Genomic DNA, 50,450 nt, shown 5'->3' with positions numbered 1-50,450 from the left:
CGGCGCGGGCGGCTCCGGGGCCTCCTCGGCGGGCGGGGGCTCGGGCGCCTCGGTCGGCTGGGCCGCCGCATCGGGCGAGCTGCGCGCGACCAGCGCCGCATACTCGGCCCCCGAGACGGCCGTCACCTCGGTCACCTGGAAGTCCAGGGGCTCGCTGTCGAGTCCCCAGCCGAACAGCAGCCACGCGATGAGAAGCGTGTGGCCCGCGGCCGAGATGTATCCCCCGGGTGTCATGGCTGGGCGTCAGCCCTCGGGTGTGGCGGCGGCGCCCATTTCGGGGCCCCCCGCGTCGGTCACGAGGCCGATGTCGGAGAAGCCTCCGGCGTTGAGCGCGCCCATCACCTGCGCCACGCGGGTCCAGGCGTTCTTGCCGTCGGCGCGCAGGTAGATGCGGGTGCTGGCCCGCTCGGCCGCGATGGCCCGGAGGCGCGGCACCAGCTCGGCCTCCGGCACCTCGCTGGTCTGGATCAGGATGAGCCCGTCCTCCGTCACCGTGACGGTCAGGGGCTCCTCCTCGTCCATGGGCAGGGCGCGGGCCGCCGTCTGCGGCAGCTCCACCGGCACGCCCACGGTCATCAAGGGCGCCGCCACCATGAAGATGATCAGCAGCACCAGCATCACGTCCACGAAGGGGGTGATGTTGATCTCGGCCATGGGCTGCGCCCGGCCCCGCGCGCGGCGGCGGCGGTGCTCGCCCGGGCCGCCCCCCTTCATGACCCCCGCGCCCATGGCTCAGGCCGCCGCGTCGAGCTGGCGCGACAGGATGGTCGAGAACTCGTCGGCGAAGGCCTCGTAGGAGCCCACGATGCGGTTCGCGTCGCCCGAGAGCTTGTTGTAGAAGATCACCGCCGGGATGGCCGCCAGGAGCCCGAGCCCGGTGGCCAGCAGCGCCTCGGCGATGCCCGGCGCCACGGTGCCGAGGTTGGTGTCATGCGTGTTGGCGATGCCGATGAAGGCGTTCATGATCCCCCAGACGGTGCCGAAGAGCCCGATGAACGGCGCCGTCGAGCCCACCGTGGCCAGCACCCCCAAGCCCCGCTGGAGCCTCTCGGCCTCCTTGGCGATGGCCACGTCCATCGAGCGGTCGATCCGGCTCTGCGCCCCGGCGATCAGCCCGCCGTCCTGCTTGTGCGAGCGCCGCCACTCGATCATGCCGGCCGCGAACACCCGCTGGCTCTGCCCCTTGGGCTGCGGCCCGATCTGCTCGAAGAGCCCGTCCAAGGGCTCCCCCGACCAGAAGGCCCGGTCGAACACCGCCGCCTCCCGCCGCGCGCGGCGGTACTGGATCAGCTTGTCCACCACCACCGCCCAGCACCACACCGAGGCCCCAAGAAGCCCGAACATGATCACCTGAACCGCAAAGGTCGCCTGGGCAAACAGCCCCCAAATCGAGAAATCGGTCGTCGCGTCCATGAGCCTGTCTCTGCCGCCTGCCGCCACTCGAGGGCGCGCTTGGGGCATGGGGATAACTCAGAGACGGCGCCGATGCCAACCGCCTCCGCGCCGGGGAGCGCGAATTGTGTCCTCGCGGCCCGCCCCCGGCTCCATGCGCCTCAGCCCGAGCCGCCGCGCATCCCCGCGGGAATCCGCCGAGGCCGCCCGGCCCCGTCCATCGCCACCAGCGTCACCCGCGCGGCAAAGAGCCGCTCCGATTCGCGCCAGACCTCCTGCACGAGGACCAGCCGCGCCCCGCTGCCTCCCTCCGGCACGGTCCGCACCTCCAGCAGGTCGTCGAATCGCGCGGGGGCGAGATAATCCGCCTCGACCCGCCGCGCCGCGAACACCACGCCCTGCTCCGCCCTCAACCGCCCCTGGTCGATCCCGGCCTCCCGCGCCCACTCGGTCCGGGCGCGCTCGATGAACTTCAGGTAGTTGGCGTAGTAGACCACCCCGGCGAGGTCGGTGTCCTCGTAGTAGACGCGGCAGCGGAAGAGATGGACGGCCCCCTCAGCCATAGATCGGGCCGCCCAGGTACTTCGATCCCGAATCGCAGGCGAAGGTGACGACCCGCCGCCCCGGCCCCAGCTCGGCCGCGAGGTCCAGCGCCGCCGCGACGTTGAGCCCCGTCGAGCCCCCCGCGAAGATCCCCTCCTCGCGCGCGAGCCGGCGGCAGGTCTCGAAGGCCCTCTCCTGGTCGACGGCCCTCGCCTCCCGCAGCCGCGCCAGGTCGAGGAAGGGCGGCGCGAAGCCCACGCCCACCCCCTCGACCTTGTGCGGCCCGCCCTTGCCGGTGGTGAGGAAGGGCGACTGCAGCGGCTCCAGCGCCACCGCCTCGAGCCGCAGCCCCTCCGATTCGAGCCCGTCGAGCGTCCCCATGAGGCTCGCCCCCGTGCCCACGGCCGCGACGAGGAGGTCCGGCCCCCCGGGCACCTGCCGCGCGATCTCGCGGCCCAGCCCCTCGTAGCCCGCCCGCACGTCCGGCGAGCCGAACTGGTCGGCGTAGAAGTGCCCCGGCTCGCGCCCGAGCGCATGGGCCCTCTCGCGCATCCGGGCGATCAGGGCGGGGGTGATCCCCTCGCCGTTCGAGGGCTCGATCAGCACCTCGGCCCCATAGGCCTCCATCGACTTGAGCTTGGACGGCGAGAAGGCATCCGAGGAGACGGCCGTGAAGCGCAGCCCCATCACCGCGCAGACGAAGGCGAGCGCCATGCCCGTGCTGCCCGCCGTGTATTCGACCACCCGTTCGCCGGGCCGCAGCGCGCCCCGTTCCAGCGCCCGCAGGATCACCGACACCGCCATCCGGTCCTTCTGCGACCCGGTCGGGTTCTGCCCTTCCAGCTTCACCCAGACCTCGGCCGACCCCTCGGGCACGAGCCGCGAGAGCCTCGCCAGAGGCGTGTTCCCGATGGCGCCCAGGGCATCCGTGCGTGGCATCCGTGGCTCCTCCCGGCCCGGACTATGCCCCTGCCCTTCCCGGGACGGCAAGCCGAGGCGCCCGGCGGTCCCTTTCCGCGAACGCCGGGTCGGCCCGGCGAGTCGCAGGACGAGCGTCAGCACACCGCTTCAGCGGCATGGATCACAAGTCCCCGACATGGTGGGCTGACGCGCGACCTGCGGCTCGCTCGCTGGAACCATGCTCCCGACGGCGTCCGAGCTTCCTCCTGTCCAAGCCGCGCGGGGGACGCCACCCGGCGGCGAGCGGCCGGTCCGCCTTCGCCTTCGCCTTCGATCCGACCTGCCGAGCCCGTGGCCACGGCGCCACATCCAAGCGAATCCTCGGACCCCGACGCAACGCTCGCAGCTATCGGAAACCGTTAAGCTTTCTCTGGCATCCTGGCTACGAATCACAACCGAAAGCCACCGATGCCCCGCCCGTCACCCGAACAGGTCTCCCTGCCCCTTCGGCACCTCCATGCCCAGGTGCCGGAACGCCGCCTGCGTCAGCATCCGCCCGCGCGGAGTCCGCTGGATGAGCCCCTGCTGGAGCAGGTAGGGCTCGATCACCTCCTCGATGGCGTCCCGCGCCTCGCTCAGCGCGGCCGAGAGCGTCTCCACCCCCACCGGCCCGCCAAGGTAGCTCTCCGCGATGAGCCGCAGGTATCGCCGGTCCGCGCCGTCGAGGCCCAGCTTGTCCACGCCCAGCCGGTTCAGAGCCCGGTCCGCGATCTCCCGCGTCACGCGCCCGTCGCCCTCCACGATGGCGAAGTCCACGACGCGCCGCAGCAGCCGCCCCGCGATCCGCGGCGTCCCCCGGGCCCGCGTCGCGATCTCCCGCGCGCCCTCGGGCTCGGCCGGGGCACCGAGCAACCGGGCGTTCCGCACGACGATCTCGTAGAGCTCGTCGACCGTATAGAATTCGAGCCGCGTGGGAATGCCGAAACGGTCGCGCAAGGGCGTCGTCAGCAGCCCGAGCCGCGTCGTCGCGCCCACCAGCGTGAAGGGCTGCAATTCGATCCGCACCGTCCGCGCCGCCGGCCCCTCCCCGATCACGAGGTCGAGCTGGAAGTCCTCCAGCGCCGGATACAGCACCTCCTCGACCACCGGGCTCAGCCGGTGAATCTCGTCGATGAAGAGCACGTCCCGCGCTTCCAGATTGGTCAGGATCGCCGCGAGGTCCCCCGCCTTGGCCAGCACCGGCCCCGAGGTCATGCGGAAGCCCACCCCCAGCTCCCGCGCCATGATCTGCGCGAGCGTCGTCTTGCCCAGGCCCGGCGGCCCGTAGAACAGCGTGTGGTCCATCGCCTCGCCGCGCATCTTGGCCGATTCGATGAACACGCGCAGGTTCGCCCGCGCCTCGTGCTGCCCGATGAACTCCGACAGCATCTGCGGGCGCAGCGCCTTGTCGCTCATGTCCTCGGGCTGGGGTCGGGTCGGAGAAGGGCGTTGCTCATGCCGTCAACCTAGTCGTTCACGATGCGTTCCGCTAGCCCGTCGCGCGCTCGGGCGCCGCCGGCGTTCAGCCCGAAGCGGCGCGTGTCGAGCCGCTCCATCCAGGTCTGCTCCAGGCGGATGACCTCCTCGGCCGGCATGTCGGGCGAGACGCGCTCCAGGATCGAGAAGCGGAAGCGGCCCGGATCGCGGTGGCGGAGCTCGGCGGTGACGCCCCTCTCCCCCGCGACGTGCGCCCGCCAGCGGCCAAGCAGGTTCGTCCCGCCATAGGCCGAACCGACGTAGCGGGCCCCATCGGACTCGTCCACGATGAGGTAGATGCCACGCCACTGGGCCAGGTTTGCTGCCCATGCGCAGGGAAAGCCACGCACCTGCGCGGCCGTCACGATCAATTCGCGCCAGTCCGGCACGGGTGCCTCGCCCAAGGGGGCCTCGAGGATGGCGAGAACAGGGGCGTCGAGGTTCTCCGCCAACCGTCGATAGCCGCGTCCCGGCGGAGTGGGCATGATGAGGCGCCCGCGCAGATCGGACAGTGCCTCGACGGGTCGGAGGTCGAAGCGCCACTGCGTGACGCGCGGACGATTGTTCGCCAGAGTCGTGTCCACGGCGCCGTAGACCCGCTCCAACTCCTCGTAGCGGGGATCCGCATAGATTCGCTCGACGGGCAGTTCCTCGAAGCCATGCACCTCGAACAGGCCCAGGAACAGGTGACGCGCATCGGTCAATGGAGCAAAGCTCGCAACGAAGCGCCGCGTCCTGAGCGTCGCCTCGACCTGCTCGGCATGCGTCGCCTGATAGGCGTCCAGGAGATCAGGCCTGTCGCTCCAAAGTGTCGGCATCAGCGTCCGCAAAGGCTGGAGCGTGGTGTTGTGGAGCAACATCGCCACGCTCGCCGGCTCGATGCCCGCATCCCGCAGCAGGAGGTTAAACCGGACCACCCCTCTCTACTCCTTGGGCGCGAGAAGCCGCAGCGCCGCGCGGATCAGCTCCGGCGTCCCGGCCTGGGGATGCGATTCGGCCGCCTGCGCCACCGCCTGCACCGCCTCGCCCGGGGCGTAGCCCAGGTTCCCCAGCGCCGAGAGCGCCTCGGCCTGCGCCATCCCCTGCCCGTTCTCGGCCTTGCGGCGCGGCGCGGCCTTGGGCGCCGGCGCGGCCTCGACCTCCACGACCTGCACCTCGTCGGGCTCCAGCTCGTGCGTCGTGACGGCCGTCGTCCCGATCAGCCCCGCCATGGCCATCACCGCCGGCGCCTTATCCCGCAGCTCGTTGACGATGCGCTGCGCCGTCTTGGGCCCGACCCCCTTGGCCCGCGCCAGCGTCGCCCAGTCGCCGAGCGCGATGGACCGCCCCAGCGCGTCCGGCCCGAGCGCCCCCAGCAGCGCCAGCGACACCTTCGCCCCCACCCCCTGCACGGTCAGGAGCAGCCGATGCCATTCCTTCTCCACCAGCGTCGGGAAGCCGAACAGCGTCCAGCCGTCCTCGCGCACCTGAAGCTCGGTGAACAGCGCGACGGCCTCGCCGTTGCGTGGCAACCCTGCCAGGACCCGTTCGGAGACATGCACGAGATAGCCTACGCCCCTCACGTCGATGAGCACGTGGTCCCCGGCCCGATACAGCAGCCGCCCCGCCACGCGCCCGATCATCGCCCGACCCTCTTCATCGCCCGCGCCAGATCGGCCCGCGCGGTCCTGGCCTTGTCCTCGAGCGCCTTGTCCTCGGCCTTGGCGATGGCGGCGGTCAGATGAGTCGCGGACTGGAGATGATGGGCATGGCAGATCGCGACGGCCAGGGCATCGGCCGCGTCTGGACCCGCAAGGCTCACCCCCGGAAGGTGCAGCCGCACCATGTGGTCGATTTGCGCCTTGGCCGCGTGGCCGACGCCGACCACGGCCTTCTTCACGGCGTTCGGCGCGTATTCCCCGATGGGGATGCCCGCCTGCGCCGGCACGAGGAGCGCGATCGCCCGCGCCTGCCCGAGCTTCAGCGTCCCCGCCGCGTCCTTGTTGACGAAGGTCTGCTCCACGGCGGCCGCGTCGGGCGCCTGCTCGGCCACGATGGCGCGCATCTGCTCGTAGAGCCGCAGGAGACGTTCGGCCAGTTCGCCGTTCCCGGAATGGACGATGCCGTTGGCGACATGACGGAGGCGCACCCCGTCCACCTCGATCACGCCCCAGCCCATGTTCTGGAGGCCAGGGTCGATCCCCATCACCCGCATCGCCGCCCCTTCCGCCTGACCTGCCCGCCTGGAGGCCGGGCTAGCACAAAGCAGGAACGGAGGCCAGCGCCGCTGGGCGCCGCCGCGTCAGGACCGTTCGGCGACCCCGGCGTGAACGACCATGTCCATCCCCCTCGCGATGAGGCGGGTCACGGGATCGGGCTGCATGACCCAGGCCATCACCCGCTCGACCGGCTGGCCCTTGGCAAGCTCGCTCAGACGACCATGGTAGGTTCCTTCGCCGGAAGCGACCAACAGCGCCGCCTTGAAGACGAACGTTCCGCCCAGCAGCAGGGCGAGTCCCCGCATCGGGAAGCGAGGCACGAAGCGTCGCTGCGGAACGGCGACGATGAGCCCGTCCGGGCCGACGCGATACGTCGCCCCCTCGGACAGGAGGCGGTGCTTGTCGTCGATCTTGGAGACGCGCTGATCGAAGGTGGTCTGGGACATGTTCTGGGACCGCTTTGCCGAAATGCAACCTATGGTGGCACGAACTGATTACGTATAAACCTACCCGGTCAATATGGAACCATCAAGGCAATTCAGCCATAAACCCCCATTCCAGCCTAGGTTTTGCCTTCATTCATTAAGATCAGCGTAGCCCAATCTCCAATTTCATCTCTTTCAATCTCATTGATGCCGAAACGAGAATATTCCTCCACGATATCCGCCGCCTGCTCACGTAGGAGGCCCGAGAGAATCACCCGTCCGCGCGGCGCCGTGGCGGCAGCCACGTCGGGAGCGAGCTCGATCAGCGGCCCCTTGAGGATGTTCGCGAGGATCAGGTCGAAGGGCGCGGCCGTCCGGAACTCGGGGGCGTCGAGGCCCGCCGCCTCGACGCAGGCGACCCGGTGCCCGAGGTCGTTGGCCTGGAGGTTCGCGCGCGCGGTCTCCACCGCCACCGGGTCGATATCACCGGCGATGACCGGATCGGCCTCGGGCCAGGCCTGCGCGGCGGCCATGGCGAGGACGGCGGTGCCCGCCCCCACGTCGGCCACGTTGCGCGGCCGGAAGCCCTCCGCTTCCAGCCGGTCGATGGCGCGCAGGCAGCCGAGCGTCGTGCCATGGTGCCCGGTCCCGAAGGCCATCGCCGCCTCGATCAGCAGCGGCACCCGGCCCGGCGGCACCTTGTCGGCGTCGTGCGAGCCGTGGAGGAAGAAGCGCCCCGCCTCGACCGGGGGCAGGTCGCGGCGGACCTTGGCGACCCAGTCCACGTCCGGCACCTCGGAGACGACGAAGGGCTTGGCCCCATGCACGGCCGCCAGGAGGTCCAGCACGATCCCGTCGGGCTCCTCCTCGAAATGCGCGCCAATCTCGAAGAGGCCCGAGCCGTCCTCGATCTCGAAATGCCCCACGGCGAAGGGCGGCGGGTCCAGCTCCTCGACAGCCTCGGCCAGGGCCTGGGCCGGGGCGAGCCCCTTGGTGGTGGTGATCGCGGAATACATCATGGCCAGGCCCTCCTTGGCAGAGGGCCTAGGCCGCGTCCCGGGTCCGGTCAACCTGAGGCGTGGAGACTCAGACCGCCACGCCGATCGGGCAGGTCACTCCGGTCCCGCCGACCCCGCAGTAGCCACGCGGGTTCTTATGGAGGTACTGCTGATGGTAGTCCTCGGCGAGGTAGAAGGGTCCCGCATCCACGATCTCGGTCGTGATCGCACCGTAGCCGGCCGACCGAAGGCGTTCCTGGAAGGCCGTCTTGGTCCGCTCGGCCGCCTCGCGCTGCGCCTCGTTGAAGACGTAGATGCCCGAGCGATACTGCGTGCCCCGGTCGTTGCCCTGCCGCATCCCCTGAGTGGGGTCATGGCCCTCCCAGAAGACCTTGAGCAGGTCCTCGTAGGAGGTGACCTTGGGGTCGTAGACCACGCGGACGAGCTCGTTGTGGCCGGTACGGCCCGTGCAGACCTCCTCGTAGGTCGGGTTCGGCGTGTAGCCGGCGCCGTAGCCCACCATCGTCGAATGGACGCCCGGCAGCTTCCAGAACATCCGCTCCACGCCCCAGAAGCAGCCCATGCCGAAGACGGCGACTTCCATCCCCTCGGGCACGTCGAGGCCGATGGGCGTCCCCAGCACGGCATGGCGGTCGGCGGTGGGGATCGGCCGGTCACGGCCCGGCAGCGCCTCCTCGGGAGAGATCATGCGGGTCTTGTCGGAAGGAAAGAGGCTGAACATGCGGCGACTCCTCTGTGTCGGCGCAGATATAGGTGCGCCCATGGCCCGCTGGCAGGGGCCGCCCCTTCAATCCATCGGCATCCCGAGGTCAGGAAGCGCCCGGGACACGAAGGCGCCCATCCCGAGCCGGGCCACCCCGAGGACCAGCGCCGCCGCGATCACGAGCCGAACGACGCCCTTGGCCCAGCGCCGGACCAGCGAAGCCACGAGAAGCGCCGGGAGGAGCGTCGCCGCGAGGAAGCCCAGGATGAAGGTGGTGTCCGACACGGCCCGTCCTCACATGAAGCTCTGCGGGTCGATATCCATCGTCAGTCGCAGGTCCGAGGGAAACCGGAACTGCGCCGCCCAGCGGGCGAGCGCGTCCTGCAGCGGCGCCGTCCGGTCGGCCTTGACCAGCAGGCGTACCCGATGCCGTCCACGGACCCGCGCGATGGGCGCGGGCGCGGGACCCCAGACCTCGGCGCCGATCTTCGTGAGCGGGTCCTTGTGGCGGGCCATCTCGACGGCCTTGTCCATGACCTCCTGCGCGTCCTCCGACGACAGGATGATCCCGGCGAGGCGCGAGAAGGGCGGCATCCCGGCCATGCGGCGGCCGTCGAGCTCGGCCCGCCAGAAGCCCTCGTCGTCGCCCTTGAGGATCGCCTGGATCACCGGGTGGTGCGGTTGGTAGGTCTGGAGCAGGGCCTCGCCCGGCCGGTCCGCGCGCCCCGCCCGGCCCGACACCTGCCGCATCAGGGCAAAGGTCCGCTCCGCCGCCCGCAGGTCGCTCCCGTAGAGCCCGAGGTCCGCGTCGATCACCCCGGCCAGCGTCAGCTTGGGAAAGTTGTGCCCCTTGGCCACGAGCTGCGTGCCGATGATGATGTCGGCGGCCCCGTCGGCGATCTGCTCGATGGCCTCCTTGAGCGACTTCGCGGACCCGTAGAGGTCCGACGACAGCACCGCCGTCCGCGCCGTCGGGAACAGCGCCGCGACCTCCTCGGCCAGCCGCTCCACGCCCGGGCCCACTGGGGCGAGCTTGCCCTCGGCCCCGCAGTCCGGGCAGGCCACGGGCATCGGGAAGGTCTCGCCGCACTGGTGGCACATCAGGCGCCGCATGAAGCGGTGCTCCACGAGGCGCGCGTCGCAATGCGGGCAGCCGAGCTGGTGCCCGCAGGACCGGCAGAGCGTGACCGGCGCATAGCCCCGGCGGTTCAGGAAGAGGAGCGACTGCTCCTCCCGCTCCAGCCGCTGCGCGACCGCCTCGGTCAGCGTCGGCCCCACCCAGTTTCCGCGCGTGACTTCCTCAAGCCGCATGTCCACGGCCTTGACGGTCGGCAGCACGGCGAGGCCCACGCGCGCGGGCAGCGTCAGGCGCGCGTATTTCCCGGTCTGGGCGTTGTACCAGCTTTCGAGGCAAGGGGTCGCGGAGGCAAGGATCACCTGCGACTTCTCGATGGAGGCGCGCAGCACCGCCATGTCCCGGGCGTTGTAGAGGACGCCGTCCTCCTGCTTGTAGGAGGTGTCGTGCTCCTCGTCGACGACGACGAGGCCGAGGTCGCGGAAGGGCAGGAACAGCGCCGACCGCGCGCCGACCACAAGGGACGCGCCCCCGGTCGCCGCCATGCGCCAGAGCCGCCGCCGCTCGGTCTGCGTCATGCCCGAGTGCCACTCGGCCGCCGGGGCGCCAAAGCGATGCTCCACGCGGGCGAGGAAGGCGCCGGTCAGCGCGATCTCCGGCAGCAGCACCAGCGCCTGCCGCCCCTGCCGCAGCGTCTCGGCCACGGCCTCAAGGTAGACCTCGGTCTTGCCCGAGCCGGTCACGCCCTTGAGCAGCGTCGTGTTGTAGGTATGCGCCTCGGCCCCGATCCGAAGCGCGGCGGCGGACAGCATCTGGTCCGGCGTCAGCGGCACGCCAGGAGCGCCGAGGTCCAGCACCGGATAGGGCCTGTCGCGCGGCGCCTCCTCCTCGACCACGGCCCCTTGCGTGACGAGGCCCTTGATGACGGCCGTCCCCACTCCGGCCTGCGAGGCGAGTTCGCCCAGGGTGAAGCTCCGGTCGGGGAAGTCGCGCAGGACGGCGAGGACGCGGGTGCGGGCATCGGTCATGCGCCCGGCCTCGCGCGGACCCAGGCGATAGACGTTGTGCGTCACCTGCCCCTCGGTCAGCCCGGGCGCGCGGGTGGCGAGCCGGACCATCGCGGGAAGCGGCGTCAACGTGTAGTCGGCGGCGCGGCCCAGGAACTCGCGCATCGGTGCGCGGAGCGGCGGGGCATCGAGGATGCGGGCCACGGGCCGGAGCCGCGCCTCCGGCACCTCGCCGGTCCCGGGACCCCAGACCACGCCCACGATCTTGCGGGGGCCGAGCGGCACCTCGACGAAGGCGCCGGGCGAGCAGCCGCCCTCGGGCGCCTTGTAGTCGAGGAGCCGGTCCAGCGCGCCGAGCGGCAGGATGCCGACACGCTCGCCCGCCGGGACGCGGTCCTCGAAGACAGGCTCGGCCATCCGCCACACCGGCGGCGCGGCACCTTCCTCCGCCAGTTCGGCAGGCTCCTCGGCCAGCGCGGTCGGCTCCTCGGGGCACCTCCATCGAATCGAGACCGAAGGGATCGCCCAGATCCTCGGGCCCGCCGGGCAAGGGGGCGGGGGCGATGCGCTTGGTCCGGGCCTTGGGCATGACGGGTCCTCCGGGGGCCTGGTTCCTGATATGTTCTATTTTGGCCACAAGGGCAAGGATTCCGGCCACAGCCTTCACCTTGGCCGGAAGGCCACGATTCGGACCGCCGCAGCAAGGGGCCATGCGCCATCGCTGGCCCGTCGCCAACAGGCTGCTAGTCTGCCGCCCGAACACCAACCTCAAGAGTGTGACAGGCAATGAGCAGCGGCCCCCTCATGGACCCCAAGGTCCGGGAGACCATCATGGCGGACCCGGCGGTCCTCCTCGACGACAAGGACATCATGCGGGTCCTCGTCGGCGCCAACGAGAGGGCCATGGGCCCCAACATCGTGGATATGCGCGGAATCGCGATGGACCGGCTGGAAGCGCGGCTCGACCGGCTCGAGGACACGCACCGGTCAGTGATCGCGGCGGCCTACGACAACGTGGCCGGCACGGCGCAGATCCAGCGGGCGGTGCTGCGAATGCTGGAGCCCCAGCGCTTCGAAACCTTCCTGAGGGACCTCGGCGATGACGTGAAGGCGATCCTGAGGATCGATTCGCTGCACCTGATCATCGAATCGGACCATGCCGACGGCGAGGACGGGATCGAGCGGCTGGACAGCGTCCTCGTGATGGAGCCAAGGGGCTTCGTCGAGACCTACATGCGCGGCTATCGCGGTGGCCCCGCCCGCAACGTGGTGCTGCGCCCCTTGGGCTATGCGACGGTCCACGGCGACGACATCCGGTCCGAGGCCTGCCTGAGGCTCGACCTCGGCGAGGACGTGGGGATGCTGGTCATGGGGTCGCAGGACGAGCGGCACTTCCAGCCCCAGCACGGGACGGACCTCCTGGCCTTCCTGGGCGCCGTCACCGAGCGGGCGTTGCGCCGCTTCCTGGGATGATCGCTCCCCAGCTCGCGCAGGCGCTCGAGGACTGGCTGGCCCAGGGCCGGGCGCGGCGGGGCTATTCGGGGAAGACGGTCGAGGCCTATCGGGCCGACGTAGCAGGGTTCCTGACCTTCCTCGCCGCCCACAACGGCGGGGCGGAGGGAGTGGCGGGAGTCGGCCGGCTCACCGTCTCGGACCTCCGCGCCTTCATGGCGCACGAGAGGACGCGCGGGACTTCGGCCCGCTCGCTGGCGCGGCGGCTCTCGGCGGTGCGGGGCTTCTGCGGCTGGCTGGGGGAGCGGGAGGGATTCGATGTCACGGCCGCGCTCTCGGCCCAGGGGCCAAGGGGGAAGGCGCGCCTGCCGCGCCCTCTCGCCCCGCAGGCGGCGCGGGACGTGATCGACGCGGTGGAGGCCGAGCCATCCGAGCCCTGGGTCGCTGCCCGGGACGCCGCCGTGGTGACGCTGCTCTACGGGCTCGGCCTTCGCATCTCCGAGGCCCTGGGGCTCACCGGGGCGTTGGCAGAGCTGCCGGCGGTCCTGCGGATCACCGGCAAGGGCGGCAAGGAACGGCTGGTGCCGGTGCTCCCGGCGGCCCGGGCGGCAGTGGCCGATTACACCCGGCTCTGCCCTCATGCGATCACCAAGGACGGGCCGCTGTTCCTGGGCCTGCGGGGCGGGCCGCTCAACCCTCGCCTCGTGCAGCGGGCGATGGAGCGGGCGCGGATGCGGCTCGGCCTTCCCGCGACGGCAACGCCCCATGCGCTGCGGCATTCCTTCGCGACGCACCTTCTGGCGTCAGGCGGCGACCTGCGGGCGATCCAGGAGCTTCTGGGGCACGCCTCTCTCTCCACCACCCAGGGCTACACGGCCGTGGAGGCCGGGCACCTCCTCGAAGTCTACGAAAAGGCGCATCCAAGGGCGTGACGCCCCTGCCCTACCGCTCGCCCGGGCGACTCCCTATGTTCCTCCCGAACCGGAGGACGGAATGATCGGCTCGCTCACGACGGGCGCTTGGGACGCCACGCGCAACATGGCCGAGGCGATGACCTCCCCTTTCAGGGACCCCGTGATCCGGCTGGGCGTCACCGGCCTGTCGCGGGCCGGCAAGACGGTGTTCATCACCTCGCTGGTCGCCAACCTCATGGACCGGGGCCGGATGCCCCAGCTTCGCGCGGCGGCCGAGGGACGCATCCAGGCGGCCTGGCTCCAGCCGCAGCCCGATGACGACGTGGCTCGCTTCGCCTTCGAGGAGCACCTCGCGGCCTTGACCTCACCCCAGCCGCGCTGGCCGGAGGGGACGCGGCGCGTCTCCGAGTTGCGCCTCTCCTTCCGGCTCGCGCCGACGGGGCTTCTGGGCGGGCTGTCGGGACCACGGACGCTGCACCTCGACATCGTGGACTATCCGGGCGAGTGGCTGCTCGACCTGAGCCTCCTGGAGAAGGACTTCACGGAGTGGTCCGTGCGGGCCCTCGCCAAGGCACAGGCACGGCCGGGGGCGGAGGAGTTCCTGGCGCGCCTCAAGGCTCTCGACCTCGGGGCCCCCCTCGACGAGGTCGAGCTGAAGGGGCTCGCCGAAGCCTATGCCGCGCATCTCAGGGCGGCCCGGGACGCGGGCTACTCGGACTGCACGCCGGGGCGATTTCTCCTTCCAGGGGACATGGAGGGCTCGCCCGCGCTGACCTTCGCGCCGCTGCCGCCAGTGGCGGATGCCAAGCGGGGGAGCCTCTGGCGCGAGAGCGAACGGCGCTTCGAGGCCTACAAGCGGCTCGTCGTGACGCCCTTCTTCCGCGAGCACTTCGCCCGGATCGACCGGCAGGTGGTGCTGGTGGACGTGCTGGGCGCGCTCGGACGCGGGCCCCGGGCCTTCGAGGACCTGCGGCAGGCGATGGCGGAGATCCTGTCGGCCTTCAGCCCGGGACGGAACGCCTGGCTCGCGCGGCTCCTCGGACAGAGGCGGGTCGAGAGGATCCTCTTCGCGGCCACCAAGGCGGACCATCTGCACCACTCGCAGCATGGCAGGCTGGCCGCGCTGACGGAGGCCCTGCTTCGCGAGGCGCGAGACCGGGCAGAGTTCGCGGGAGCGGAGACGGAGGCCATGGCCATCGCAAGCCTCCGCACCACCGTCGAGGACCGGATCGAGCATGGGGGCGAGATGGTGGACGTCGTTCGAGGACGCCTCGACGGCACGGGCAGGCAGGTGGCGCTGCATCCAGGCGACTTGCCGGAGGACCCCGGTCGTCTCCTCGCGCCCGCGCGGGCGGGCGCCGAGGGCTGGCCCCTGCAGGACTATGCCGTGCGGGAGTTCGCGCCAGCCCCGCTGACGTTGCGCCCAGGCGAGGGGCCACCCCATATCCGGCTCGACAAGGCCGCCGAGTTCCTGATCGGAGACGAGTTGTGAGCGAGGACAGACCCCGCGGGCCGGTGCTGATCGAGGTGGAGGACGCCGTCCCCTTCGCGCCCGAGGTGGCCCCGCCGGTTCCGGAGGCGGGGACTTTCGGGGCGCCTCCGGCGATGGAGCGGGCCATGCGGATCGCGGCCCGGCCCAAGTCGCGGCTCGGGGCCTGGTTCTGGTCGCTCCTGGGAAGCTTCCTTCTCTTCGCGCTTTCGGTGGCGGCCTGGGAATGGGTGACGGACCTTCTGGAGCGGCACCCGGTGCTGGGCGGAGTCGCGACGGCCCTGCTCCTGGGCCTTTGCGTCGTGGCGCTGGCCATCGCAGGGCGGGAGGTGCTGGCGATCCGAAGGCTGGCACGGATCGACGAGGTCCAGCGCGAGGCGGCGGGGGCCTTGGCCACGGGCAGCCTCGGGCAAGCGCGCACGGTCGTGGAGCGCCTTCAGCACATCTATGCCGGACGGGATGGCCTGCGCTGGAACGCCGCGCGACTGAGGGAGCGGGCGGGCGAGGTGTTCGACGCGGACGGCCTCCTGCGGCTTGCCGAGGCGGAATTGCTCGGGCCCTTGGACGTGGCCGCTGAACGGGAGGTCGCAGGCGCGGCGCGGCAGGTTGCGGCGGTGACGGCCGTGGTGCCTCTGCCTCTCGCGGACGTGGCGGCGGCCCTGGGCGCCAATCTGCGGATGATCCGGCGGGTGGCCGAGATCTACGGCGGGCGCTCCGGGACGCTGGAATCCTGGCGCCTGGTCCGCAGCGTGATGACCCATCTCGTCGCGACCGGCGCGGTGGCGGTCGGGGACGACCTGATCCACGGGGTGGCCGGGGGGACGGTGCTGTCGCGCCTCTCGCGCAGGTTCGGGGAGGGGGTCGTCAACGGTGCCCTCACGGCCCGGGTGGGAATTGCGGCGATCGAGGTCTGCCGGCCGCTGCCCTTCCTGGGGCGGGAGGGGCCTTCCGTGACGGGTCTCCTCGGCGGGGCGCTGAAGGGTCTCTTCGGGCGGGACTGAGCGCAAGTCGCCCATGTCAGGCCGGGCTGCCCCCGGCCATCCCACGTAGGGTCGAGTCGAGCGCGGCCTCGCCACCCGGGGTCCATCCGAGGGAGCGCAGGCGGGTGCAATCCATCACGTTGGGCGTCCTCTCGGCCCGCTCGGGCAGACGGCCCGGGATTCCGGCGATGCGCGACCAGCGCGCAAGCAAGTCGTGGCGGTCCAGGAGGAGGTCGGAGCAGTTGTAGGGACCTGACGCGGCACCGAGCAGCAGGAGGACGGCGCGGGCGAGGTTGGCCCCATGGACCTCGGTGCCACAGGCGGGAGGCAGCGGATCGCCGCGGGCGAAGGCCTCGAAGAGGTCGGACCACTTGTGGCGCTGGCCGGGTGCGGGGGGTCCGTAGACGCCGGTCGCGCGGAGGCTCGTGCCACCCTGCGCGTGGAGCGCCTCCTCGGCGGCGAGCTTGACTTGGCCGTAGAGACTGTCGGGAGCGAGGCGAAGACCCTCGGTGAGGAGCGCGCCGGGAGAGAGACCGTCGTAGACGGCGCGAGACGAAAGGAAGACGACGGGACGGCCGCGCGCCTCCTCCCAGAGACGGAGAGTGCCGTCGAGGTTCTGGTGCAGGAAGCCCTCGGGGTCCGATCCCTCGCCGCCCCGATAGCGGCCGGGGACGTGGTAGAAGGCGGCATGCACCAGCGCGTCGCAGCCGGCGAGAGGTGCTGGCTCGCCCAGGCCCCAGGGGCGATGGGTGCCGCCCCAGGGCGAGGGCCGGCGCCCGAGGGCAACGAGGTCGTGACCGGCCGCTAGAATACGGGCCGCGATGAACTGGCCGACAAGGCCCGTGGCGCCGGTCAGGGCGATCCTCATGGCTGGGCCGCCCGCGTTGCCTCGGATCGGCGGTCGGGCCTCCACTCGCTCCAATGAACCCCAGCCTGACAGGACGAACCGAACGAAGCCCGATAAAGAAATCCTATGCAGGCGACATGCCGGCACGCGCTGCTTGCCGCCTCGGTCAGATGGTGCGTGCCGGCATGCACCCTAGGGTCTCGGCATGGTGGACAGGTCCGGCACAGGGCCGTCGCCCGCGAAGGCTTGCCAGAGATCGATCAGGGGTCGGAGACGGTCGGCCTTGGCATGAGGCTCCCAGGGCTTCTCGTATTGGTAGTGAAGGACGTGGATGTCGCTCCAGTCCCAGAGGCCCGGCATGTTGAACCAGACGTATTGGAGCATGTTGTAGATGACCGGCAAGCCGTGCCAGTCCGGGAAGGCGTGCTGGAGGAAGGTCTGGTCGGTGCGTTTCCAGAAGGCGCCGGGGGTGTCGAGCTGGGCGAGGAGGCGCTCGAACGTGGCCGGCGAGGGGCGTGCGGTGAAGACGCCGGAGTTCATGCGGTGGAAGTCCGACAAGCTCTCGTAGACGTTCGGGGCGGCGCAGAGCTCGGGATAATCGAAGAGCCTGTCGATGTTGCGGAGCACCAGCGTGTCGGCATCGAGGAACACCACCCGCTCGTAGGGGAGCTGCCAGAGGCGAAGCTTGGCAAAGTTGTCGAGCGGAGTGTGGAACGGCGGCTTGGTGCCCTTCGTGAAGGGGTTCAGGCCGTGGATGCGGTCCTTGGCATGGGCGGCGTTGAACTCGGGCGAAGTGGGGAGGAGGTCCACCCGCACCAGCCGCGCGCCCTGGGCGGCGAGGGGGGCCAGCGCACCGTCCGGCACGCCACCCGTATGCAGCACCACCCGGTCGGCGCCCGTGCCGGTCAGGGTGAGCGAGCGCAGCAGCGCCGCCGCACCGCGCGCGAAGTCGGCGTTGGTCACGAGGGTGACGTAGGCGTGGGCGGTCACGGATAGACGATGAATTCGAGGAGGGAGCCGTCTGGGTCGCGGAAGTAGAGGCTTGTCCCCTCCCCTCTTCCGCCTTGCCTGGGAACCGGGCCGAGCTCGACCGCCACGCCGCAGGTGGCGAGGTGGGCCCGGGCCTCTTCAACCGTCCCGTCCCAAGCGAAGCAGAGGTCGCTGTTGCCGGGCTGGACGGGGAGCCGGGCCAGGGGCTCGGCCCGCACGCCGGGGCCATGGCAGTTGAGCTGCTGCCTCCCCCAGCGATAGACGAACCCCGCGCCGCGCGGCACGACCTCGGCCCCTACCACGTCGCGGTAGAACATGTTGGACCGATTCCAGTCCGAGACGTGGATCACGCAGTGGTCGAGCGCCACTCTCACGACGCAGTGCGCAGCGCCCGATGCTCGGGATCGCGGTCCACGCGGGCGGCGAGGTCCTTGGTCCAGGCCGACACCGCGGGCACGCGCGAGCGGTCGATACGGTGGGCGAACTTCTTGGCCACCTCCACGACCTCGGTCAGCAGGCCGTCCTGGAGCGTGATCGGGTTGAGCCCCAACGCGAGGAACTGGTCGTTCTTGACGATCAGCTCGTTCTCCTCGGCCTCCTTGCGGGGGTTGGGAAGGTAGGCGATCTCAGCCCCCGTGAGGCGCGAGACCAGCTCGGCGAGGTCGCGGACGCGGTGGGTCTCGGTCATCTGGTTGAAGATGCGGACCCGCTCGCCCCGCTTGGGGGCGTCCTGGAGCGCCAGCTCGATGCAGCGGACCGAGTCCTGGATGTGGATGAAGGCGCGGGTCTGGCCGCCGGTGCCGTGGACGGTCAGCGGGTAGCCGATGGCCGCCTGGATCAGGAAGCGGTTCAGCACCGTGCCATAGTCGCCGTCATAGTCGAAGCGGTTGACGAGCTGCGGATGCAGCCGCGTCTGGTCGGTGTGCGTGCCCCAGACGATCCCCTGGTGCAGGTCGGTGATCCGCAGGCCGTCGTTCTGGGCGTAGAACTGGAACAGGATCTGATCGAGGCTCTTGGTCATGTGGTAGACCGAGCCGGGGCGGGTCGGATACAGGATCTCCTGCTCCACGGTCTCGCCCGACAGGGTCTCGATGCCGACCGGCAGGTAGCCCTCCGGGATCGCGGCGCCGATGGTGGAGTAGCCGTAGACGCCCATCGTCCCGAGGTGGACGAGGTGCGCGTCGATCCCGGTCTCGACCAGCGCGGCCAGGACGTTGTGCGTCGCATTGACGTTGTTGTTGACCGTGTAGACCTTGTGGCGGTCCGACTTCATCGAATAGGGCGCGGCGCGCTGCTCGGCGAAGTGGATCACGGCGTCGGGCTCGTATTCCTGGAGCCAGGCCTTGAAGCGCTCGTACTCCTTGGCGATGTCGAGGAAGTGGAACTGGAGCTTCCGCCCCGTCACCTCCTTCCAGATGCGGCACCTCTCCTGGATCGAATCCATGGGCGTGAGCGACTGCACTCCGAGCTCGGTGTCGATCCAGCGGCGGCTGAGGTTGTCCACGATGTGGATCTCGTGGCCCGCGTTCGACAGGTGGAGGCAGGTGGGCCAGCCCACGAAGCCGTCGCCGCCCAGGATCGCGATCTTCATGCAGAGCACTCCGGTTGCCGCCCGCGTCACCCGGGCGGAAAAGGGTTTAGAGGAACAAGCCGCGAAGGTCCACCGGGGTTTCCGGAGACCGGGGTTCCGGGCGGATCGCCCCTCTCAGACTTGGAAGGCGACGATCGTGCGGACGCCGCCGGGAATCGCCTCGCTGGCAAGCTCGCCGCCGAGCTCGGCCGCGAAGGCCGCGGCAAGGCTGCGACCGACGCTTCCCTCGGTCATGGCGGCGCCCCCATGCTCGACGACGAGCCGGCAGGAATCTCCCTCCCTGTGGAGCGAGACCCGAATGCCGAAATGCCCGACCTCGACGGCCTGGGCTGCGGCATCGGTCAGGATCTCGTTCAGGATCAGGGCCAGAGGAACCGCGGTCCGGGTCGGGAGCGTCGTCGGCGGGAGGTCGCAACGGATGTCCAGATCGGCGGCGAAGGCGCTGCGGAAGCCTTGCACGTTGCCGGCCAGGTATCCCCCGACCTCGGTGCTCTCCATCTCGGGCGCCCCGTCGAGACGGCGATAGAGGGCCGCGAGGGCCTGCACGCGGCCCTGGACGCGCTTGAGCGCCCCGCGTCCCTCGGGTGGCGCGGCGCGCGCCTCCATGGCCAGGATGGCGGAGATCGAGGCGAAGCTGTTCATCACCCTATGTCCGAGCTCCCGGAGCAGGCGCTGGGCATGATCGAGCGCCGCGGCGTGCTCGCGGCTCCGGGTCACGTCCCGGAAGGTCACGGCGAAGCAGCCGGGCGGATCGAGCGGAGCGGCCAAGACCTCGTAGTCCCTCCCTGTGGCGTCGGCGCGCTGGGTGAAGCGCACGGCGGTCCGGTCGAGCGCGACGCGGCCGAAGGTCTCGACCCAGGCGTTATCCAGATGGGAGGCGAGTTCGCGGGCGGTGCGCCCTTCCAGGGCTCCGGCGCCGAGGACCTCCTCGAGGCAGCCGCTCGCGCGGAGGAACCGGTAGTCCATCGGGCGGCCCTCGGAGTCGGTCACCACCGAGCACAGCGCGAAAGGAGCATCGAGGAGCGCGTCAAGCGTCTCGAAGATGCCACTGCCTACTACCGTCATGCGCCGCTCGAACTGCATTGAACCTCCAACCACATAAGCTTCCACGGGCCAGGCCAAGACCCACAACTGCGCTCCACACCTGCGCGATCAAACATCCCCTGGTTGCATCATGTCATAACTGAGGCAGTTGACCTAGCGAAATCAGGCCTTCGGGAGGGCACGCTGGTCGGCGAAACGTCGCTCAGGCCAAGCCCGCCACGGTGCCTGCCACAGCCAGCCCATCGTCGAGCACCAGGAGGTCGGCAGCATCGCGGCCTTCGACCGTTGCGAGGTCTTGGCGGCCGAGGAGGCCAGACGGCACGGTCACGGCCATCCGAAGCGCGGCCTCTGGTGAGAGGTCCACCCGGGTCACGAGGCGGGCGACACTCTCGGCCATCGTGACATGCGCGCCGGCGAGGCTGCCCTCGGGGTTGACGAGCCGGCCGTCCTCGACCCTCAGGTCCATGTCGTAGAGGCGAAAATGATCCGGGCCTCCGACGGTGGGCATGGCGTCGGACACCGCATAGAACAGGTCCGGCGCCGGGCGTGCGCGAAGGGCCAGCGCCAGCACGTCGTCCACGACATGGATGCCGTCGCAGATGAGGCCCACGGGAACCCCGGAGCTCAGCGCCGCCCCGACCAGGCCCGGGGCGCGATGGGTCAGCGGCGACATGGCATTGAAGAGGTCGGGTGAAGGTCCGGGCCCCCTCGGCCAGGGCGGCACGGGCCTGCTCGGCCGTCGCGTCGGAGTGCCCGAGCGAGACCACGACCCCCATCCGGTCCAGCTCGGCGATCTGGCCCGGGGAGGTCGCCTCTGGCGCGAGGGTCAGGAGGACGGGGACGCCGCCCTCGCGCAGGCGTCGGACGGCGGCGAGGGTGCGCTCGTCCAGAGGGCGGATGAAGCGGGCGGCGTGGGTGCCGCGCCGGACGACCGAGATGTGTGGGCCCTCAAGGTGGATGCCGATGATCCCCGGACGCCCTCGAGCGGCGAGCGCCGCATCGACGGCGCGGTCCATGACCTCCGGCGCGTCGGTGATGAGGGTGGGAAGGATCGCCACGGTGCCGAGGCGGCGATGGGCGCTCGCGATGGCCTCCATGCCGGCGACGGTCGGCTCGGTGTTGAGCAGCACCCCCCCTCCGCCGTTCACCTGAAGGTCGACATAGCCGGGAGTGACGAGGCCAGGAACGACCTTCGCGTCCATTCTTGGGTCCCTCGGCGCGAGGTCGATCACGCGGCCAGCATCGAGGCGGAGGGCGAGGCCCTCGTGCAAGCGCTCGCCGTCGAAGAGGCGATCCGGGGTGATCCAGGTCATGCGTCGGGGAAGAGATAAGGGGCGAGCGCCTCCTGGACGCTGGCCTGGAGAAGGGCATCGGCCGGGGAGAACTGGGCGCGCAGCGGTTCGGCCCGATCGAGGACGGCGGGGCAGAAGCCCTGACGGAGGAGCGGGTCGGGCAGGCGCTTGCCCTGGAGCGCGGCGCGCAGACGGGAGAGCGCGGCCTGCGCCTCGGGCTTGGGCCAGTAGTAGCGGATGCGGTCGGCGTAAGAGAAGTGGCGCTGGACCCGCAGCTCCCCGGCCTTGGGATCGAGGTGGCGCTGCCAGTGGCGCGGGTCGGCGAGCATGACGATCTCCATGGACTCCGACAGGTCCCGGTCGATCCACCCGGCGATCTGGGCGAGGGAGTCGAGGGCATAGGCCGCCTCGCGCCAGGCGAAGGTCAGGGCGGGGCCGACCTTCTGGAAGGCGAAGCCGAGCTCCGCGAGGCGGGGGAAGGCCTCGGGGCGCTGGTAGTCGGTGGAGTGGGCCTCCAGCACGACGCCCTCGTGGTGGGCGACGGCCTCGCGCAGGCCCGGGTCGCGGTCCATCGGGAGGTGGTGGACCTCCATGGCGCCGAACTCCACGCCGGGCTGGACCACGAGGCCGCCGATGCGACCAAGGTCGCGGAAGGCCTCCATATGGGCATCGAGGGTGGCCCGGGCCGCCTCGGGAGAGGTGGGCGTGATGCCCTGGTCGCCGGGGCGCGCGCCGCCCGGCGGCGGGACCTCGGTGCCCACGACGAAGAGGAGGCGGTCACCGGGGACCGTCTCCACGGCCGCCCGCGCGAGGATGGCCGCACGTGGCACGGTCTCGGCGTCGGTGAGCTGGGCGGGCTCGCCCGCGCAGCCCTCGGAGCAGTCGAGGTGGATCTTGGTGAAACCTGCCTTGGCATAGGCGCGGACCATGGCGTCGGCCTTGGCCATGGCCTCCTCGGGAGCAAGGCTCCGCCAGGCCTGCGGTCCGAGGTGGTCGCCGCCAAGGACGACGGCGGCGCGGTCGAGGCCGGCCTTGTCGGCGAGCTTGTGGACCATGGCCACGAAATCGGCCGGCGTCTGGCCCGTGTAGCCGCCATCCTGGTTCACCTGGTTCGAGGTAGCCTCGACCACGATGGGACGGCCGAGCTGGCGGGCGAGGCGCAGGGAGGCCTCGATCACCTCGGGATGAGCGGAGCAGACGGACGGGATGGCCGCCCGAGCCCCCGCGCGGTTGCGGGCGATCACGTCCTGGAGGATGGCGCTCATGGGGTCACCGGATGCAATTGGATGCCTTGGACGACGCGGGACAGCGTCCCCTGGCCCTCGAACGGATCATCCACCTTGAGCCCGAGCCGGTCGGACAGGGTCGCGGCGAGGATCTGGGCGTAGGGCACGACGAGGGCCGCGCCCCAGGCGGCCCCTTCGGGCATGGGAACGTCGAGGTTGCCGCCAGGACCGATTGTCGTAACGCGCGAGGCGGGGAACTGGGACCGCAGCTCGGCCGCGAGGTCGTGGTCGTAGAGCGCGGCGTGGGGATCGGGCGACAGAAGGAGGACGATGTCGGTCGCGCCCTGGACGAAGCTCTTGGGGCCGTGGCGGAAGCCGAGCGTGCTGTCCCAGAGGCAGGGAATCGCGCCGGCGGTCAGCTCCATCACCTTGAGCGCGCTCTCTCGGGCGGCGAAGGCCAGGGGGCCGGCTCCGAGAAAGACGAGGCGCTGCGGCGTGCGGGCGGCCCCGGCCTCGGCGGCGTAGAGGCGCAGTAGCGAGCGCAGGCGGGCAGCCAGGGCGGGAACGGGACCAGCGCCCTCGGGCGCCAGGAGGGCGAGCGCGCTCAGCAGCATGGTCGAGAAGCTCGAGGTCATGGCGAAGCCCGCGTCGTGGGCGGCCTCGGGCAGGACGAGCGAGAACCAGGGCCCCGGCGCGGGCCGGGTGGCGAGCTGGCCCTTGGGGTTGCAGGTGACGTTGAGGCGCGGCGTCGCGGGCGAGAGCGCGTCGAGGGCGTCGAGGAGGCCCACCGACTCGGCCGAGTCGCCGGAGCGGCCGAAGTGGACGACCAGCGCGTCGGTGGGAAGGTAGGCGCGCGGGCGACTCACGATGTCGGTCGTGGGGATGGAGCGCAGTCGAAGCCCCTGCCCCTCCAGGCCGGAGGCGACGATGTCGCCGATATAGGCGGAGGTGCCGGCGCCGCAGAGCCAGACCTCCCGAGGACCGAGCGAGGCGATCCAGGCGCGGGCATTGGCAAGGTGTGGGGTCCGGGCCCAGTCCTCCCACAGGGTGGGCTGCTGCTGGATCTCGGCCCAGGTGCGGGTCTCGGTCAGGGTCATGTCGTGCGCGTCACCTTGGAGAGCGCCTTGGGCGCGTCGGGGTCGTGGCCACGGGCGAGCGCCGTCTCGCGCACGACCGGATAGAGGAGGCAGAGGAGCAGCGCGGCGGCGGCGGCGGGGGTGAGGTCACCGGCACCCACGTCGGCCGGCGAGACCCGGAGGACCTCCGCACCATGGTCGCGGAAGCGCGCCTGGGCCACGTCGAGGCTCTCGCGCGTCTCGGGATGGCCGGTGTCGAGGAGGAGGACGATCAGGTCCTCCTCGGCCACGAGCTGCAGGGGGCCGTGCAGGACCTCGGAGGCGGAATAGGCCTCGGCGTGGAGGGCGCAGCACTCCTTGAGCTTGAGCGCGATCTCTTGAGCGGCGCCGAAGCCGGTGTCGCGGCCGACGACGTAGACGCCCTGGGCCTTGGTCAGGGCGTCGCGCAGCTCGGTGGCGCGGGGATGGGGACGGCGGCCGGCGCTAGCCACGACATCGGCGCTCGCGCGGGCGCGGGAGGCATAGTCGGGGACCAAGGCGCCGAGGAGCGCGGTGCCGGCGCCCACGGCGCCGACGACGGTCTTGGTGGCGGGCACGGCCTTCTCGGGGCCGGCGCCGATGGGAAGGCAGGTCTGCGCCTCGTGCTCCACGGGTGAGCCGGGGACGTTGGTGATGGCGATGACGAGGCCGCCTTGGGCGCGCGCGCCGCGCGCGGAGCGGACGAGGTCGTCGCTCGCCCCCGACTGGGAGATGACGAGGACGAGGGAATCGCCCAGCGCCACCCCTTCGCCCAGAGAGAAGACGGAAGGCGGCAGCGAGGTCGCGGGACGGCCGCTCTCGCGCATGAACTCGTAGGCGAGGATCGCGGCGGCGGCGTCGGAGGAGCCGCGCGCGATGGTGTAGGCGGCGCGCCAGGGCGCGGGCGCAGGGCCGGGCTCGAGCAGCGCGGCGCGGCGGAAGGCTTCGGGTGCCTCCGCGATCTCGGAGGCCATGTGGGTGCCGGCGGTCATGGATGGGTCCTTGGGACGGGTCATGGCATCTTTATCCGCCAGATTCGGTTAAGGAAGGGTAACCTGACCGTTCGGTGCCCCCGAGGGCGACGCAACACCCCCTCAGACCAGCCCCTCGTGGCGGAAGAGCGCCCGCAGGTCGGCATGGGGCCGCGCGCCGAAATGCGAGATGACCTCGGCCGCCGCGACGCAGCCCATGCGGCCGGCGACCTCGAGCCCCTGGCCCGTCGCGAGGCCGTAGAGGAAGCCCGCCGCGAAGAGGTCGCCCGCGCCGGTCGCGTCCACGGGGACCACCTTGCGGACAGGGACGGTGACGGTCTCCTCGCCCCGGATCAGGATCACGTCCTCGCCCGAGCGGGTGCAGACGACGACCTCGCAGTCCCGCGCCGCCTGGTCGAGCGCGGCGGTCAGGTCCGTCTGGTAGAGCGACTCCCATTCGTGCTGGTTACCGATGACGTAGTCGAGGTCCTTCACGAGGCGGCGGAAGTCGGCGCGGTGACGGTCCACGCAGAAGGGGTCGGAGAGGGCGATGCCGGCCTGCCCGCCTCCCTGGTGGGTCAGGCGCGCGGCGGCCTCGAAGGCGGCCTTCCCGGCAGGCCGGTCGTAGAGATAGCCTTCGAGGAACAGGAGGTCGGCGTCGGTCGCCACCTCCTCGGGCACGTCCTGCGGGCCGAGCTCGGACGAGATGCCGAGATAGGTGTTCATCGACCGCTCGCCGTCCGGGCCCACGAAGATCATGGAGCGCGAGGTGGGCAGGCCGCCGTCGCGGATGGGCGGGTTCGGGAAGTCGCTGCCCTCGGCTGCGAGCGAGCTGGCGTAGAAGCGGCCCAGCGCGTCGTCGTTCACGCGGCCGATGAAGGCGGTCCTGAGCCCCAGGTTGCCGAGGCCCGCCATGGTGTTGGCGACCGACCCGCCGGGCGCCTGGCGCGGCTCGCGCATGGCGGCGTAGAGGAGCTCGGCCCGCTCGCGCTCGATGAGCTGCATGATCCCCTTCTCGATCCCCATGAGGTCGAGGAAGGAGTCGTCGGCGGGGCAGAACACGTCCACGATGGCGTTGCCGATTCCAATGACATGGTAGCGGCCGTTCGCTTGGGCGGTCATTCCGGGGTCTTCTCCTCGTAGGTGCAGAGGTCGCGGATCAGGCAGGCCGGGCATTTCGGCTTGCGCGCGACGCAGGTGTAGCGGCCGTGCAGGATCAGCCAGTGATGGGAGAGCTGCTGGAACTCCACGGGGACGTGGTTCTCCAGCGCCCGCTCGACGGCCACGACGTCGTTCCCCAGCGCGACGCCGGTGCGGTTGCCCACGCGGAAGACGTGGGTGTCCACGGGCTGGCTCGGGAAGCCCCACCACATGTTGAGGACGACGTTCGCGGTCTTGCGACCTACCCCGGGGAGGGATTCGAGCGCGGCGCGGGAGGACGGGACCTCGCCGCCGAAGCGTTCCACCAGGATCTCGCTCAGGCGGATGACGTTCCTGGCCTTGTTGCGATAGAGGCCGATCGACTTGATGTAGGGGATGAGCCCCTCCTCCCCCAGGGCCAGCATCCTCTGCGGCGTGTCGGCGATGGGGAAGAGGTCGCGCGTGGCCTTGTTGACGCTCGCGTCGGTCGCCTGCGCGGACAGCGCCACGGCCACGAGGAGCGTGAAGGCGTTGACGTGCTCGAGCTCGCCCTTGGGATGGGGGTTGGCGCCGTGGAGGCGGCGGAAGACCTCGACCTGCTCGGCGTAGGACAGTTGGCGCGGCATGGGCGCGGGTATGCGCGACCCGGGCGCGGGGGGCAAGCATCCCGCAGGTTCCGGGTCGCGCGCAACTCGGCCAGGGCCTAGATATCGGGTCCAAAGGACGGGTGAATTGCCATGGATCAGACCAGCTACCATTACGCCGTGATGCGCCGCGCGATCGACCTGATCGACCGGGCGGAGGCGCCCATGAGCCTCGAGGATCTGGCGGGCGCCATGAGCATGAGCCCCGCGCATTTCCAGAGGCTGTTCTCGGCCTGGGCGGGGGTCTCGCCCAAGCGCTATCAGCAGTACCTCGCGCTCGGGCACGCCAAGGCTCTGCTGCGCGAGAGGCGGGCGGTGCTGGAGGTGGCGGACGCCGTGGGGCTCTCGGGGCCGTCGCGTCTCCACGACCTCTTCGTGCGCTGGGAGGCGATGACCCCGGGAAGCTTCGCCAGGGAGGGCGAAGGCCTCACGATTCGGATGGGCCTCTTCGAGACGCCCTTCGGGCCGGCGGTGGCGATGGGGACCGAGCATGGCCTCTGCGGCCTCGGCTTCACGGCCGAACAGGGAGAGGCGGCGGTCCGGGCCGACCTCAGGGCGCGCTGGCCCCGCGCGGACTTCGTCGAGGAGCCAGATGCGCTGCGGCCCTGGGTCGAGGCGGCCTTCGGCGGCGAGGGAGCGCGCCTCCACCTCATCGGGGCACCCTTCCAGATCAAGGTCTGGGAGGCGCTGCTGGCGATCCCCTCCGGGCAGGTGGTGACCTACGGGGAGATCGCGCAGGTCATCGGGGCGCCCAGGGCGGTGCGGGCGGTGGGGACGGCCGTGGGGCGGAACCCGGTGTCCTGGCTCATTCCCTGCCACCGGGCGCTGCGCACCACGGGCGCCCTGGGTGGCTACCACTGGGGGCTTCCGGTCAAGCGCGCCATGCTGGCCTGGGAATCGGCGCGGGCCGAGGCGCGGGAGCCTGAGCGGGGAGCCGCGTAATCCGATGGACCCGCTGACAAAGTCGCGCGTTATCGCATATCAGCGCGCGGCGGGTCATATCGGCCCGGCACGGGCGCGTCCCGCGCCCGACCTTGAAGGAATGAACAGATGGCATTCGAACGACTCACCCTTTCGGTCATGGCCGGCTCGCTCCTGGCCCTTGCGGCCTGCCAGCAGCCGCTCCCGAACCAGCAGAACGACCAGACCCGCACGGGCGCCCTGATCGGCGCCGGCGTGGGCGCGGCGGTCGGCGCGGCCACGGGCGACGACAGCGACGAACGCATCCGCAACGCGCTGGTCGGCGCGGCGGTGTTCGGGGCCGCGGGCGCGGGGATCGGGGCGGCGCTGGACCGTCAGGAAGCGGAGCTGCGGGCGCAGCTCGGCAATGGCACGGTGACCAACACGGGCAACGAGCTGATCGTCACGCTGCCGAACGACATCCTGTTCGCCACCGACTCGGACATCGTGTCGGCGCAGTCGCAGGCGGACCTGCGGGCCGTCGCGGTCTCGCTCAACAACTATCCCAACACGACGGTGAACGTGGTCGGCAACACCGACAGCGACGGCGATGCCGCCTACAATCAGGATCTCTCCGAGCGTCGCGCGCGGAACGTGGCCAACGTCCTGATCGCCTCGGGCGTCTCGGCGGCGCGCATCAACGCCATCGGGCAAGGCGAGAACGTCCCCGTCGCGACCAACCAGACCGCCGCGGGCAAGCAGCAGAACCGGCGGGTCGAGATCGTCATCACGCCGAACCGGTAAGGCCACGACCCCCGGAACGACCAAGGGCCGCCGGGAGACCGGCGGCCCTTTTCTCTTGATCGGTCGAGGCGCGGGCTCAGTGGAGCTTGGCACCCACGGTGGCGATGGACTCGTCCACGAGGCGCGAGGCCTGGGCCGGGGTCATCTGGGTGGCCAGCACCTCCTGAGCGGCGGCCACGGCCGCGACGACGGCACGGTCCTTGACCTCGCGGATCGCCTTGGCCTCGGCGGCCGCGATCTGCTCCTCGGCGGAGGCGATGCGACGCTGGACGGCACGGGCCGCATCCTCCCGGGCCTGGGCCGCGGCACGTTCCGCCTCGGCACGGGCCTCGACGACGATGCGCTCGGCCTGCTCGGCCATCTCGCGGCGCTTGTGCTCGAAGGAGTTCAGCAGGGCCTGGGCCTCCTCACGGAGGGCCCGGGCCTCGGCCAGCTCGCCCCGGATCGTCTCCGCCCGCTGATCGAGCAGCCCCGCGATGCGACGCGGCACGCCGAACCACAGGACGATCCCCAGGAAGAGGGCGAAGGCCAGGAAGACGATGAACTCGGGGTTGTGGAGCGTGAAGAACGGGCCGTGGACGGTCACCTGGGACAGGGCCAGGTAGGCCAGGATCACGGCCAGGACGATGGCAAGGATCTTCATGTCAGCCCCTCACGGTCCGGGCGACCGCCGCGTCCACGGCAGCCGGGTCGGGATGCCCGCCGAGCGCCTCGACGATGGCGCGTGCGGCATCGCGGGCGACGGCCTCGACGCTGCCGGCGGCCTCGGCCTCGATCTGGCGGAGCGCCTGGGCGCTCTGGGCGGCCTTGGCGTCGATGCGGGCGTCGGCCTGGGCGAGCTCGGCGTCGAGCTGGGCCTGGATCTCGGCCCGGGCCTGGGCGCCGATGCGGCTCGCCTCGGCGCGGGCGTCGGCCAGCGCCTTGTCGTAGGCGGCCTGCGCGTCGCGGGCCTGGGTGCGCAGGGTTTCGGCGGCCGCGAGATCGCTGCCGATGGTGCCCCGGCGCGTGGCCAGCGTCGCCCCGATCCGCGGCAGGGCCACGCGCGTCAGGATCAGGAAGATCGCAACCAGCGTCACGATCAGCCAGAAGATCAGGTTGCCGAAGAAATCCGGGTTGAGCTGGGGCATCCCGCCAGCTTCCTCCTCGGCCGCGTGGGTCGCGGTGGTCGTCTCCCCATGCGCCTCGTTGGCGACGAGGGCCGGGCCGGCGTCCGGCGCCGTTTGGTCCTCTTCCATCGCTCCCTCCTTGAACGGATGAGGGGCGGCGCGTCGTCGGCGCCGCCCGCGTCACGGATGTCGCGGGATCAGACCGCGAACATCAGCAGGAGCGAGACGAGGAACGCGAAGATGCCCAGGGCTTCGGCGAAGGCGATGCCGATGAAGAGCGTCGCGGTCTGCGAGGCGGCGGCCGAGGGGTTGCGGAGCGCGCCGGCCAGGTAGTTGCCGGCCACGTTGCCCACGCCGATGGCGGCCACGCCCGAACCGATGGCGGCGAGGCCCGCACCGATGAGTTGGCCCATATCCGCGATGTTGCCTTCCATTTCGTTTCTCCTTTGGGAATGGCTTGAAGGGGGTCCGGCGCCGTCAGTGGCCCGGATGCAGCGCGTCCTTGAGGTACACGCAGGTGAGGATGGTGAAGACGTAGGCCTGGATGGCCGCGACGAGGACCTCGAGCCCGTAGATCGCGGCGATGGCCAGGATCGAGAGCGGCGCGATCAGCGCGATCGCCGCGAAGGCCGCGAAGACCTGCATCACCGCGTGGCCCGCCATCACGTTGCCGGCCAGTCGGATCGAGTGGCTGACGGGGCGCACGAAGTAGGAGATGACCTCGATCACGGCGATGATCGGGCGCAGGATCAGCGGCGATTCCTTGACCCAGAAGAGGCCCAGGAAGGCGGCGCCGTTCTTGACGAAGCCGATCACGGTGACGGTGATGAAGACCGCCAGCGCCATGACCGCCGTCACCGCGACATGCGAGGTCGGCGCGAAGGAAGTGGGGATGAGCCCCAGGACGTTCACGAAGAGGATGAAGAGGAAGAGCGTCAGGATGTAGGGGAAGTACTTCACCCCCTCGTGGCCCGCGACGTCCTCGACCATCTTGTAGGTGAAGTCGTGGATGAGCTCCGCGATGGACTGGCTGCGGCTGGGCACCACGGAGCGGCGCGCGGTGCCGATCACGAAGAGCGCGAAGATCGCCAGCACCGCGATCGCCATCCACAGCGTCGCGTTGGTGATCGTGTACCAGTGGACCTCGCCATGGCCGAAGAGCGGGCGCAGGTTGAACACCTCGAGCGGCTCGAAGCTCAGTCCGCCTTCCGCCGCCTGTGCCGCTTCCTCTTCCACCGTCAGTCCTCCGTCCGCTGCGAAGCCTCGGCCTCGCGTTTCCGCTGCATCTCCTGGGCCGAGCGCAGCATCGTCTTGATGCCGGCCGCAAGGCCCAGGAAGACGAAGATCACCAGGAAGATCGGCAAGGTGCCGAACAGCCTGTCGATCCCGTAGCCGATGCCGAAGCCGATCATGAGGCCCGCCACCAGCTCGATCACCATCCGCCAGGCTAGGCTCGCCTGGGAGTAGTGCTCCTCCGCCTGGGACTTGGGCTCGGTGCCGCGGGCCCGGGCGAGCCGCTCCTCGAGCGCGCGGAGGCGCTCGTGCTCGGAACGGTCGTCGGGATCGGACATCGGTCCCCCTTGGAAGGTCGCGGGGGTGCTAGGCGAGCGAGGGGCGGGAGTCAAGCGCCGGCAAGACGGGCCCAAGTGCCTGTTTTTTCTGATATTAGGCTTTGCGCGGCGTGCAAGGTGTCGTTCAACCGGGTGGTTGAGCATCGTCGCCCCGCGCTTGACGGGTCGCGGGACGGTCCCCACAAGGGCGCATGACGCCTTTCCTCGACACCGTCTTCGCGGCCCTCGCCGATCCCACGCGCCGGGCGATCCTGTCCATGCTGCTCGAAGACGACATGGCGGTGACCGACGTAGCGAGCGCGTTCCCCGTCTCGCTCGCGGCGGTCAGCAAGCACCTGCAGGTGCTCGCGGAGGCAGGGCTCATCAGCCAGGAGAAGCGCGGCCGCATCACCTGGTGCCGGCTGGAGCCGGATGCGCTGCGAGAGGCGGGCGCGTGGATGGCCGGGTTCGGGCTGATGGAGGCGGTGGACCTCGACGCGTTCGAGCGATTCCTGGAAGAGGAGTTGGCGGAGGGCGACCGGGAGGCCAAGGCCGCCTCCTAATCGCCGGCAGGGCCGGGCAGACGGGCTCTGGCGCGGCACAAGTCCCACCTGCGCGATCTTGCTCCGCCAGGGGGAAAGTCGTTGCCCATCCGAGGGGAAATGAGGCATAATTGTGGCAGTTGAGCTCGATCTTTGCCGTCAAGTCCGGAGCACGCCAGTGACCGTCATCAATTCGGCCGATCTGCCCATCCCATTTTCCAAGCCCGAGGATATTTTCGGCCCGAATGGGCCCATGGCGAGCGGCGACGGCAGGCCTGACCCATCCGGGCCATACGCGCTTTCCAGCCCCCTTCCGGCCGGCGCGGCCCTTGTCCGCGATTTCGCCGTCCTAGGCGCGGATCCGCCTCCCGTCCTGGGCTCGAATGGGCCGGACGATTACGTCGGCGACGAAACCGCTGACAATTACCGCGGCCGCGCGGGCGACGATGCGATCCATGGGAATGGCGGCGACGACCTCCTGTCCGGCGGGACCGGCAACGACCTCATGGATGGCGGCACGGGCAACGACGAGTTGCGGGGGGGCGACGACGACGACACCGTTTCGGGCGGCGACGGCGAGGACAGGGTCGAGGGCGGGGACGGCGACGACGTCCTGAGCGGGGACGCCGGCTCGGACCTCGTGATCGGGGGCGACGGGAACGACTCGCTCGTCGGCGGCTTGGGCTTCGACCTCCTTCTCGGTGGCTCTGGCGACGATCACCTCTCGGGCGGAGATGATGAGGATGTCCTTCGCGGAGGGGATGGCCTCGACGTCCTCCTCGGCGAGGGGGCTGACGACAGGCTCTTCGGGGACGACGGTGACGACCGACTGGACGGCGGCCAAGGCGGCGACACCCTGGGCGGAGGCGAGGGCGAGGACACCCTCGTCGGCGGCTCGGGCCGGGATCTCCTGCTCGGCCAGGCGGGCGACGACCTGCTGCAGGGTGGCGCGCAGGGCGACCGCCTGCAGGGCGACGACGGCCGGGACCAACTCTTCGGCGGAGCGGGATCGGACCGCCTGTTTGGAGGCGACGGGCGCGACGTGCTCGGAGCGGGGCTCGGCAGCGACAGGATCTTCGCGGATGGCGGCTCCGACCTGGTGCATGGAGGCCAGGGCAACGACGAGATCGCCGGGCTGTCCGGCCGGGACACCCTCCATGGGGGCAATGGGCGCGATACGATCCTGGGCGGCGGGGGCGACGATCGGCTCTTCGGAGGAGCAGGTCGGGACCGGCTGTCCGGGGATGCGGGGTCGGACCACCTCGTGGGCGGGGCGAACGCGGACCGCTTCGACTTCCGTAGCGGACAGGACGAGATCATGGATTTCCAGGACGACACCGACCGGATCGTCCTCGCCCGCCACCTCCTGCCCGATCCGGTTCGGGATTGGGACGACCTGGCCGCCTTCGCGCATGTCGAAGGTCAGGATATCGTCTTCGACCTCGGACAGGGCAACATCCTGACCATCCGCGACTTCACCGATATCGGCGCCCTGGCGGACGACGTGGCCCTGCTGGCCTAGGGCCTCTCCGGCCGGAGCAGCAGCAGGAGCGCCGCCGCGGTCATCGCGACGCCCAGCAGGACCAGCGCGCGAGGCAGGGCGGCACCGAATCCGGCCTCCCACAGGAGGACCCAGGCGGGGACGAGATAGGTGTAGGCCATGACCTTGGCCGAGGGGAGCCGCAGGGCCGCGAACTGGAGGAGCACCATGGTCGCGGCCGAGGCGAAGATCGCGACATAGAGGAGCGTCGCCCAGACGATCGGGGGGAGCGCCGCCCAGTCCGTCGCGAGCAGCGCGGGTCCGCCGAAGACGGTCAGGAGAAGCGCCCGGGCGAGGACCACGCCCAAGGCGAACTCGGGCGCGCTCTCGCCTCGGTTCAGGCGCGCGACCAGCGGGGTATAGAGGGCATGGGCTACGCACCCCACGAGGTAGATCGCCTCGCCCCGGCCGAGCTCGAGCTGCAGGAGGGCCGAGAGGTCGGCGCGGAAGATCACCCAGAGCGCTCCGGCCCCGCCCAGGGCCAGTGCCGCCGCGATGCGGGGGGAGAGGCGCTGGCGCAGGAGCAGCCAGCCGAAGCCTGCCGCCATCAGCGGCGTCAGCGTGAAGACGGCCGAGGCGCTGACCGGCGCGGCGGTCTTCAGGCCCTCGAACATCAGCACGAAGTAGATGGCATAGAGGAGGCCCAGGACACCCTGCCGCCAAGGCGCGCGCGGGCGTCCGATCCGGCCGGTCGCACCCAGGCCCGCGCCGATCACCAGGGCGGCGAGCCAGAAGCGCAGCGCGGTGAAGGCCACCGGGTCCACGAGGTCGGCCATCCGCGCGCCCAGCGAGAAGGACCCGCCGACCAGCGCGGAGAAGACGAGCATGGCGAGGTGCCCCTGCCCCTCGCGGCCGAGGCTCCGCGCGGGCGCGGCGATCGGGCGGCGGATCGGGGCCATTAGGCGTCCCAGGCCCGGGCGCGCTCCTTGAGGAGGGCGAGGATCGCCTGGACCTTGGGCGTCCGGTGCAGGTCCACATGGGTCACGAGCCAGTGCGGCACCGTCCATTCCTCGCGCGGGGGGAGGACCTCGTGGAGCTGCGGACGCTCGCGGCTGTCCTTGACCCAGACGAAGCCCAGCCCGGCCCCGGCCAGGATCGCGTCGAGCTGCGAGGAGTTGTCGCCGACCCGGTAGGTCACCCTCTCGCGCGGGGCGAGGGCGGCGATCCATTTGTTGAAGGGCGCGCGGTCGTTCCCGTCGCCTTCGTCGGTCCCGACGAAATAGTGGCGCTCGAGGTCGTCGGGCCGGGGCAGGCCGTGCCGGGCGATGTAGGCGTCCGAGGCCACCAGATGGGTCCTCATCCGAACGAAGAGCTGAACGACGTTGTCGGGCTCGGACGGAGGCGCCTGCCCTGCGCGGATCGCCACGTGGGCCTCGCCGTACTCGAGGCGGAAGAGCCTCTGCGAGGTCAGGTAGCGCACGACCACGCCGGGGTGGCTGTCCTGGAACTCGGTCAGGATGGGCGCGAGGTAGGGCGAGAGAGCGAGGAGCGAGGTCACGACGAGCTCGCCCGTCACCCCCTCCCCCTGCCCCCTGATGCGTCCGACGAGCTGGGCGAAGCGCTCCTCGGTGTCCTGCGCGGCGTCGAGGAGTTCGCGCCCGGCCTCGGTCGGCGTGTAGCCGCGGGCGTGGCGCTGGAAGAGCTTGGCGCCGAGCTCGGCCTCGAGCGAGTCGATGTGGCGGATCACAGTGGCGTGGTGGACGCCCAGCGCCTCGGCGGCGCCGGAGACGGTGCCCAGGCGGGCCACCTGGAAGGCGGTGCGGATCTCGTCCCAGCTCGTCATCGCGCGGCGCCCGGCGGGTCCCCTGTCGTTGCGCGGGCAATCTCGCAGGCCACGCGGCCGAGGGCAACCAAGCGTCCGCGTGAACGTCCCGGCCCCTCGCGCGTTGCAGGACCGACCCTCAGGAGGACATGACCATGGTGAACAAGCGTCTGGTGGCGGCCGGGGCCGTCGGGGCCGGAGCTGCAGTGGCGGCCGCCTTCGCGGCCCGCCGCGCGGGGCAGAGCGGCGCGCTGGAGGAGGTTGCGACCTTCGACCATCAGGTGACGGGCGTGGCGGCGACGGCGGACGGGCGGCTCTTCGTCAACTTCCCGCGCTGGACGGACGACGCCCCCGTCTCGGTGGCCGAGGTGCTGCAGGACGGCTCGCTCCGCCCCTACCCCGACGAGGCATGGAACGCCTGGCGCAACGCCAAGGCCAGCGAGATGCCGGTCGGGGAGCACTTCGTCTGCGTGCAGTCCATCGTGCCGGACGGCCAGGGCAACCTCTGGGTGCTCGACCCCGGCGCGCCGGGGAACGAGCGCATCCTGGAAGGGGCGCCCAAGCTGGTGCGGATCGACTTGGCGACGAACGCCGCAACCAAGGTCATTCCGGTGAAGGAGGACGTGGCGCTCCAGGGCTCCTACCTCAACGACATCCGCTTCTCGTCCGACGGCCGGTGGGGCTACGTCACCGACAGTGGCACGCGCGGGGCGATCATCGTCATCGACCTCGAAAGCGGCGAGGGCTTCCGCGCGCTCGACGGCCACCCCTCGACGCAGGTGGACAAGAGCGTGAAGGTGATCGTGGACGGCAAGCCGCTGGTGCGGCCGGACGGGCGGCAGCCCATGTTCGCCTCGGACGGGATCGCGATCTCGGGCGATGGGCGGACGCTCTACTGGCAGGCGCTGACGGGCAAGACGCTCTACTCCATCGACACGGACCTCCTGCGGCCGGAGGTGAGCGACGTGGACCGGGGCGCAGGCGTCCAGACCGTGGCGACGACCCATGTCGCGGACGGGCTCTGGGATGAGCAAGGCGGGGGTCCTCTATCTCACCGCGCCGGGCGAGAACGGGATCACCAAGCTCGTGGGCGACCGGACCGAGACGGTGCTGACCGACCGGCGGCTCCGCTGGCCGGACACCTTCAGCGAGGGGCCGGACGGGACGATCTACGTCACCGCCAGCCACATCCAGGACACCGTCTGGTTCAAGCCGGGCGCCCCGCCGTCGATCAGGACGGCGCTCTATGCCTTCCGGCCCGAGGGCTGAGCGGCCATCCGACTTGACCTCGGGGCGTTCCGGGCGTATCGGCCCCCTGTCACCGGAACGCCCCTGCGCCTTCCGGTCCCCCTCGCTTGGGGGATCGCCGTCCGCCAGCGCAGATGCGCCCGCGGGCGCGATCGGTGTTTTGGACGCGGGCTTCTCTTCCCATATGGGGCGGGGACCTGAGGAGGACGGTGGATGTTCGAGAACCTTTCCGATCGCCTGGGCGGCGTCTTCGACCGGCTGACGCGGCAGGGCGCGCTGACCGAGGCCGACGTGCAGACGGCGCTGCGCGAGGTGCGCACCGCCCTCCTCGAGGCCGACGTGTCGCTGCCCGTCGCGCGGGACTTCGTGAAGGCCGTCGAGCGCAAGGCCACGGGCCAAGCCGTCACCAAGTCGATCACCCCCGGCCAGCAGGTCGTGAAGATCGTCCATGACGAGCTCGTCCACGTCCTTGGGGGCGAGCAGGACGAGGGTGCGCTCAAGATCGACAACCCGCCCGCGCCGATCCTGATGGTCGGCCTCCAGGGCGGCGGCAAGACGACGACGACCGCCAAGCTCGCCAAGCGCATGACGGAGCGCGAGGGCAAGCGGGTGCTGATGGCCTCGCTCGACACCAACCGCCCGGCGGCCATGGAGCAGCTCGCCATCCTCGGCACCCAGATCGGGGTGGACACGCTCCCCATCGTCGCGGGCGAGGACCCGGTGGCGATCGCGAAGCGTGCCATGACGCAGGCGCGGCTCGGTGGCTACGACGTGGTGATGCTCGACACCGCGGCCGCCTCCACATCGACGAGGCGCTGATCCAGCAGGCCGTTGCCGTGCGCGACGTGGCCAAGCCGCGCGAGACGATCCTGGTGGTGGACGGCCTGACGGGCCAGGACGCCGTCAACGTCGCCAAGGAGTTCGACGCCAAGATCGGCGTGACCGGCGTCGTCCTGACCCGGATGGACGGCGACGGGCGCGGCGGCGCGGCGCTGTCCATGCGCGCGATCACCGGCAAGCCGATCCGCTTCGTCGGCCTGGGCGAGAAGCTCGACGCGCTGGAGACCTTCGACCCGCAGCGCATCGCGGGCCGCATCCTCGGCATGGGCGACATCGTGGCCCTCGTGGAGCGGGCGCAGCAGACCTTCGAGGCCGAGCAGGCCGAGCGGATGCTCAAGAGGTTCCAGAAGGGCCTCTTCAACATGAACGACCTGAAGATGCAGCTCGACCAGATGCTCAAGATGGGTGGCATCGAGAGCGTGATGGGCATGATGCCCGGCATGAACAAGATGCAGAAGCAGGCGGCCGAGGCGGGCCTCGACGACAAGATGCTGCGCCACCAGATCGCGCTCATCAACTCGATGACCAAGAAGGAGCGGGCAAACCCCGACCTCCTGCAGGCGTCGCGGAAGAAGCGCATCGCGGCGGGCGCGGGGCTGGAGGTGGCCGATCTGAACCGGCTCCTCAAGCAGCACCGTCAGATGGCGGACATGATGAAGAAGCTGGGCGCCATGGGGAAGGGCGGGATGCTCAAGCAGGCCGTCCAGAAGATGTTCGGCAAGGGCGGCCCGTCCGAGGCCGACATCGCCGCCGCGCAGGCCTCGATGGCGCAGGGCAAGATGCCCCAGCTCCCGGCCGGGATGCAGCTTCCCAAGGGCTTCGGCGGCGCGAACCCCTTCGGCGGCGCGGGCCTTCCGCAGGGCCTCAGCGGGCTGATGAAGAAGAAGTGACTTCGCCCGTCCTCCATACGGAGCGGCTGACGCTCAGGCGACCGGCGCCTTCCGACTGGGAGGCGTTCCGCGACTTCATGTTCTCGGACCGCGCGCAGGAGTTCGGCAGCCATCGGCACCTGGGCCGCGCGTTCCGGTCCTTCGCCTCGGAGCTCGGCCATTGGGACATCTTCGGCTTCGGGATGTTCGCCGTGACCCGCCGGGGCGAGGACCGGGCGCTGGCCCTCATCGGTCCCTGGAACCCGCCCGACTGGCCCGAGCGGGAGATCGGCTGGATGGTGCTCGACGGTGCCGTCGAGGGCCAAGGCATCGCCCGCGAGGCGGCCGAGGGCGCGTTGCGGCACATCTGGGCGACCCTCGGGTGGGATACCGTGGTGAGCTACATCGCCGAGGGAAACGCCCGCTCCATCGCCTTGGCCGAGCGGCTGGGCGCCGTGCTCGACCCCAAGGCCAAGGCGCCCGAGGCTCCGGGGAAGCGGGTGCTCGTCTTCCGTCATCCCCGGCCGGAGGGGCACGCATGACCGCGCTCCACGAGGTCGTCATCCCCGGCGCGCCCGCCGCGCTGGCCGAGCGGCTCTCCGCCCTCGTGCCGAGCCTCGGGACGGAGCGGACCCGGCTGCGGGCGATCCGCCTCTCGGACGTGGACGCCTGGGCGGAGATCCTCTGCACCGACCGCTCCCGCTGGATGGACGGGCCCATGAGCCGCGACGACGCCTTCGTCGAGCTCGCCGCCTCGGCCGGCGGCTGGCTGCTGCGCGGGATCGGCTTCTGGACCGTCGAGGCGAGGGACGGTGGCGAGGTGCTGGGCTTCGCGGGCGTCAACATGGAGCCTTCGGACCGCGAGCCCGAGCTCGGCTACTTCTTCCGCGAGGCCGCTGAGGGGCGGGGCTACGCCCTCGAGTCCTGCACGGCCGCCCGCGACTGGGCCTGGTCGCAGGGCCTCCCCTCGCTGGTCAGCTACGTCGACCCCGAGAACCGTCGCTCCGCCGCCCTGGCCGAGCGGCTCGGCGCACGCCGCGACCAGGAGGCCGAGGCCGCCTATCGAGGCACGCCGGACGAGGGCGTCGCCGTCTACCGCCACCCCCGACCGGAGACCCTGGGATGACCGTGATGGACACCCACGACGCCACCGCCAAGGCGGCGCAGCTCCTCAAGGAGCATCGCGAGTCCATCGACCGGCTCGACGCCATCCTGGTCTTCACGCTCGCCGAGCGGTTCAAGCACACGCAGGCCGTGGGCCGGCTGAAGGCCGCCCATGGGCTCCCCCTTCGGACCCCAGCCGGGAGGCGCAGCAGATCGCCCGGCTGGTGGAGCTGTCCGAGAAGGCCGACCTCGATCCCGAGTTCGCCCAGAAGTTCCTGGCCTTCATCATCCAGGAAGTCATCAAGCACCACGAACGCCAACAAGCCTGAAGGAACAGAACCATGGCCATGAAGATCCGGCTCGCCCGCGGCGGGTCCAACAAGCGCCCCTACTACTCGATCGTCGCCGCCGACTCGCGGATGCCCCGCGACGGCCGCTTCATCGAAAAGCTGGGCACCTACGCCCCCCTCCTGCCCAAGGACAGCGAGGACCGCGTGAAGCTCAACGTCGAGCGCATCCAGCACTGGATCGCCCAAGGCGCCCAGCCGACCGATCGCGTGTCGCGCTTCCTCGAAGCCGCGGGCCTCGTCGCCAAGAAGGAGCGGTCGAACCCCAAGAAGGCCGTGCCGGGCAAGGCCTCGCAGGACCGGGCCGAGAAGAAGGCCGCGCGCGCCGTCGCGACCGAGTAAGCCGTGAGCGACGACAGGATCGTCGTGGGCAGCCTCGCCGGGGCCTTCGGGATCCGCGGCGAGGTGCGCCTCAAGAGCTTCTGCGCGGAGCCCGCCGACATCGCGGGCTACGTGCCCCTGGCCACGCCCGACGGCCGGATCTTCCGGTCGCTGGAGATCGTCGGCCAGACGCAGGGATCGCTGATCGCGCGGGTCGAGGGCATCTCCTCCAAGGAGCAGGCCGACGCCCTGCGCGGGACGCCCCTCCTCGTGGAGAGGTCGCGTCTGCCCGCGCTGCCGGACGACGAGTTCTACCATGCCGACCTGATCGGCCTGCCCGTGCAGGATGCGGGCGGCAACCCCCTGGGCACTGTGCGCGCCGTGCTGAACCATGGCGCGGGCGACATCCTGGAGGTCGTGCGCCCCGGCGGGGCGACCTTTCTCATCCCCTTCACGCTGGCGGCCGTCCCCCTCGTGGACATCGCGGGCCGCCGCATCGTCGCGGACCCGCCCGAGGGCAGCCTCTAGGCCGGCATCCGACCGCGACGCGGCGGAACGGTCCGGGCGGAGGACGCAACTCCCCCTACCCCGCCGGGCGGCGACCCAGGGACGGGATCACCCTGCCTGACAAAGGTTGAGAAACCGTAAACGGCGCGAAAGAAATCCGCGACCGCCGCGCCGACCGGCCGCGCCCGGAGGGAGGCCCGTCCGGCGGCGTCTGGAACCGGGCCCACGGCCTGCCTATCTCCGATGGACCACCATTGGAGGAGGCCCGCGATGGCCCGCAAGAAGATCATCCCCAAGCGCATCGGCGGGGTGAAGATCCCCAAGAACCTCCGCAAGCTCGGGGACAATGTCCTGTCCGACCCCCGCGCCCGCGAGGTGGCCGGAAGCGCGCTCCTGGCGCTGGGCTCGGCGCTCGCCTCGCGCAAGGCGCCCAAGGGGTCGTTCGTCCGCAACATCTTCGACCATCCGACCGAGGCGGCGAAGACGGCCGAGGGCACGGGCGCCGACGCGGCCCGCAAGGCGGGCGACGTGGCGGGCGGCGTCTCGCAGGCCGTCAACCAGGTCGTGACCGAGGTCGTCGAGACCATCCGGCGCGACTGGGCGCGCAAGACGGGTCCCGCCCGCGCCAAGGACGCGGACGACGCGCAGCCCGAGCCCGGTCGTGACGGCGACGAGGACCGCTTTCACTGACCCGACCGGCGGCCGCCGCAACGTCGCGGGACAGCGCAGCGAACCTGAGGGCGCTGGCTGCGTTGGCCTGGGTCCGGGGGCATCGGGCCCCCGGGGAATGAAAGGCCGCACCCATGATCTCCTGGATCCTCATCCTCCTCGCCGTCGCCGCCATCGCGGGCCTGCTCGGCATGACTCGCCTTGAGGGCGCCGCCCTTACCGGAGCCAAGTGGCTCGCCATCATCGTGGTGATCCTGTTCCTCCTCGTGCTCTTCGGGATCATCGGGATCGCCAATAGCTGAGGACGCTGGCCTCCGGCGCGCGGGACGCCTAAAGGGGCGCGCATGACCGACGCCCCCCGTCCCCGCGCCCTCGGGCGCAAGTCCATCCGGCCCTCGCTCGTCCCCCGCGACCTCATGGGCGACGAGGAGCTGGCGGGCGTCTGGACGGCGCAGGTCATCACCCTCCTGCCCCAGGCCTTTCCGGGCGTCCTGGGCGAGAGCCTGACGGGACGCGCGCTGCAGGAGGGCGTCTGGGCGCTGCGGACCATCGACCTGAGAGAGTTCGGCGAAGGCCGCCACCGCAATGTCGACGACACCCCCGCCGGGGGCGGCGCCGGCATGGTGCTGCGGGCGGATATCGGCGCGAAGGCCATGGCCGAGGCCGTCTCGCGGGCGCGCGGCGACGTGCCGCGTCTGCTGCTGTCGCCCCGGGGGCGGCGCTTCGATCAGGCGATGGCGCGGGACCTTGCCCGGCGCGACGGCGTGATCCTCTTCTGCGGCCGCTTCGAGGGCGTGGACGAGCGGCTGATCGAGCAGTTCGGGCTCGCGGAGGTCAGCCTCGGGGACTTCGTCCTGACCGGCGGCGAGATCGCGGCACAGGCCTTGCTTGACGCGACGGTTCGGCTTATGCCCCGCGTGCTCGGGAATCACCATTCGGCTGAGGAGGAAAGCTTTTCCTCCGGCCTGCTGGAATACCCGCAGTACACGAAGCCGGCCGTCTGGGAAGGTCGCGCGATCCCCGAGGTTCTTCTGTCGGGGCACCACGCGAAGATCACCGCCTGGCGGCAGGCCGAGGCCGAAAGGCTGACCAAGGAACGGCGACCTGATCTCTGGCGGGACCACCTGGCGAAGCTGGGGCGCCCGGAGGAAGACCGAGAGCTCTGAGGACGCGAGAGACCTCCGGGGGTTCACCCTGGGCAGACATAGGAGGGTCCCATGGACCTCATCGCGCAACTGGAGGCCGAGCAGATCGCCTCCCTCGGGAAGAGCATTCCCGACTTCAAGCCCGGCGACACGATCCGCGTGGGCTACAAGGTGACGGAAGGCACGCGCACCCGCGTGCAGAATTACGAAGGCGTCTGCATCAGCCGCAAGCACGGCAACGGCATCGCCGGCTCCTTCACCGTCCGCAAGATCTCCTTCGGCGAAGGCGTGGAGCGGGTGTTCCCCCTCTACTCGACCAACATCGACTCGATCACCGTGGTCCGCCGCGGCAAGGTCCGTCGCGCCAAGCTCTACTACCTCCGCGACCGCCGCGGCAAATCGGCCCGCATCGCCGAGGTCACCAACTACAAGGCGAAGGACGAGTCCAAATGAAGTCCGGCATCCATCCCGACTACCACCTCATCGACGTCAAGATGACCGACGGCACCGTGGTCCAGATGAAGACCACCTGGGGCAAGGAGGGCGACACGATGAACCTCGAGATCGACCCCCTCTCGCACCCGGCCTGGACCGGAGGCGGCACCCGCCTGATGGACACCGGCGGCCGCGTGTCCAAGTTCAAGAACAAGTACGCCGGCCTGGGCTTCTGAGCCCTCGCCTCGCCGAAGAACGAAACGCCGCGCCTCGGGAACGAGGCGCGGCGTTTCTGTTTTAGCGTATCGGAGGGCAGGACCCGAGGCCCTGCCCTGCCGGTCGATGGATCAGGCCGCGTGCGTCTTGTTGCGGCGCGGGGCCGTGTGGCGGCGCGGCTTCTGGGCCTGGACGCCGGGCTTGGCACCCGGAGTCCCCTGCGCCGGACGGCGCTGGGCGTTCGCGGCGGCGGGGCGGCCCTGCGGACGGCCGCCTTTGCCGGCGCCGGGCTTGGCCCCCGGACGCGCGGGCTTGGCCTCCGGCACGACCTCCCACGGGGCACCGGAGGCGACGGGGATCTTCGCCTTCATGGCCTTCTCGATATCCTTGAGCTCGCCCATCTCGTCGGGCGCGCAGAAGGCCACCGCCGTCCCGTCCGCCCCGGCGCGCGCGGTGCGGCCGATGCGGTGGACGTAGTTCTCGGGCACGTTGGGCAGGTCGTAGTTGTAGACGTGCCGGATGCCCGGGATGTCGAGACCGCGCGCGGCGACGTCGGTCGCCACGAGGACGCGCACCTCGCCGTCGCGGAAGGCCGCGATGGCGCGGTCGCGCTGGCCCTGGCTCTTGTTGCCGTGGATCGCGGCGACGCCGAAGCCGGCGGCCTCAAGCTGGCGGGCCAGCTTGTCCGAGCCGTGCTTGGTCCGGCCGAAGACGATGGCGAGCTCGTCCCGATGCTTGTCGAGGAGCTCGATCAGCAGGTCGGTCTTGGCGCCCTTGGCGACGTAGTGGAGCCACTGGTCGATCTTGGCGACCGCCTGCCCGGGCGGGTTCACCTGAACGCGCACGGGGTCGGTGAGGAAGGCCCCGGCGATCTCTTCCATCAGCTTGGGCATGGTGGCGGAGAAGAGCATCGTCTGGCGCGCCTTGGGCAGCAGCGTGGCGATGCGGCGCAAGCTGTGGATGAAACCCAGGTCGAGCATCTGGTCGGCCTCGTCCAGCACCAGGAACTCGGTCTTGGAGAGGTCCACGGCGCGGCGGTCGAGCAGGTCGACCAGGCGGCCGGGCGTGGCCACGAGGATGGCGACGCCGCGGGCCATGCGCTCGATCTGCGGGGTGAAGCCCACGCCGCCGGTGATGAGCGCGAGCTTCAGGTGCGAGCCCTGCGCGAAGGCGGAAAGCGTGTCGTGGATCTGGCGCGCCAGTTCCCGCGTCGGCGCCAGGATCAGGGCGCGCGGCGTCTTGGGCTCGGCCTTGCGGCCGTTCTTCATCAGCGCGTCGAGCATCGGAAGCCCGAAGGCCGCCGTCTTGCCCGAGCCGGTCTGGGCGAGGCCCATGACGTCGCGGCCCGCCATGGCGTGCGGGATGGCCTGGGTCTGGATGGGGGTGGGGTCGGTGATGCCCTGCTCGTGGAGGGCGTTGATGAGGCGGGGCGACAGGCCCAGCGTATCGAAGTTCATGCGTATCCTGTTCGGCGGGCGCGCAGGCCCGACAATGGTCCCTCGCCCGGCGGGATGCCGGGGCGCAGGGGGTGGCAACCAATGAGCTGATCCCGGGACCGCATTGCCCCCGGACCGTCATGGCGCGGCTTCCCCTGCGTGAAAGTGGGAACCTTGGTGACCCGCCGGCCTTGCGCAGTCCTTCATGCGCGGCTGCTCACGCGGCAGAGGCGGCGGTCACAGGCATGTGGCCCTTCCATCCCCAGGAGTCAAGGTCCGGTCGCCTTCCCCTCCCCCGTCTGGCCCCCTATACGGCGGCCCGGGACAACCGGGACGAGCGGCATGGCGCACATCATCGTGGTGGGCAACGAGAAGGGCGGCGCGGGCAAGTCCACCGTCGCCATGCACGTCGCCTCGGCGCTGGCCCGGATGGGGCATCGGGTGGGCACGCTCGACCTCGACGTCCGGCAGCGGTCGCTCGGGCGCTACATCGAGAACCGGATGCGGTACCTGACCAAGGAAGGACTCGACCTGCCGACGCCGCGGGACATGCTCCTGCCCGAGGTGGACGAGGCCACGCTGCCCCGGTGCGAATGCGCAGGACCACCGCCTTTCGGCCGCCGTGGCCGCGCTGGAGCCGGAGTCGGACTTCATCGTCGTCGACTGCCCAGGCAGCCACACTCGCCTCGCGTAGGTCGCGCATTCCATGGCGGACACGCTGGTCACGCCCCTCAACGACAGCTTCGTGGACTTCGACCTCCTCGCCCGCATCGACACCGACGGGGAAAGGATCCTCGGCCCTTCGGTCTACGCCGAGATGGTCTGGAGCGCGCGCCAGCTTCGCGCCCAGGCGGGCCTCGCGCCGATCGACTGGATCGTGCTGCGGAACAGGCTCGGCTCGCAGGCCATGGTGAACAAGCAGCGGATGGAGGCGGCGCTCGCCCGGCTCGCCAAGCGGATCGGCTTCCGCGTGGGACCGGGGTTCTCCGAGCGCGTGGTGTTCCGCGAACTCTTCCCCCGGGCCGGCTGACGCTGCTCGACCTGCGGGACATCGGGGTGAGCAGCCTCTCCATGTCCAACGTCGCCGCGCGGCAGGAGCTGCGGGAGCTGGTGCGCGCCCTGGGGCTGCCGGGCGTCGAGGTGCGGTTCTAGCGCCACCCCTCGGGGCCTTGTTCCGCAGGGGCCTTGCCTCGCGGGCACCTCTCGGGCTTCATGCCGCCAAAGGCCCGCGAAGGGCCTCAAGGGGAGAACAGCCATGGCGATCTTCGGCAGCGGGACCGGCAATCCCGGACCGGCGCCCCAGGACGTGTCCGGCAGCGTCGGGCGGTCGCACCTCGTCGCGGGCACCCGGATAGTGGGCGACATCTCGGCGCCGGGGCTTCTGGAGATCCAGGGCGAGGTGCAGGGACGCGTGATCGCCGATTCCGTGGTGATCGAGGAGCGTGGCACCGTGGACGGGGAGGTCCAGGCCGCCGCCGTGGGCGTGAAGGGCCATTTCACGGGCCGGATCAACGGCGGCACCGTGCGCATCCACGCGACGGCGCGGCTCTCCGGCACGATCCGCTACGACTCCCTGAGCATCGAGAGCGGGTCGGAGATCACCGCGACCTGCGAGAAGGCCAAGGCGACCGGCTGAGCGTCAGGTCATGGGCCCGAAGGGCCGCCGCCCGTGGCCGAAGCCTCGCGTGAGGCATGAGGGACACAAGCCCGGTCTAGCGACGTCGGCACCGCTCTTGGAAGGCTCCCCGCTCGTAGGTGGTGACACCCGACACGGGCCGGAGCGGCAATAGAGACCCTCTCGAACATCGGCCCTGCGCATGGGAGCAAAGGTCACGCCAGGGTCCATCCCCTTGTTCGGCATGACCGAAGCCTCTCGGCGGAGGCTGTCGTGTGGTAATCCGCCACGATCGCGACCCACTTCTTCAAGTCCAAGGCGGAGTGGTCGGCTGTGGTCGCCTCCAGGCACTCGCGGGCCGGCCCGGGAACCTTAATGAAGCCCGACGCGACGCAGTTGAGTGCGAGAGGCGCACCTACCTCCCGCGCAGCTTCCGCCGCTCCGGGACAGACTGTCACATCATTAGAGCCTGTTGAGGTTTTGGAGTGACTAGAGGTAGTAGGCATGGGTGCCATGCCATGGCGGCCGCGCCCGCTTGCATAGAGCGACAGAGAGACCGAACGACTGCGAGCGACCACCTGTTCTTGGGTGTCGCGACCGAATGCCCGAGGCTCGAACGTATCATGAGCGAGAAGACACCCTTCGCCGAAATGCCGCCAACCTTTGACGCTGCGCGGTATATGAGCGCCTATCCTGATGTCGCGCAAAGCGGCTTGGACCCCCGTTATCATTACGAGAAATACGGCAAGCTGCTCGAGCGGGATCCTGCTCCCCGAAATGACACCGCCCCTGTCCGTCCGCTGCGTCCAACTGGCGCGTGGGGAGTCTCAGAACCTGCGACGCTCGACGCGATCTTCGCGCAGGGGCCGATTCCGTTGGCGGATGAGGTACGGCATCCCGAACTCGTGTCGATCATCGTGCCCAACTACAACAAGGAGCGCTGGCTCGGTCGTGCCATCCACTCCGCCCTGTCGCAGGTCGGGGTGGAGTTCGAGCTGATTGTCGTGGACGATGGATCGACGGACGGCTCGGTTGCTCTGGCCCAGCGGCTTGCCGTGGATCTGCCTAACGTGCATGTTATCTCCCTCCTGCGCAACTTCGGTTGCTATTACGCGCGCAACATCGGAGTCCTGCACGCCTGCGGCACGTTCATCACCATCCTCGATAGCGACGACATCATGTCGCTCGACCGGATCGCCCGGCAAATCGACACGCTCAAGTCGATGCCGGGCGCCGTCGCGTCCCGCTGCGCCCACCGAAGCTGGACGGCTGACCTCCGAATGCCCATCAGCAGTCCGAAGCCCTGCGAGGCAAGCCTCCTCTGGCGGCGCAGCATCCTTGACCGGGTCGGCTGGTACGACAGCGTCCGGTTCGGTGGAGATGCGGAGTTTCGATTGCGCCTCCAGCGAACTTACGGGAATGGAGCCGTAATTGACCTGCCCGACGAACTCTACTTCGCGCGCGCAACGCAGGAGTCCCTTACGACCCGTGAGGGCAGCCAAGTCTTCGCGGTCGAGCAGGGGGTCCTGACTGCCGCGATCTCGCCCGTGCGCAAAGACTACGCAGACGCCTTCACCGCTTGGCAGGAAGCGAACATGCCCACACCGGAAGGGCGGGCGAGCGCGATGCGCATCGAGTTTCCGCAGGTCGACCGTCCCTTCCTGCTTGGGGGACCCGGACAGAACGCCTCCCCCTCGTTGGGCCAGAAGAGGGTCGGGACCATGACGAGCTTCCCTGCGCGACGGGAGAGCCTGAAGGCGACATTGGTCACGATCCTGCCGCAACTCGATGAGCTTATGCTCTATCTGAATGGTTACGACGAGGTCCCGGATTTCGCAGAGGACCCGAAGATCCGCGTGACGCTGGGAGGGGCGACCGGCGGAGACCTGTGGGATAACAGAAAGTACTGCAGCTTTCCCAAAGGAGGCGACGCCTACGTCCTCGTGCTGGACGACAACCTCATCTATCCGCCCGATTACGCCGCGTGGATGATTCACTATGTGGAGATGTTGGGGCGCACCTGCGTCGTCGGCGCTCATGGGGCGATATTCCCTGAGCAGGACCATGGCGACGTGAAGGAGCGGCCAGCATCCCATTTCCAGGATCATCATCCTGGCCAGTTCGTGGACGTGGTCAGTACGGGGTCTGCAGTCTGGCACAACTCAACGCTGCAACTGTCGTTGAACGACTTCGGCGGTCCAGGGATATGCGATGCGCGGTTAGCTGAGGCGGCCGCCCGACAGGAGGTTCCGCTCTTCTGTGTGCCCAGGCCGCGTGATTGGTTGCAAACCTACGAGCGTTCCGAGCAGTCGCCTCTTGATGAGGCGCGCCAGGAGCCGGAGCTCTGTTCGGGCACCTACGACCGGATCATTGCGCCCGTCAGACAGGGGGGACACATCCGTCGCCGCATGGAAGCGCATCTGGCGCTGGGCTATGACGCCGACACCCTGGCATCTGCTGGGATCTCCCTCCGTGAGGTCGAGCCGCCGCCCAATCTGGAGGTAATTCCCCAGCGCAGAGGCATTACGACCGTCGCTGCCCCAGGACGTCCCGCCGCGCAGCGGCCAGAGGAGCCGATCAGGTTTCACATCATCGTCAACGGCTGGAACTGCCATAATTACGTCGATAGCTGCCTGCGTTCGATCGCGGAGCAGCGGCCTGGGCCCTTCAGCTACGCGATCACGCTGGTCGACGACGGCTCCGATGACGGCACCTACCAAAAGCTGGCCGGCTCACCGCTCCTGCCCAGCGCGCGCCTGTTCCGTATCAGTGAGAATGCCGGCCCTGCCTTCACCCGCCATGTGGGGATCCGCTCGGTTGACGATCCGAACGTGATTGTTGTTCTGGTCGACATGGACGATGCGCTGGAGCCAGATGCGTTGAGGGTGGTCGCGCAGCGCTATCTTCGAAACCGAGATTGCTTAATGACCTTGGGAAATTGGCACGACCAGTACGGCCAGCGCAATCCGCAACCCTTCTACACTGCCGAGGAGATCGACGGGCAGCTCATCCGCGAAGTCGAGCTATTTAATGCCACGGCTCTGCGGACGTTCCGACGTTGGCTCTACGACGCGGTAACCGAGGAGGACCTTCTCGACCAACATGGCCGGTGGCTTGAGACTTGCACGGACGTGGCGCTGATGTATCCGCTGCTTGATCAGTGCTGGTCCTGGGAAGTGGAGTTCATCCAGGATCCGATATATCGCTACACTCGGCAGCACAAAGCTGGGACGCTCGCGCGCTTCGGCAAACCCCATAAGGTCGAGCGACTCGCATGGCTGAAAGCAAAGCCTCCAAAGCCTCGAACAGTTCGATTGCCCCGGTCTAGCGCTCATGAGACAGACCCGGGTCTTTCGTGAGAGGAGGATGTCTGGTTCATCGTAGCCTCCGACGAGGTGAAGAGCCTGCGCCATGAGGCGAGTGCCCTGAAGGAGATCGTGGCGGATCTCACGTTCGAGAACCGGCTGCTCAAAGGTTATGGCCCGCCTGCGAACGGGTTTGTGAGACCGGGGTGCGATCAGTCTGCGGAAACGTATTCGGTCCCACCAGCGGGCCACGTGACCAAGATGGAACTCCGCGCGATCCGTTTCCGATGAAAGCGTCGCCATCGGGGCGCCGTTTCTTGGACCGAGCTTCCGGACTACCGGCCGACGGTCCGACCATCTCCCTGCCAATGCTGTCCTTGGACGTGGTACAGGCTGTCGATGTGTGGCCACCGGCATTCCGCCGGCGACTGCCCCAGTCCGTTCGCTACTTACCGGTAGTCCTGCCAGTGCCCGCCACGTCGCCGCCCAGGGCGGAGCACGAGGTCTGCGGCCAACGTCCATTGCGCATCGCTGAGCTCGTGCCGCCGCATCGCAAGCTTCCGCCCTGCTGAGGCCACCCTGAACAACTTGATCAGGCCATTGAGTAAAGGTGTCGGCTGGATGAGGGTCGGGATGGCGGCCAGGATCGGGGAAGCCAAGCCCGGATGTGGGCGAAGATCCTGCAGAGGTTGTGTCTGCAGCCGCAGAGCACGGCGAAGATGGCGTCGCCCCTGATGCCCTTGAGGGCGCATCGCAACAGCCGGCCGTCAGTCTTCAAGTAGCCGATCTCGGGCTCGATGCTGGAACGGTGTCGGAGCGCCTTCGCCAGGGCCGAGGTTAACCCGCGGCGGGTGCCGCTGATCAGGACCTGCGTGCCCTCGACGCCATAGCCACGATAGACGCGGTCGACAACGGCAAGGCGGGGTCTCTGGTCGGTGAAGAGCTCGACCTGCTCCAGCACCTCGGCCAGGGTGCTGTGACCCCCGACCTTCATCCATGTGAAGCCGGAGTTCTGGGTTGAGATTGGCGCGTGGGCGCCGGGGGCAGCAATGGGCGAGCGGCGCAGCGGGTCAGAGTGGCGGAGCCGATCGCCCATTGCGGTGAGTTGGGCGGCGTAGATGGCTGGGGCTTGGTAGCCCAGAGCTGAGTGGGGCCGCTCGAGGTTGTAGTCCGCCACCCAGCGCGCGACGGCCGACCGGGCGTGGTCGAGGCCGAAGAACAGGGTCTCGTTGAGCAATTCGTCCCTCATGCGGCCGCTGAACGCTTCGCAGATCCCGTTCTGCATGGGTTTACCGGGTGCGATGAAATGCCAAGGCACCTTGGCTTCCTCTGACCAGGTCAGCATCGCGTTCGAGGTGAACTCGGTGCCATGATCGCTGACGATGAGGCCGGGCTTGCCTCGGCGCTCAACCAGGGCCGTCAGCTCCCGTGCCACCCGTTGTCCCGAGATTGAGGTGTCGACCAAGGCCGCGAGGCACTCCTTGGTGACTGAACTGGCCCCCATTTTGACCGGACACCTGGGCATGACCATGGAGGCTTAGGGACAGCCCTAAGCACGTGCTTATGTCTGACGTTGAGATCATCACCGACGGTGGCCGTCGCCGTCGCTGGAGTGGCGCCGAGAAGCTGCGGATCGTCGAAGAGACCCTAGACGAGCGATCCAGCATCTCGGTGGTGGCGCGCCGCAATGGCGTGGCTCCGAACCTGCTCTATCGTTGGCGACGCCTGATGCTGGAGG

Annotated in this window: 54 protein-coding genes and 6 pseudogenes; 25 read left to right on the top strand and 35 right to left on the bottom strand. The window is 70.1% G+C overall.

Annotation, left to right across the window (positions count from 1 at the left end):
- The 14 genes and pseudogenes from RUMESO_RS12635 to RUMESO_RS12570 all read right to left on the bottom strand — a co-directional run.
- Positions 1-234, bottom strand: a pseudogene (locus tag RUMESO_RS12635) (hypothetical protein); the annotation flags it as partial.
- Positions 235-243: 9 nt separating this feature from the next.
- Entirely contained in the window at positions 244-729 is a 486-nt protein-coding gene (locus RUMESO_RS12630; protein WP_037280702.1) for an ExbD/TolR family protein, read from the bottom strand.
- A gap of 3 nt (positions 730-732) precedes the next feature.
- Positions 733-1,413 carry a protein TolQ gene (gene tolQ / locus RUMESO_RS12625; protein ID WP_037280700.1) on the bottom strand — a complete coding sequence of 227 codons (681 nt, stop codon included), beginning with the start codon at positions 1,411-1,413 and terminating at the stop codon, positions 733-735.
- 140 nt (positions 1,414-1,553) lie between these two features.
- Complete coding sequence (gene ybgC, locus RUMESO_RS12620; protein WP_037280699.1) at positions 1,554-1,955, bottom strand: tol-pal system-associated acyl-CoA thioesterase; 402 nt, start codon at positions 1,953-1,955, stop codon at positions 1,554-1,556.
- The gene (locus RUMESO_RS12615) at positions 1,948-2,874 is read right to left on the bottom strand and encodes a PLP-dependent cysteine synthase family protein (protein ID WP_037280697.1); all 927 of its coding nucleotides are present in this window, start codon (positions 2,872-2,874) and stop codon (positions 1,948-1,950) included. Before RUMESO_RS12615 ends, ybgC begins: the two co-directional genes overlap by 8 nt.
- A 441-nt stretch (positions 2,875-3,315) precedes the next feature.
- Positions 3,316-4,290 (bottom strand): Holliday junction branch migration DNA helicase RuvB, encoded by a 975-nt coding sequence (gene ruvB, locus RUMESO_RS12610; protein WP_051521294.1) that lies wholly within the window; start codon positions 4,288-4,290, stop codon positions 3,316-3,318.
- A 50-nt stretch (positions 4,291-4,340) separates the two neighbouring features.
- The gene (locus RUMESO_RS12605; protein ID WP_051521293.1) at positions 4,341-5,267 is read right to left on the bottom strand and encodes a GIY-YIG nuclease family protein; all 927 of its coding nucleotides are present in this window, start codon (positions 5,265-5,267) and stop codon (positions 4,341-4,343) included.
- Between the two features lie 6 nt (positions 5,268-5,273).
- Positions 5,274-5,972 carry a Holliday junction branch migration protein RuvA gene (gene ruvA / locus RUMESO_RS12600; protein ID WP_037280695.1) on the bottom strand — a complete coding sequence of 233 codons (699 nt, stop codon included), beginning with the start codon at positions 5,970-5,972 and terminating at the stop codon, positions 5,274-5,276.
- Entirely contained in the window at positions 5,969-6,544 is a 576-nt protein-coding gene (gene ruvC / locus RUMESO_RS12595) for a crossover junction endodeoxyribonuclease RuvC (protein ID WP_051521292.1), read from the bottom strand. The genes ruvA and ruvC overlap by 4 nt, the downstream gene beginning before the upstream one ends.
- An 87-nt stretch (positions 6,545-6,631) precedes the next feature.
- Positions 6,632-6,994: a hypothetical protein gene (locus RUMESO_RS12590; RefSeq protein ID WP_037280693.1), complete on the bottom strand. Its 363-nt coding sequence runs from the start codon at positions 6,992-6,994 to the stop codon at positions 6,632-6,634.
- Positions 6,995-7,110: 116 nt separating this feature from the next.
- Positions 7,111-7,992: a 50S ribosomal protein L11 methyltransferase gene (locus RUMESO_RS12585; protein ID WP_037280691.1), complete on the bottom strand. Its 882-nt coding sequence runs from the start codon at positions 7,990-7,992 to the stop codon at positions 7,111-7,113.
- A gap of 67 nt (positions 7,993-8,059) precedes the next feature.
- Positions 8,060-8,713, bottom strand: coding sequence for a peptide-methionine (S)-S-oxide reductase MsrA (gene msrA / locus RUMESO_RS12580; protein ID WP_037280689.1), 654 nt, complete (start codon positions 8,711-8,713; stop codon positions 8,060-8,062).
- Positions 8,714-8,779: 66 nt separating this feature from the next.
- On the bottom strand, positions 8,780-8,980 hold the full coding sequence (locus RUMESO_RS12575) for a hypothetical protein (RefSeq protein WP_037280687.1): 201 nt from the start codon (positions 8,978-8,980) through the stop codon (positions 8,780-8,782).
- Between the two features lie 9 nt (positions 8,981-8,989).
- Positions 8,990-11,194: a primosomal protein N' gene (locus RUMESO_RS12570; protein WP_037280685.1), complete on the bottom strand. Its 2,205-nt coding sequence runs from the start codon at positions 11,192-11,194 to the stop codon at positions 8,990-8,992.
- Between the two features lie 369 nt (positions 11,195-11,563).
- Here RUMESO_RS12570 and RUMESO_RS12565 point away from each other — a divergent pair, with 369 nt between their 5' ends.
- The 4 genes from RUMESO_RS12565 (at position 11,564) to RUMESO_RS12550 (ending at position 15,633) form a co-directional block, all read left to right on the top strand.
- Complete coding sequence (locus RUMESO_RS12565) at positions 11,564-12,250, top strand: DUF484 family protein (RefSeq protein WP_037280683.1); 687 nt, start codon at positions 11,564-11,566, stop codon at positions 12,248-12,250.
- Positions 12,247-13,161 (top strand): tyrosine recombinase XerC, encoded by a 915-nt coding sequence (locus tag RUMESO_RS12560; RefSeq protein ID WP_037280681.1) that lies wholly within the window; start codon positions 12,247-12,249, stop codon positions 13,159-13,161. Before RUMESO_RS12565 ends, RUMESO_RS12560 begins: the two co-directional genes overlap by 4 nt.
- Positions 13,162-13,222: 61 nt before the next feature.
- Positions 13,223-14,635 carry a YcjX family GTP-binding protein gene (locus RUMESO_RS12555; protein WP_037280679.1) on the top strand — a complete coding sequence of 471 codons (1,413 nt, stop codon included), beginning with the start codon at positions 13,223-13,225 and terminating at the stop codon, positions 14,633-14,635.
- Complete coding sequence (locus tag RUMESO_RS12550; protein ID WP_037280678.1) at positions 14,632-15,633, top strand: YcjF family protein; 1,002 nt, start codon at positions 14,632-14,634, stop codon at positions 15,631-15,633. The genes RUMESO_RS12555 and RUMESO_RS12550 overlap by 4 nt, the downstream gene beginning before the upstream one ends.
- Positions 15,634-15,649: 16 nt before the next feature.
- Here RUMESO_RS12550 and RUMESO_RS12545 read toward each other — a convergent pair whose 3' ends face one another.
- The 6 genes from RUMESO_RS12545 to RUMESO_RS27225 all read right to left on the bottom strand — a co-directional run bounded on the left by RUMESO_RS12545 (position 15,650) and on the right by RUMESO_RS27225 (position 20,757).
- Entirely contained in the window at positions 15,650-16,480 is an 831-nt protein-coding gene (locus RUMESO_RS12545) for an NAD-dependent epimerase/dehydratase family protein (RefSeq protein ID WP_037280714.1), read from the bottom strand.
- 171 nt (positions 16,481-16,651) lie between these two features.
- Complete coding sequence (locus RUMESO_RS12540) at positions 16,652-17,449, bottom strand: glycosyltransferase (RefSeq protein ID WP_245639264.1); 798 nt, start codon at positions 17,447-17,449, stop codon at positions 16,652-16,654.
- On the bottom strand, positions 17,446-17,823 hold the full coding sequence (locus RUMESO_RS12535) for a VOC family protein (RefSeq protein WP_037280674.1): 378 nt from the start codon (positions 17,821-17,823) through the stop codon (positions 17,446-17,448). Before RUMESO_RS12535 ends, RUMESO_RS12540 begins: the two co-directional genes overlap by 4 nt.
- Positions 17,820-19,040: an NAD-dependent epimerase/dehydratase family protein gene (locus tag RUMESO_RS12530; protein ID WP_037280672.1), complete on the bottom strand. Its 1,221-nt coding sequence runs from the start codon at positions 19,038-19,040 to the stop codon at positions 17,820-17,822. The genes RUMESO_RS12535 and RUMESO_RS12530 overlap by 4 nt, the downstream gene beginning before the upstream one ends.
- Before the next feature lie 114 nt (positions 19,041-19,154).
- The gene (locus RUMESO_RS12525) at positions 19,155-20,123 is read right to left on the bottom strand and encodes a sensor histidine kinase (protein ID WP_037280670.1); all 969 of its coding nucleotides are present in this window, start codon (positions 20,121-20,123) and stop codon (positions 19,155-19,157) included.
- Between the two features lie 163 nt (positions 20,124-20,286).
- Positions 20,287-20,757 carry a hypothetical protein gene (locus RUMESO_RS27225; protein WP_245639263.1) on the bottom strand — a complete coding sequence of 157 codons (471 nt, stop codon included), beginning with the start codon at positions 20,755-20,757 and terminating at the stop codon, positions 20,287-20,289.
- Between the two features lie 238 nt (positions 20,758-20,995).
- Between RUMESO_RS27225 and RUMESO_RS27220 the strand changes: the two genes are divergently transcribed.
- Positions 20,996-21,415 (top strand): hypothetical protein, encoded by a 420-nt coding sequence (locus RUMESO_RS27220; protein WP_245639262.1) that lies wholly within the window; start codon positions 20,996-20,998, stop codon positions 21,413-21,415.
- Here RUMESO_RS27220 and RUMESO_RS12515 read toward each other — a convergent pair.
- The 5 genes from RUMESO_RS12515 to nth all read right to left on the bottom strand — a co-directional run bounded on the left by RUMESO_RS12515 (position 21,394) and on the right by nth (position 26,433).
- Positions 21,394-22,641: a class II D-tagatose-bisphosphate aldolase non-catalytic subunit gene (locus RUMESO_RS12515; protein WP_037280667.1), complete on the bottom strand. Its 1,248-nt coding sequence runs from the start codon at positions 22,639-22,641 to the stop codon at positions 21,394-21,396. The genes RUMESO_RS27220 and RUMESO_RS12515 overlap by 22 nt on opposite strands.
- On the bottom strand, positions 22,638-23,699 hold the full coding sequence (locus RUMESO_RS12510) for an AgaS family sugar isomerase (protein WP_037280665.1): 1,062 nt from the start codon (positions 23,697-23,699) through the stop codon (positions 22,638-22,640). The genes RUMESO_RS12515 and RUMESO_RS12510 overlap by 4 nt, the downstream gene beginning before the upstream one ends.
- Positions 23,696-24,688, bottom strand: coding sequence for an SIS domain-containing protein (locus RUMESO_RS12505; RefSeq protein WP_037280663.1), 993 nt, complete (start codon positions 24,686-24,688; stop codon positions 23,696-23,698). Before RUMESO_RS12505 ends, RUMESO_RS12510 begins: the two co-directional genes overlap by 4 nt.
- Before the next feature lie 102 nt (positions 24,689-24,790).
- Positions 24,791-25,789 (bottom strand): adenosine kinase, encoded by a 999-nt coding sequence (locus tag RUMESO_RS12500; protein WP_037280661.1) that lies wholly within the window; start codon positions 25,787-25,789, stop codon positions 24,791-24,793.
- The gene (gene nth, locus RUMESO_RS12495) at positions 25,786-26,433 is read right to left on the bottom strand and encodes an endonuclease III (protein ID WP_037280659.1); all 648 of its coding nucleotides are present in this window, start codon (positions 26,431-26,433) and stop codon (positions 25,786-25,788) included. The genes RUMESO_RS12500 and nth overlap by 4 nt, the downstream gene beginning before the upstream one ends.
- 111 nt (positions 26,434-26,544) lie before the next feature.
- On the opposite strand from nth, the gene RUMESO_RS12490 reads away from it, so the two are divergent.
- Together RUMESO_RS12490 and RUMESO_RS12485 are read left to right on the top strand one after the other, a co-directional pair.
- A complete protein-coding gene (locus tag RUMESO_RS12490; RefSeq protein ID WP_037280656.1) occupies positions 26,545-27,393 on the top strand; it encodes a methylated-DNA--[protein]-cysteine S-methyltransferase in 849 nt (282 codons plus the stop codon).
- A gap of 108 nt (positions 27,394-27,501) precedes the next feature.
- Complete coding sequence (locus RUMESO_RS12485) at positions 27,502-28,155, top strand: YiaD family glycine zipper/OmpA-like lipoprotein (protein ID WP_037280654.1); 654 nt, start codon at positions 27,502-27,504, stop codon at positions 28,153-28,155.
- A gap of 76 nt (positions 28,156-28,231) precedes the next feature.
- Here RUMESO_RS12485 and RUMESO_RS12480 read toward each other — a convergent pair whose 3' ends face one another.
- The 5 genes from RUMESO_RS12480 to RUMESO_RS12460 all read right to left on the bottom strand — a co-directional run bounded on the left by RUMESO_RS12480 (position 28,232) and on the right by RUMESO_RS12460 (position 30,832).
- Complete coding sequence (locus RUMESO_RS12480; protein WP_037280652.1) at positions 28,232-28,798, bottom strand: F0F1 ATP synthase subunit B family protein; 567 nt, start codon at positions 28,796-28,798, stop codon at positions 28,232-28,234.
- A gap of 1 nt (position 28,799) precedes the next feature.
- Positions 28,800-29,390 carry a F0F1 ATP synthase subunit B' gene (locus RUMESO_RS12475; RefSeq protein ID WP_082484007.1) on the bottom strand — a complete coding sequence of 197 codons (591 nt, stop codon included), beginning with the start codon at positions 29,388-29,390 and terminating at the stop codon, positions 28,800-28,802.
- Positions 29,391-29,458: 68 nt separating this feature from the next.
- Positions 29,459-29,695 (bottom strand): F0F1 ATP synthase subunit C, encoded by a 237-nt coding sequence (locus RUMESO_RS12470; RefSeq protein WP_037280650.1) that lies wholly within the window; start codon positions 29,693-29,695, stop codon positions 29,459-29,461.
- Between the two features lie 43 nt (positions 29,696-29,738).
- Positions 29,739-30,503 (bottom strand): F0F1 ATP synthase subunit A, encoded by a 765-nt coding sequence (locus RUMESO_RS12465; protein ID WP_082484005.1) that lies wholly within the window; start codon positions 30,501-30,503, stop codon positions 29,739-29,741.
- Complete coding sequence (locus tag RUMESO_RS12460) at positions 30,500-30,832, bottom strand: AtpZ/AtpI family protein (RefSeq protein WP_037280646.1); 333 nt, start codon at positions 30,830-30,832, stop codon at positions 30,500-30,502. Before RUMESO_RS12460 ends, RUMESO_RS12465 begins: the two co-directional genes overlap by 4 nt.
- Positions 30,833-31,023: 191 nt before the next feature.
- Between RUMESO_RS12460 and RUMESO_RS12455 the strand changes: the two genes are divergently transcribed.
- Both RUMESO_RS12455 and RUMESO_RS12450 read left to right on the top strand, forming a co-directional pair.
- Complete coding sequence (locus RUMESO_RS12455) at positions 31,024-31,374, top strand: ArsR/SmtB family transcription factor (protein WP_037280643.1); 351 nt, start codon at positions 31,024-31,026, stop codon at positions 31,372-31,374.
- Between the two features lie 157 nt (positions 31,375-31,531).
- Positions 31,532-32,875, top strand: a complete 1,344-nt coding sequence (locus RUMESO_RS12450; protein WP_051521291.1) for a calcium-binding protein — start codon at positions 31,532-31,534, stop codon at positions 32,873-32,875.
- Here the strand turns inward: RUMESO_RS12450 and RUMESO_RS12445 are convergent.
- Positions 32,872-33,792, bottom strand: coding sequence for a DMT family transporter (locus RUMESO_RS12445; RefSeq protein ID WP_051521290.1), 921 nt, complete (start codon positions 33,790-33,792; stop codon positions 32,872-32,874). The genes RUMESO_RS12450 and RUMESO_RS12445 overlap by 4 nt on opposite strands.
- The gene (locus RUMESO_RS12440) at positions 33,792-34,676 is read right to left on the bottom strand and encodes a LysR family transcriptional regulator (RefSeq protein WP_037280641.1); all 885 of its coding nucleotides are present in this window, start codon (positions 34,674-34,676) and stop codon (positions 33,792-33,794) included. Before RUMESO_RS12440 ends, RUMESO_RS12445 begins: the two co-directional genes overlap by 1 nt.
- A gap of 128 nt (positions 34,677-34,804) precedes the next feature.
- Between RUMESO_RS12440 and RUMESO_RS12435 the strand changes: the two genes are divergently transcribed.
- The 12 genes and pseudogenes from RUMESO_RS12435 (at position 34,805) to rpmE (ending at position 42,376) form a co-directional block, all read left to right on the top strand.
- The gene (locus tag RUMESO_RS12435) at positions 34,805-35,941 is read left to right on the top strand and encodes an L-dopachrome tautomerase-related protein (RefSeq protein ID WP_211262880.1); all 1,137 of its coding nucleotides are present in this window, start codon (positions 34,805-34,807) and stop codon (positions 35,939-35,941) included.
- Between the two features lie 175 nt (positions 35,942-36,116).
- Positions 36,117-37,633: pseudogene (gene ffh, locus RUMESO_RS12430) on the top strand (signal recognition particle protein).
- Positions 37,630-38,154, top strand: coding sequence for a GNAT family N-acetyltransferase (locus RUMESO_RS12425; RefSeq protein WP_037280639.1), 525 nt, complete (start codon positions 37,630-37,632; stop codon positions 38,152-38,154). Before ffh ends, RUMESO_RS12425 begins: the two are co-directional and overlap by 4 nt.
- Complete coding sequence (locus tag RUMESO_RS12420) at positions 38,151-38,738, top strand: GNAT family N-acetyltransferase (protein ID WP_037280637.1); 588 nt, start codon at positions 38,151-38,153, stop codon at positions 38,736-38,738. The genes RUMESO_RS12425 and RUMESO_RS12420 overlap by 4 nt, the downstream gene beginning before the upstream one ends.
- A pseudogene (locus RUMESO_RS12415) lies at positions 38,735-39,045 on the top strand (chorismate mutase). The gene RUMESO_RS12420 and the pseudogene RUMESO_RS12415 overlap by 4 nt, the downstream one beginning before the upstream one ends.
- 12 nt (positions 39,046-39,057) lie before the next feature.
- Positions 39,058-39,405: a 30S ribosomal protein S16 gene (gene rpsP, locus RUMESO_RS12410; RefSeq protein ID WP_037280634.1), complete on the top strand. Its 348-nt coding sequence runs from the start codon at positions 39,058-39,060 to the stop codon at positions 39,403-39,405.
- A 3-nt stretch (positions 39,406-39,408) separates the two neighbouring features.
- Positions 39,409-39,912, top strand: coding sequence for a ribosome maturation factor RimM (gene rimM / locus RUMESO_RS12405; RefSeq protein WP_037280632.1), 504 nt, complete (start codon positions 39,409-39,411; stop codon positions 39,910-39,912).
- 249 nt (positions 39,913-40,161) lie between these two features.
- On the top strand, positions 40,162-40,581 hold the full coding sequence (locus RUMESO_RS12400) for a hypothetical protein (RefSeq protein ID WP_037280630.1): 420 nt from the start codon (positions 40,162-40,164) through the stop codon (positions 40,579-40,581).
- 113 nt (positions 40,582-40,694) lie between these two features.
- The gene (locus RUMESO_RS24280) at positions 40,695-40,862 is read left to right on the top strand and encodes a DUF1328 domain-containing protein (protein WP_037280628.1); all 168 of its coding nucleotides are present in this window, start codon (positions 40,695-40,697) and stop codon (positions 40,860-40,862) included.
- A 42-nt stretch (positions 40,863-40,904) separates the two neighbouring features.
- On the top strand, positions 40,905-41,726 hold the full coding sequence (trmD, locus tag RUMESO_RS12395; protein WP_037280626.1) for a tRNA (guanosine(37)-N1)-methyltransferase TrmD: 822 nt from the start codon (positions 40,905-40,907) through the stop codon (positions 41,724-41,726).
- A 51-nt stretch (positions 41,727-41,777) separates the two neighbouring features.
- Complete coding sequence (rplS, locus tag RUMESO_RS12390; protein ID WP_037280624.1) at positions 41,778-42,158, top strand: 50S ribosomal protein L19; 381 nt, start codon at positions 41,778-41,780, stop codon at positions 42,156-42,158.
- Positions 42,155-42,376, top strand: a complete 222-nt coding sequence (rpmE, locus tag RUMESO_RS12385; RefSeq protein ID WP_037280622.1) for a 50S ribosomal protein L31 — start codon at positions 42,155-42,157, stop codon at positions 42,374-42,376. The genes rplS and rpmE overlap by 4 nt, the downstream gene beginning before the upstream one ends.
- Positions 42,377-42,487: 111 nt before the next feature.
- On the opposite strand, the gene RUMESO_RS12380 is transcribed toward rpmE, so the two are convergent.
- On the bottom strand, positions 42,488-43,813 hold the full coding sequence (locus RUMESO_RS12380) for a DEAD/DEAH box helicase (RefSeq protein WP_037280620.1): 1,326 nt from the start codon (positions 43,811-43,813) through the stop codon (positions 42,488-42,490).
- Between the two features lie 321 nt (positions 43,814-44,134).
- On the opposite strand from RUMESO_RS12380, the pseudogene RUMESO_RS12375 reads away from it, so the two are divergent.
- The 3 genes and pseudogenes from RUMESO_RS12375 to RUMESO_RS12365 all read left to right on the top strand — a co-directional run bounded on the left by RUMESO_RS12375 (position 44,135) and on the right by RUMESO_RS12365 (position 48,766).
- Positions 44,135-44,944 (top strand): annotated as a pseudogene (locus RUMESO_RS12375) (division plane positioning ATPase MipZ).
- A gap of 103 nt (positions 44,945-45,047) precedes the next feature.
- Entirely contained in the window at positions 45,048-45,428 is a 381-nt protein-coding gene (locus RUMESO_RS12370; protein WP_051521289.1) for a bactofilin family protein, read from the top strand.
- Between the two features lie 602 nt (positions 45,429-46,030).
- Positions 46,031-48,766: a glycosyltransferase family A protein gene (locus RUMESO_RS12365; protein ID WP_169791169.1), complete on the top strand. Its 2,736-nt coding sequence runs from the start codon at positions 46,031-46,033 to the stop codon at positions 48,764-48,766.
- 604 nt (positions 48,767-49,370) lie between these two features.
- Here RUMESO_RS12365 and RUMESO_RS24275 read toward each other — a convergent pair.
- Positions 49,371-49,685, bottom strand: a pseudogene (locus tag RUMESO_RS24275) (IS5/IS1182 family transposase); the annotation flags it as partial.
- Between the two features lie 17 nt (positions 49,686-49,702).
- Positions 49,703-50,201: pseudogene (locus RUMESO_RS12360) on the bottom strand (integrase core domain-containing protein); the annotation flags it as partial.
- A gap of 74 nt (positions 50,202-50,275) precedes the next feature.
- Here RUMESO_RS12360 and RUMESO_RS12355 point away from each other — a divergent pair.
- The coding region (locus RUMESO_RS12355) for a transposase (RefSeq protein ID WP_037280616.1) at positions 50,276-50,450 on the top strand (175 nt) is incomplete at its 3' end.

The organism is Rubellimicrobium mesophilum DSM 19309 (assembly GCF_000600335.2).
GTDB classification, from domain to species: domain Bacteria; phylum Pseudomonadota; class Alphaproteobacteria; order Rhodobacterales; family Rhodobacteraceae; genus Rubellimicrobium; species Rubellimicrobium mesophilum.
This window is presented reverse-complemented; position numbering and strand designations above follow the sequence as displayed.

Bases quoted from the DNA above. Each gene is read 5' to 3' on its own strand.
- rpmE (WP_037280622.1), top strand. From the start codon at position 42,155: ATGAAGTCCGGCATCCATCCCGACTACCACCTCATCGACGTCAAGATG.
- RUMESO_RS12370 (WP_051521289.1), top strand. From the start codon at position 45,048: ATGGCGATCTTCGGCAGCGGGACCGGCAATCCCGGACCGGCGCCCCAG.
- RUMESO_RS12630 (WP_037280702.1), bottom strand. From the start codon at position 729: ATGGGCGCGGGGGTCATGAAGGGGGGCGGCCCGGGCGAGCACCGCCGC.
- RUMESO_RS12485 (WP_037280654.1), top strand. From the start codon at position 27,502: ATGGCATTCGAACGACTCACCCTTTCGGTCATGGCCGGCTCGCTCCTG.
- RUMESO_RS12515 (WP_037280667.1), bottom strand. From the start codon at position 22,641: ATGAGCGCCATCCTCCAGGACGTGATCGCCCGCAACCGCGCGGGGGCT.
- RUMESO_RS12490 (WP_037280656.1), top strand. From the start codon at position 26,545: ATGGATCAGACCAGCTACCATTACGCCGTGATGCGCCGCGCGATCGAC.
- ybgC (WP_037280699.1), bottom strand. From the start codon at position 1,955: ATGGCTGAGGGGGCCGTCCATCTCTTCCGCTGCCGCGTCTACTACGAG.
- RUMESO_RS12510 (WP_037280665.1), bottom strand. From the start codon at position 23,699: ATGACCCTGACCGAGACCCGCACCTGGGCCGAGATCCAGCAGCAGCCC.
- RUMESO_RS24280 (WP_037280628.1), top strand. From the start codon at position 40,695: ATGATCTCCTGGATCCTCATCCTCCTCGCCGTCGCCGCCATCGCGGGC.
- ruvA (WP_037280695.1), bottom strand. From the start codon at position 5,972: ATGATCGGGCGCGTGGCGGGGCGGCTGCTGTATCGGGCCGGGGACCAC.
- RUMESO_RS12560 (WP_037280681.1), top strand. From the start codon at position 12,247: ATGATCGCTCCCCAGCTCGCGCAGGCGCTCGAGGACTGGCTGGCCCAG.
- nth (WP_037280659.1), bottom strand. From the start codon at position 26,433: ATGCCGCGCCAACTGTCCTACGCCGAGCAGGTCGAGGTCTTCCGCCGC.
- RUMESO_RS12545 (WP_037280714.1), bottom strand. From the start codon at position 16,480: ATGAGGATCGCCCTGACCGGCGCCACGGGCCTTGTCGGCCAGTTCATC.
- RUMESO_RS12445 (WP_051521290.1), bottom strand. From the start codon at position 33,792: ATGGCCCCGATCCGCCGCCCGATCGCCGCGCCCGCGCGGAGCCTCGGC.
- RUMESO_RS12420 (WP_037280637.1), top strand. From the start codon at position 38,151: ATGACCGCGCTCCACGAGGTCGTCATCCCCGGCGCGCCCGCCGCGCTG.
- RUMESO_RS12555 (WP_037280679.1), top strand. From the start codon at position 13,223: ATGATCGGCTCGCTCACGACGGGCGCTTGGGACGCCACGCGCAACATG.
- RUMESO_RS27225 (WP_245639263.1), bottom strand. From the start codon at position 20,757: ATGTCGCCGCTGACCCATCGCGCCCCGGGCCTGGTCGGGGCGGCGCTG.
- RUMESO_RS12525 (WP_037280670.1), bottom strand. From the start codon at position 20,123: ATGCAGTTCGAGCGGCGCATGACGGTAGTAGGCAGTGGCATCTTCGAG.
- rplS (WP_037280624.1), top strand. From the start codon at position 41,778: ATGGACCTCATCGCGCAACTGGAGGCCGAGCAGATCGCCTCCCTCGGG.
- rpsP (WP_037280634.1), top strand. From the start codon at position 39,058: ATGGCCATGAAGATCCGGCTCGCCCGCGGCGGGTCCAACAAGCGCCCC.
- trmD (WP_037280626.1), top strand. From the start codon at position 40,905: ATGACCGACGCCCCCCGTCCCCGCGCCCTCGGGCGCAAGTCCATCCGG.
- ruvC (WP_051521292.1), bottom strand. From the start codon at position 6,544: ATGCGGGTGATGGGGATCGACCCTGGCCTCCAGAACATGGGCTGGGGC.
- RUMESO_RS12480 (WP_037280652.1), bottom strand. From the start codon at position 28,798: ATGAAGATCCTTGCCATCGTCCTGGCCGTGATCCTGGCCTACCTGGCC.
- RUMESO_RS12400 (WP_037280630.1), top strand. From the start codon at position 40,162: ATGGCCCGCAAGAAGATCATCCCCAAGCGCATCGGCGGGGTGAAGATC.
- RUMESO_RS12585 (WP_037280691.1), bottom strand. From the start codon at position 7,992: ATGATGTATTCCGCGATCACCACCACCAAGGGGCTCGCCCCGGCCCAG.
- RUMESO_RS12570 (WP_037280685.1), bottom strand. From the start codon at position 11,194: ATGGCCGAGCCTGTCTTCGAGGACCGCGTCCCGGCGGGCGAGCGTGTC.
- RUMESO_RS12615 (WP_037280697.1), bottom strand. From the start codon at position 2,874: ATGCCACGCACGGATGCCCTGGGCGCCATCGGGAACACGCCTCTGGCG.
- RUMESO_RS12470 (WP_037280650.1), bottom strand. From the start codon at position 29,695: ATGGAAGGCAACATCGCGGATATGGGCCAACTCATCGGTGCGGGCCTC.
- RUMESO_RS12440 (WP_037280641.1), bottom strand. From the start codon at position 34,676: ATGACGAGCTGGGACGAGATCCGCACCGCCTTCCAGGTGGCCCGCCTG.
- RUMESO_RS12505 (WP_037280663.1), bottom strand. From the start codon at position 24,688: ATGACCGCCGGCACCCACATGGCCTCCGAGATCGCGGAGGCACCCGAA.
- RUMESO_RS12460 (WP_037280646.1), bottom strand. From the start codon at position 30,832: ATGTCCGATCCCGACGACCGTTCCGAGCACGAGCGCCTCCGCGCGCTC.
- RUMESO_RS12365 (WP_169791169.1), top strand. From the start codon at position 46,031: ATGAGCGAGAAGACACCCTTCGCCGAAATGCCGCCAACCTTTGACGCT.
- RUMESO_RS12565 (WP_037280683.1), top strand. From the start codon at position 11,564: ATGAGCAGCGGCCCCCTCATGGACCCCAAGGTCCGGGAGACCATCATG.
- RUMESO_RS12435 (WP_211262880.1), top strand. From the start codon at position 34,805: ATGACCATGGTGAACAAGCGTCTGGTGGCGGCCGGGGCCGTCGGGGCC.
- RUMESO_RS12500 (WP_037280661.1), bottom strand. From the start codon at position 25,789: ATGACCGCCCAAGCGAACGGCCGCTACCATGTCATTGGAATCGGCAAC.
- RUMESO_RS12530 (WP_037280672.1), bottom strand. From the start codon at position 19,040: ATGAAGATCGCGATCCTGGGCGGCGACGGCTTCGTGGGCTGGCCCACC.
- RUMESO_RS12380 (WP_037280620.1), bottom strand. From the start codon at position 43,813: ATGAACTTCGATACGCTGGGCCTGTCGCCCCGCCTCATCAACGCCCTC.
- ruvB (WP_051521294.1), bottom strand. From the start codon at position 4,290: ATGAGCGACAAGGCGCTGCGCCCGCAGATGCTGTCGGAGTTCATCGGG.
- tolQ (WP_037280700.1), bottom strand. From the start codon at position 1,413: ATGGACGCGACGACCGATTTCTCGATTTGGGGGCTGTTTGCCCAGGCG.
- RUMESO_RS12455 (WP_037280643.1), top strand. From the start codon at position 31,024: ATGACGCCTTTCCTCGACACCGTCTTCGCGGCCCTCGCCGATCCCACG.
- RUMESO_RS12590 (WP_037280693.1), bottom strand. From the start codon at position 6,994: ATGTCCCAGACCACCTTCGATCAGCGCGTCTCCAAGATCGACGACAAG.
- msrA (WP_037280689.1), bottom strand. From the start codon at position 8,713: ATGTTCAGCCTCTTTCCTTCCGACAAGACCCGCATGATCTCTCCCGAG.
- RUMESO_RS12475 (WP_082484007.1), bottom strand. From the start codon at position 29,390: ATGGAAGAGGACCAAACGGCGCCGGACGCCGGCCCGGCCCTCGTCGCC.